61 protein-coding genes, 1 pseudogene and 2 other annotated features are annotated in these 57,671 nt (G+C 36.2%); of the genes and pseudogenes, 23 read left to right on the top strand and 39 right to left on the bottom strand.

What is annotated here, in order from left to right:
- Positions 1 to 61 precede the first annotated feature (61 nt).
- Entirely contained in the window at positions 62 to 1,525 is a 1,464-nt protein-coding gene (locus ACFWDE_RS11465; RefSeq protein WP_377892401.1) for an RNA-guided endonuclease TnpB family protein, read from the top strand.
- 648 nt (positions 1,526 to 2,173) lie between these two features.
- Here ACFWDE_RS11465 and ACFWDE_RS11470 read toward each other — a convergent pair.
- From ACFWDE_RS11470 to ACFWDE_RS11505, 8 genes are all read right to left on the bottom strand, one after another.
- Complete coding sequence (locus ACFWDE_RS11470) at positions 2,174 to 2,521, bottom strand: hypothetical protein (RefSeq protein WP_377892402.1); 348 nt, start codon at positions 2,519 to 2,521, stop codon at positions 2,174 to 2,176.
- A 106-nt stretch (positions 2,522 to 2,627) separates the two neighbouring features.
- Positions 2,628 to 3,098, bottom strand: a complete 471-nt coding sequence (locus ACFWDE_RS11475; protein WP_377892404.1) for a hypothetical protein — start codon at positions 3,096 to 3,098, stop codon at positions 2,628 to 2,630.
- Positions 3,099 to 3,136: 38 nt separating this feature from the next.
- Complete coding sequence (locus tag ACFWDE_RS11480) at positions 3,137 to 3,427, bottom strand: hypothetical protein (protein WP_098290808.1); 291 nt, start codon at positions 3,425 to 3,427, stop codon at positions 3,137 to 3,139.
- Positions 3,428 to 3,697: 270 nt separating this feature from the next.
- A complete protein-coding gene (locus ACFWDE_RS11485; protein ID WP_377892407.1) occupies positions 3,698 to 5,266 on the bottom strand; it encodes a YfjI family protein in 1,569 nt (522 codons plus the stop codon).
- Positions 5,267 to 5,872 (bottom strand): CHC2 zinc finger domain-containing protein, encoded by a 606-nt coding sequence (locus ACFWDE_RS11490; protein ID WP_377892409.1) that lies wholly within the window; start codon positions 5,870 to 5,872, stop codon positions 5,267 to 5,269. It abuts the gene before it with no gap.
- Positions 5,873 to 6,150: 278 nt separating this feature from the next.
- Positions 6,151 to 6,576, bottom strand: a complete 426-nt coding sequence (locus tag ACFWDE_RS11495) for a hypothetical protein (RefSeq protein ID WP_377892410.1) — start codon at positions 6,574 to 6,576, stop codon at positions 6,151 to 6,153.
- A gap of 14 nt (positions 6,577 to 6,590) precedes the next feature.
- Complete coding sequence (locus tag ACFWDE_RS11500) at positions 6,591 to 6,794, bottom strand: excisionase family DNA-binding protein (protein WP_377892412.1); 204 nt, start codon at positions 6,792 to 6,794, stop codon at positions 6,591 to 6,593.
- 27 nt (positions 6,795 to 6,821) lie between these two features.
- Positions 6,822 to 7,067: a helix-turn-helix domain-containing protein gene (locus tag ACFWDE_RS11505; RefSeq protein ID WP_377892414.1), complete on the bottom strand. Its 246-nt coding sequence runs from the start codon at positions 7,065 to 7,067 to the stop codon at positions 6,822 to 6,824.
- Between the two features lie 131 nt (positions 7,068 to 7,198).
- Here ACFWDE_RS11505 and ACFWDE_RS11510 point away from each other — a divergent pair, with 131 nt between their 5' ends.
- From ACFWDE_RS11510 to ACFWDE_RS11520, 3 genes are all read left to right on the top strand, one after another.
- The gene (locus ACFWDE_RS11510) at positions 7,199 to 7,756 is read left to right on the top strand and encodes a helix-turn-helix domain-containing protein (protein ID WP_215550881.1); all 558 of its coding nucleotides are present in this window, start codon (positions 7,199 to 7,201) and stop codon (positions 7,754 to 7,756) included.
- A gap of 68 nt (positions 7,757 to 7,824) precedes the next feature.
- Positions 7,825 to 9,000: a tyrosine-type recombinase/integrase gene (locus ACFWDE_RS11515; protein WP_377892416.1), complete on the top strand. Its 1,176-nt coding sequence runs from the start codon at positions 7,825 to 7,827 to the stop codon at positions 8,998 to 9,000.
- Positions 9,001 to 9,395: 395 nt separating this feature from the next.
- On the top strand, positions 9,396 to 9,758 hold the full coding sequence (locus ACFWDE_RS11520) for a hypothetical protein (RefSeq protein WP_377892418.1): 363 nt from the start codon (positions 9,396 to 9,398) through the stop codon (positions 9,756 to 9,758).
- A 114-nt stretch (positions 9,759 to 9,872) separates the two neighbouring features.
- Here the strand turns inward: ACFWDE_RS11520 and ACFWDE_RS11525 are convergent, their stop codons facing one another.
- From ACFWDE_RS11525 to ACFWDE_RS11570, 10 genes and pseudogenes are all read right to left on the bottom strand, one after another.
- Positions 9,873 to 10,247, bottom strand: a complete 375-nt coding sequence (locus ACFWDE_RS11525) for a hypothetical protein (protein ID WP_377892420.1) — start codon at positions 10,245 to 10,247, stop codon at positions 9,873 to 9,875.
- Positions 10,244 to 10,747: a hypothetical protein gene (locus ACFWDE_RS11530; RefSeq protein ID WP_377892421.1), complete on the bottom strand. Its 504-nt coding sequence runs from the start codon at positions 10,745 to 10,747 to the stop codon at positions 10,244 to 10,246. The genes ACFWDE_RS11525 and ACFWDE_RS11530 overlap by 4 nt, the downstream gene beginning before the upstream one ends.
- Positions 10,748 to 11,013: 266 nt before the next feature.
- The gene (locus tag ACFWDE_RS11535; protein WP_377892423.1) at positions 11,014 to 12,729 is read right to left on the bottom strand and encodes an ATP-binding protein; all 1,716 of its coding nucleotides are present in this window, start codon (positions 12,727 to 12,729) and stop codon (positions 11,014 to 11,016) included.
- Between the two features lie 525 nt (positions 12,730 to 13,254).
- Positions 13,255 to 13,851, bottom strand: a complete 597-nt coding sequence (locus tag ACFWDE_RS11540) for a hypothetical protein (RefSeq protein WP_377892425.1) — start codon at positions 13,849 to 13,851, stop codon at positions 13,255 to 13,257.
- A gap of 163 nt (positions 13,852 to 14,014) precedes the next feature.
- On the bottom strand, positions 14,015 to 14,560 hold the full coding sequence (locus ACFWDE_RS11545; protein WP_377892427.1) for a hypothetical protein: 546 nt from the start codon (positions 14,558 to 14,560) through the stop codon (positions 14,015 to 14,017).
- Between the two features lie 81 nt (positions 14,561 to 14,641).
- The gene (locus tag ACFWDE_RS11550; protein ID WP_377892428.1) at positions 14,642 to 14,911 is read right to left on the bottom strand and encodes a hypothetical protein; all 270 of its coding nucleotides are present in this window, start codon (positions 14,909 to 14,911) and stop codon (positions 14,642 to 14,644) included.
- Positions 14,912 to 14,927: 16 nt separating this feature from the next.
- Positions 14,928 to 15,291, bottom strand: a pseudogene (locus tag ACFWDE_RS11555) (hypothetical protein).
- Positions 15,292 to 15,425: 134 nt separating this feature from the next.
- The gene (locus ACFWDE_RS11560) at positions 15,426 to 15,608 is read right to left on the bottom strand and encodes a DUF3976 domain-containing protein (protein WP_002086895.1); all 183 of its coding nucleotides are present in this window, start codon (positions 15,606 to 15,608) and stop codon (positions 15,426 to 15,428) included.
- Positions 15,609 to 15,636: 28 nt separating this feature from the next.
- On the bottom strand, positions 15,637 to 16,014 hold the full coding sequence (locus ACFWDE_RS11565) for a permease (protein ID WP_201039723.1): 378 nt from the start codon (positions 16,012 to 16,014) through the stop codon (positions 15,637 to 15,639).
- Complete coding sequence (locus tag ACFWDE_RS11570) at positions 16,011 to 16,226, bottom strand: helix-turn-helix transcriptional regulator (protein ID WP_219917534.1); 216 nt, start codon at positions 16,224 to 16,226, stop codon at positions 16,011 to 16,013. The genes ACFWDE_RS11565 and ACFWDE_RS11570 overlap by 4 nt, the downstream gene beginning before the upstream one ends.
- Positions 16,227 to 17,204: 978 nt before the next feature.
- Between ACFWDE_RS11570 and odhA the strand changes: the two genes are divergently transcribed.
- From odhA to ACFWDE_RS11600, 6 genes are all read left to right on the top strand, one after another.
- Positions 17,205 to 20,072 carry a 2-oxoglutarate dehydrogenase E1 component gene (gene odhA, locus ACFWDE_RS11575; protein WP_377892429.1) on the top strand — a complete coding sequence of 956 codons (2,868 nt, stop codon included), beginning with the start codon at positions 17,205 to 17,207 and terminating at the stop codon, positions 20,070 to 20,072.
- Between the two features lie 129 nt (positions 20,073 to 20,201).
- Positions 20,202 to 21,458 carry a 2-oxoglutarate dehydrogenase complex dihydrolipoyllysine-residue succinyltransferase gene (gene odhB, locus ACFWDE_RS11580; protein WP_002149727.1) on the top strand — a complete coding sequence of 419 codons (1,257 nt, stop codon included), beginning with the start codon at positions 20,202 to 20,204 and terminating at the stop codon, positions 21,456 to 21,458.
- A 125-nt stretch (positions 21,459 to 21,583) separates the two neighbouring features.
- Entirely contained in the window at positions 21,584 to 23,503 is a 1,920-nt protein-coding gene (locus tag ACFWDE_RS11585; protein ID WP_377892432.1) for a putative thiazole-containing bacteriocin maturation protein, read from the top strand.
- The gene (locus tag ACFWDE_RS11590) at positions 23,500 to 25,449 is read left to right on the top strand and encodes a TOMM precursor leader peptide-binding protein (RefSeq protein ID WP_377892433.1); all 1,950 of its coding nucleotides are present in this window, start codon (positions 23,500 to 23,502) and stop codon (positions 25,447 to 25,449) included. The genes ACFWDE_RS11585 and ACFWDE_RS11590 overlap by 4 nt, the downstream gene beginning before the upstream one ends.
- A 22-nt stretch (positions 25,450 to 25,471) precedes the next feature.
- Positions 25,472 to 27,034, top strand: coding sequence for a SagB family peptide dehydrogenase (locus ACFWDE_RS11595; RefSeq protein WP_377892434.1), 1,563 nt, complete (start codon positions 25,472 to 25,474; stop codon positions 27,032 to 27,034).
- A 92-nt stretch (positions 27,035 to 27,126) separates the two neighbouring features.
- The gene (locus ACFWDE_RS11600) at positions 27,127 to 27,717 is read left to right on the top strand and encodes a class I SAM-dependent methyltransferase (protein ID WP_377892435.1); all 591 of its coding nucleotides are present in this window, start codon (positions 27,127 to 27,129) and stop codon (positions 27,715 to 27,717) included.
- Between the two features lie 31 nt (positions 27,718 to 27,748).
- Here the strand turns inward: ACFWDE_RS11600 and ACFWDE_RS11605 are convergent, their stop codons facing one another.
- Both ACFWDE_RS11605 and ACFWDE_RS11610 read right to left on the bottom strand, forming a co-directional pair.
- Positions 27,749 to 28,159 (bottom strand): DUF3908 family protein, encoded by a 411-nt coding sequence (locus ACFWDE_RS11605; protein WP_377892437.1) that lies wholly within the window; start codon positions 28,157 to 28,159, stop codon positions 27,749 to 27,751.
- Between the two features lie 157 nt (positions 28,160 to 28,316).
- Positions 28,317 to 29,651 (bottom strand): FAD-dependent oxidoreductase, encoded by a 1,335-nt coding sequence (locus ACFWDE_RS11610; protein WP_377892438.1) that lies wholly within the window; start codon positions 29,649 to 29,651, stop codon positions 28,317 to 28,319.
- 199 nt (positions 29,652 to 29,850) lie between these two features.
- On the opposite strand from ACFWDE_RS11610, the gene ACFWDE_RS11615 reads away from it, so the two are divergent.
- Positions 29,851 to 30,273: a hypothetical protein gene (locus ACFWDE_RS11615; protein WP_002140880.1), complete on the top strand. Its 423-nt coding sequence runs from the start codon at positions 29,851 to 29,853 to the stop codon at positions 30,271 to 30,273.
- A 44-nt stretch (positions 30,274 to 30,317) separates the two neighbouring features.
- On the opposite strand, the gene ACFWDE_RS11620 is transcribed toward ACFWDE_RS11615, so the two are convergent.
- Both ACFWDE_RS11620 and ACFWDE_RS11625 read right to left on the bottom strand, forming a co-directional pair.
- Positions 30,318 to 31,556: a TcaA 3rd/4th domain-containing protein gene (locus ACFWDE_RS11620; RefSeq protein ID WP_377892439.1), complete on the bottom strand. Its 1,239-nt coding sequence runs from the start codon at positions 31,554 to 31,556 to the stop codon at positions 30,318 to 30,320.
- 19 nt (positions 31,557 to 31,575) lie between these two features.
- Positions 31,576 to 32,361, bottom strand: coding sequence for a zinc ribbon domain-containing protein (locus tag ACFWDE_RS11625; protein ID WP_377892441.1), 786 nt, complete (start codon positions 32,359 to 32,361; stop codon positions 31,576 to 31,578).
- 195 nt (positions 32,362 to 32,556) lie between these two features.
- On the opposite strand from ACFWDE_RS11625, the gene ACFWDE_RS11630 reads away from it, so the two are divergent.
- Positions 32,557 to 33,390 carry a hypothetical protein gene (locus ACFWDE_RS11630; RefSeq protein ID WP_377892442.1) on the top strand — a complete coding sequence of 278 codons (834 nt, stop codon included), beginning with the start codon at positions 32,557 to 32,559 and terminating at the stop codon, positions 33,388 to 33,390.
- A gap of 15 nt (positions 33,391 to 33,405) precedes the next feature.
- Here the strand turns inward: ACFWDE_RS11630 and ACFWDE_RS11635 are convergent, their stop codons facing one another.
- Positions 33,406 to 34,089 (bottom strand): DUF2278 family protein, encoded by a 684-nt coding sequence (locus ACFWDE_RS11635; RefSeq protein ID WP_377892443.1) that lies wholly within the window; start codon positions 34,087 to 34,089, stop codon positions 33,406 to 33,408.
- Between the two features lie 224 nt (positions 34,090 to 34,313).
- The gene (locus tag ACFWDE_RS11640) at positions 34,314 to 35,813 is read right to left on the bottom strand and encodes an L-lactate permease (protein ID WP_377892445.1); all 1,500 of its coding nucleotides are present in this window, start codon (positions 35,811 to 35,813) and stop codon (positions 34,314 to 34,316) included.
- Between the two features lie 163 nt (positions 35,814 to 35,976).
- Here ACFWDE_RS11640 and ACFWDE_RS11645 point away from each other — a divergent pair, with 163 nt between their 5' ends.
- Positions 35,977 to 36,534, top strand: a complete 558-nt coding sequence (locus ACFWDE_RS11645; protein WP_377892446.1) for a DUF4240 domain-containing protein — start codon at positions 35,977 to 35,979, stop codon at positions 36,532 to 36,534.
- 33 nt (positions 36,535 to 36,567) lie between these two features.
- Here the strand turns inward: ACFWDE_RS11645 and ACFWDE_RS11650 are convergent, their stop codons facing one another.
- The 8 genes from ACFWDE_RS11650 to trpE form a co-directional block, all read right to left on the bottom strand.
- Positions 36,568 to 36,915, bottom strand: a complete 348-nt coding sequence (locus ACFWDE_RS11650) for a DUF4029 domain-containing protein (RefSeq protein WP_377892448.1) — start codon at positions 36,913 to 36,915, stop codon at positions 36,568 to 36,570.
- 73 nt (positions 36,916 to 36,988) lie between these two features.
- Positions 36,989 to 37,765 carry a tryptophan synthase subunit alpha gene (trpA, locus tag ACFWDE_RS11655; RefSeq protein ID WP_377892449.1) on the bottom strand — a complete coding sequence of 259 codons (777 nt, stop codon included), beginning with the start codon at positions 37,763 to 37,765 and terminating at the stop codon, positions 36,989 to 36,991.
- Between the two features lie 3 nt (positions 37,766 to 37,768).
- Complete coding sequence (gene trpB, locus ACFWDE_RS11660; RefSeq protein WP_377892450.1) at positions 37,769 to 38,962, bottom strand: tryptophan synthase subunit beta; 1,194 nt, start codon at positions 38,960 to 38,962, stop codon at positions 37,769 to 37,771.
- Positions 38,959 to 39,573, bottom strand: coding sequence for a phosphoribosylanthranilate isomerase (locus tag ACFWDE_RS11665; RefSeq protein ID WP_377892452.1), 615 nt, complete (start codon positions 39,571 to 39,573; stop codon positions 38,959 to 38,961). Before ACFWDE_RS11665 ends, trpB begins: the two co-directional genes overlap by 4 nt.
- The gene (trpC, locus tag ACFWDE_RS11670; protein WP_377892454.1) at positions 39,570 to 40,331 is read right to left on the bottom strand and encodes an indole-3-glycerol phosphate synthase TrpC; all 762 of its coding nucleotides are present in this window, start codon (positions 40,329 to 40,331) and stop codon (positions 39,570 to 39,572) included. Before trpC ends, ACFWDE_RS11665 begins: the two co-directional genes overlap by 4 nt.
- 1 nt (position 40,332) lies before the next feature.
- Entirely contained in the window at positions 40,333 to 41,358 is a 1,026-nt protein-coding gene (trpD, locus tag ACFWDE_RS11675) for an anthranilate phosphoribosyltransferase (protein WP_377892456.1), read from the bottom strand.
- Positions 41,355 to 41,942 (bottom strand): aminodeoxychorismate/anthranilate synthase component II, encoded by a 588-nt coding sequence (locus ACFWDE_RS11680; protein WP_377892457.1) that lies wholly within the window; start codon positions 41,940 to 41,942, stop codon positions 41,355 to 41,357. The genes trpD and ACFWDE_RS11680 overlap by 4 nt, the downstream gene beginning before the upstream one ends.
- Positions 41,939 to 43,357 carry an anthranilate synthase component I gene (trpE, locus tag ACFWDE_RS11685; RefSeq protein ID WP_377892459.1) on the bottom strand — a complete coding sequence of 473 codons (1,419 nt, stop codon included), beginning with the start codon at positions 43,355 to 43,357 and terminating at the stop codon, positions 41,939 to 41,941. Before trpE ends, ACFWDE_RS11680 begins: the two co-directional genes overlap by 4 nt.
- Positions 43,358 to 43,408: 51 nt before the next feature.
- Positions 43,409 to 43,655: a binding site (T-box leader), on the bottom strand.
- A gap of 63 nt (positions 43,656 to 43,718) precedes the next feature.
- Positions 43,719 to 43,957, bottom strand: a binding site (T-box leader).
- 307 nt (positions 43,958 to 44,264) lie between these two features.
- Between trpE and putP the strand changes: the two genes are divergently transcribed.
- Both putP and ACFWDE_RS11695 read left to right on the top strand, forming a co-directional pair.
- The gene (gene putP, locus ACFWDE_RS11690; RefSeq protein WP_377892460.1) at positions 44,265 to 45,743 is read left to right on the top strand and encodes a sodium/proline symporter PutP; all 1,479 of its coding nucleotides are present in this window, start codon (positions 44,265 to 44,267) and stop codon (positions 45,741 to 45,743) included.
- Between the two features lie 161 nt (positions 45,744 to 45,904).
- The gene (locus ACFWDE_RS11695; protein WP_377892462.1) at positions 45,905 to 46,303 is read left to right on the top strand and encodes an Ig-like domain-containing protein; all 399 of its coding nucleotides are present in this window, start codon (positions 45,905 to 45,907) and stop codon (positions 46,301 to 46,303) included.
- Positions 46,304 to 46,311: 8 nt separating this feature from the next.
- Here ACFWDE_RS11695 and ACFWDE_RS11700 read toward each other — a convergent pair whose 3' ends face one another.
- The gene (locus ACFWDE_RS11700; protein ID WP_377892463.1) at positions 46,312 to 46,719 is read right to left on the bottom strand and encodes a PH domain-containing protein; all 408 of its coding nucleotides are present in this window, start codon (positions 46,717 to 46,719) and stop codon (positions 46,312 to 46,314) included.
- A gap of 89 nt (positions 46,720 to 46,808) precedes the next feature.
- Here ACFWDE_RS11700 and ACFWDE_RS11705 point away from each other — a divergent pair, with 89 nt between their 5' ends.
- Positions 46,809 to 47,480, top strand: a complete 672-nt coding sequence (locus tag ACFWDE_RS11705) for a DUF4386 domain-containing protein (protein ID WP_377892465.1) — start codon at positions 46,809 to 46,811, stop codon at positions 47,478 to 47,480.
- Here ACFWDE_RS11705 and ACFWDE_RS11710 read toward each other — a convergent pair.
- Together ACFWDE_RS11710 and ACFWDE_RS11715 are read right to left on the bottom strand one after the other, a co-directional pair.
- Positions 47,470 to 48,045, bottom strand: coding sequence for a Crp/Fnr family transcriptional regulator (locus ACFWDE_RS11710; RefSeq protein WP_377892467.1), 576 nt, complete (start codon positions 48,043 to 48,045; stop codon positions 47,470 to 47,472). The two genes, ACFWDE_RS11705 and ACFWDE_RS11710, sit on opposite strands and share 11 nt — an antisense overlap.
- 180 nt (positions 48,046 to 48,225) lie before the next feature.
- A complete protein-coding gene (locus ACFWDE_RS11715) occupies positions 48,226 to 49,137 on the bottom strand; it encodes a DMT family transporter (protein WP_377892469.1) in 912 nt (303 codons plus the stop codon).
- A gap of 203 nt (positions 49,138 to 49,340) precedes the next feature.
- On the opposite strand from ACFWDE_RS11715, the gene ACFWDE_RS11720 reads away from it, so the two are divergent.
- The 6 genes from ACFWDE_RS11720 (at position 49,341) to exsF (ending at position 54,710) form a co-directional block, all read left to right on the top strand.
- Positions 49,341 to 50,072, top strand: coding sequence for an alpha/beta hydrolase (locus ACFWDE_RS11720; protein WP_377892471.1), 732 nt, complete (start codon positions 49,341 to 49,343; stop codon positions 50,070 to 50,072).
- Between the two features lie 90 nt (positions 50,073 to 50,162).
- Positions 50,163 to 50,681: a YjcG family protein gene (locus ACFWDE_RS11725; protein WP_377892473.1), complete on the top strand. Its 519-nt coding sequence runs from the start codon at positions 50,163 to 50,165 to the stop codon at positions 50,679 to 50,681.
- Between the two features lies 1 nt (position 50,682).
- Positions 50,683 to 51,105, top strand: a complete 423-nt coding sequence (locus tag ACFWDE_RS11730; RefSeq protein WP_002149776.1) for a GNAT family N-acetyltransferase — start codon at positions 50,683 to 50,685, stop codon at positions 51,103 to 51,105.
- Between the two features lie 100 nt (positions 51,106 to 51,205).
- On the top strand, positions 51,206 to 53,272 hold the full coding sequence (locus tag ACFWDE_RS11735) for an ATP-dependent helicase (protein ID WP_377892475.1): 2,067 nt from the start codon (positions 51,206 to 51,208) through the stop codon (positions 53,270 to 53,272).
- 296 nt (positions 53,273 to 53,568) lie between these two features.
- Positions 53,569 to 54,039, top strand: coding sequence for a spore coat protein CotY (gene cotY, locus ACFWDE_RS11740; RefSeq protein WP_002149778.1), 471 nt, complete (start codon positions 53,569 to 53,571; stop codon positions 54,037 to 54,039).
- Positions 54,040 to 54,206: 167 nt separating this feature from the next.
- Positions 54,207 to 54,710 carry an exosporium protein ExsF gene (exsF, locus tag ACFWDE_RS11745; RefSeq protein ID WP_377892477.1) on the top strand — a complete coding sequence of 168 codons (504 nt, stop codon included), beginning with the start codon at positions 54,207 to 54,209 and terminating at the stop codon, positions 54,708 to 54,710.
- 76 nt (positions 54,711 to 54,786) lie between these two features.
- Here the strand turns inward: exsF and ACFWDE_RS11750 are convergent, their stop codons facing one another.
- Positions 54,787 to 54,972 (bottom strand): hypothetical protein, encoded by a 186-nt coding sequence (locus ACFWDE_RS11750; protein WP_044438098.1) that lies wholly within the window; start codon positions 54,970 to 54,972, stop codon positions 54,787 to 54,789.
- Between the two features lie 164 nt (positions 54,973 to 55,136).
- Positions 55,137 to 55,496 carry a DUF1360 domain-containing protein gene (locus ACFWDE_RS11755; protein ID WP_377892478.1) on the bottom strand — a complete coding sequence of 120 codons (360 nt, stop codon included), beginning with the start codon at positions 55,494 to 55,496 and terminating at the stop codon, positions 55,137 to 55,139.
- A gap of 124 nt (positions 55,497 to 55,620) precedes the next feature.
- Between ACFWDE_RS11755 and exsY the strand changes: the two genes are divergently transcribed.
- On the top strand, positions 55,621 to 56,085 hold the full coding sequence (gene exsY, locus ACFWDE_RS11760; RefSeq protein WP_002086941.1) for an exosporium assembly protein ExsY: 465 nt from the start codon (positions 55,621 to 55,623) through the stop codon (positions 56,083 to 56,085).
- A gap of 48 nt (positions 56,086 to 56,133) precedes the next feature.
- Here exsY and ACFWDE_RS11765 read toward each other — a convergent pair whose 3' ends face one another.
- Positions 56,134 to 56,670 (bottom strand): spore coat CotO family protein, encoded by a 537-nt coding sequence (locus ACFWDE_RS11765; protein ID WP_377892480.1) that lies wholly within the window; start codon positions 56,668 to 56,670, stop codon positions 56,134 to 56,136.
- Between the two features lie 150 nt (positions 56,671 to 56,820).
- On the bottom strand, positions 56,821 to 57,591 hold the full coding sequence (gene fabI, locus ACFWDE_RS11770) for an enoyl-ACP reductase FabI (RefSeq protein WP_002011384.1): 771 nt from the start codon (positions 57,589 to 57,591) through the stop codon (positions 56,821 to 56,823).
- Between the last annotated feature and the right edge of the window lie 80 nt (positions 57,592 to 57,671).

Consider the following 57,671-nt stretch of genomic DNA (forward strand, 5'->3'; position numbering starts at 1 on the left):
GATATAACGTTTACCAAACCTCCCTATTGGAAAAGACTTTATCAAGAAAGGAGGATAAAACTTGATTACATCTCGTAAAATTAGACTTTCTATAGTTTCGGATAATTCAACAGAAGCTTATAACTTTATTCGTAAAGAAATGAGAGAGCAAAATAAAGCTCTAAACGTCGCAATGAATCATTTGTACTTTAATTATGTTGCACGGCAAAAAATCTCATTTGCTGATAAAGCCTATCAGCACAAATTAAACAAGGCTATAGAAGCACAGCAAAAGTCTTTTATTTTACTGAAAGAACTTGAACAAAAACAAATTGTAGAAACTGATTCAAGTAAGAAATCAATATTGAAAGAACGCCTGATTAAAAGCAAAACTACTTATGAAAAGACAAAAGAAAAATTAAACAGTTTACGTAAAGCGAGAAATAAAGAATTGTTTCAAGAATATAACAATATGATCGGACAACTGGAGGACACGCATTTACGTGATATTGTGTCATCTCAATTTAATTTACTTTCAGATACTAAAGACAGGCTTACAAAAATTGCGTACCAAGACTTCAAAAATGATATAACCGAAGTTTTATCTGGCAATCGTTCTTTAAGAACATATAAAAAAAATAATCCTTTATATATACGAGGGAGGACACTTAACTTATTTAAAGAATCTGAAGAATTCTTTATAAAATGGACAAAAAAAATTGTCTTTAAATGTGTCCTTGGAGTCAAATATCAAAATAAAACTGAGCTTTACAAAACCTTAGAATGTATACTCACTGGTGGATATAAATTATGTGATAGTTCAATGAATTTTAATCAACAAAATAAACTAATTCTGAATTTAGCATTAAACATTCCAGAAAAAAGCGAAAATAGAAAAGTTCCAGGACGTATTGCTGGAATTGATTTAGGACTTAAAATACCTGCTTATTTTGCGGTAAATGATGTTCCCTATATCCGAAAAGCCCTTGGTAAAATTGAAGATTTTCTAAAAGTTCGTACTAATATACAATCTCAAAAACGAAGTTTACAACGTGCTCTCCAATCTTCTAAAGGGGGAAAAGGAAGAAAAAAGAAACTAAAAGCGTTAGATCAATTTAAGGAAAAAGAAAAAAACTATATCACAACCTATAATCACTTTATTAGTAAAAAAATCATTAGTTTAGCTGTCCAATACGGCGTTGAACAGATTAACTTAGAGTTGTTAACTTTAAAAGAAACACAAAAGAAATCACTTTTACGTAACTGGTCGTATTATCAACTACAACAATTCATTGAGTATAAGGCTAACAGAGAAGAAATTTCAATTAAATATGTTGATCCATTTCATACTTCACAAACCTGTAGTAAATGCGGTCACTATGAGGACGGACAAAGAGAAAAACAAGATACTTTTTGTTGTAAATCTTGCGGATTTATAGATAATGCAGATTATAATGCAGCTCGTAATATTGCAGCGAGTACAAGATATATCACAAATAAAGAAGAAAGCGAATATTACCGGAAAAATAATAATGAAATAGCGTGACCTTGAGTCAATAATATCATTAATTTATCATGACGCTGGGGCGATTCTCCGTCCTGAGGGTGAGGAGAAATAAAATCACTCACCAAAGGTTAAGCTTGTGCGTTATGTTACTGCACAAGAGCAATACATATTGTTTTAAAATAAAAACTGCATCAAACCTAAAATTTACGATACACGTTGTAAACGTAGCTATACCATAGGTTTAATGTTTTTTTGATTGAATATAAAACAGCACTAAAGGTTTACTGCAGATGGGTAAAAATTAATGAAGTAAAAGCACGGATATATCAATGATTATTTATGAAAAAATAGGGATTTTAAATACAATATGTATTGTTAGAATTCGCTTCTGCTAATAATTGATTCACTTCAAATGTTCGTTTTAAATACAATATGTATTGCTAGAATGGCTGCCAAACGAGGCTATCATGGGAAAACGCTCGTATTTTAAATACAATATGTATTGTTAGAATAGATATAATGACACGTTTTCTTATAAATGAAAAATGTCACAAATACACTGTGTATTATCGTAAGTAGCGTTACCAGTATCATTCTTACACTACTGTTTTAAACACACTACATAGTATTTAAAATTAATTTAATCATCAAAAAAGACGCGGACTATCCGCGTCTTTTTTATTACTTTTAATTATTATGTTCAATATATCTCTTTAAATAAAAATATCCTTGTATAAATCCATGAATAAAATAATCCCGTGAAGATAAAGCACAATAATAATTTATCGCATCATTAAGTTCATCGACGTTTAATTTAGTACTGTTCATGATTTCTTTTAATGTACTTTCATATTCTAATGTGGACTTAGACTCATCGAATTTTTCTCTATCAAAAATCTGTTCTGCAACTTGAGTTAATATATCCTGCATACCTGCTTCATACATTGTTGTAGCATATGTAAGTTCATCTTTCATAGATAGTTTTCTTTCATTAATTACATCAACCACTTTACTTAAAGATACTACGTTTGTCATTCCTGTTCCCTCCGTTAATCTACAGCTGTAAAAAATCGTTCTGATATCCCGAGCCGTATACTAATTTAATTAACTATCAAATAATGTTTTAGAAATAGCTGCGTGCCTAATTATTAGAGTGATAAGTAATAAACTCTGTGAACATATCTATTCCTGTTTCTCTTCTTCTGATCGTAGAAATAGCTATCATAAAAGCTAATCCTACATTGAAAACAAATTTATTCTCATAGCATCTATTCATTAGAAATTCCTTAAATACATCTTTTCCAAAATACTCTCCATGATTATTTGCAACATGCTCTAATGTATTTTTATATGTCCAAGTCCCATCCTCCACATAGTTCTTTATAGGCGGAAATAACGTAAAAAACTCCTCTATACGTTTAAACAACATCAGCTCGTCAACTTTGTTTATGACTATTAACACCAACTCTGGATTGATTTTTGCAAATTCTGTAGGAAATCCATCTAATATACGACCTAAATTAATTAATAAGTTATAAGGATTGTCTATCCCCTTGTCAGTTAAATCAGTAGCTAATGATTTCAACATTTTTATTTTTGCATCAATAATCATCAAATTCCCTCCTTTAATATCAAAAAACTTTTAACGTTTTATTTCTTCCTTTTTATAAAATCTAAGTAACCTTTTGTTTTCATTAATACATAGTCAAATGTAGCTGCCTTAGCGATTATCTTTACACTGGAAGGTTGTTTATCAGTATTCCAGTGCGATTCCCTCCAAGCTGTCCAAAAACCGTTTATATAATCAATATACACGCAGCTTGTCTTACTTAGAGTTAATGTGTAGAGTGTTCCGCTCAGTGCTACCATGTAACCTGCTGCCTTTGCTTTTTCATCTCTTTTCTTTGTTTCATCTTGATTCGATGCAGGAGCAGTTGGCATGTTTATCGTCTCCTTTATTTCTATTTACACAAAAAGTTCCCCCAATTACCCCAATAAGCTATATCCCTTGTGGCTGTAAGGATAGAAGTGTTCCCATCCCAAATCCCACTTTTTCCCGTTTCCCCAGTTTAATCCCCTTTTTCTTGCTAAGTGGGGAACTGGGGAAAAGTGGGATTTCACTATTCCCCACCGTAATCCCTTGCGGCTCTATGGTTCATGACCTTTCGGGGGAATTGGGGGACTATTTCTAAGAAAGTATATTTTTTCTCTTCATAAATAAGGGCTAACAACTATCATTTCTTTTTTACCCTCTTTAATTTTTTGAATGTAGTTTCGTTCTTCTAACTCATTTAAAATAACTTTCAACCTATCTGATTTAACTCTCTTCTTTGTGGCTTGTTGAATATCTCTATAAGGGATTTGCTCACGATCATTCTTTAAAATATGTTTGAGCACAAACTTAGCATCATCATTCGTATTCCCTTCACTTAACAAACCGAATGTGGCCATCATATGATCTATAAAGTATTTAGAAGCGTGTAATGTACTGCGAACAGTCTCTTTACTGATTTCAGTCGAAATCCTTTCACAATGTGCATGACGTGCTATATGAATAAGTGCAATGATTCTCGCTACTTGTCCAACTAACTTACCTGCCCAGGATTGAAAGTGGCCATAAGACAACTCATTCCCCTCTCTCATGAGAGTTTCCATATGAATGCGATACTTATTAAAAAGCGTTTGCGCCTCATCACTTAATACCAAAACAACATTTTCATGCTGTAAATTTAATAACCTCTTAATCTGCTTGCTATAGAGTAGTTGTACCTCATCTCTTATCTCTGCTGTTTCTATTTTTCGATACCCTATAAAACTTTTAGGGACTGCATATAAAAAGCGGGCCATTAAACCACGATTATAGAAATACTCCGGTAAACGCTTAATAACATCTAATTGTGCAAACAGCCCCACTGTTAAATGTGGATCATCTACCTTTTCCGTTCTTCCTCTGCGATCTACCGTTATCTGGTCTTGACTAAATCCTTTCAGATATACATCTATGTTGGTATTACTTGAATATCTGCCCTTGATTAAATCAAAGAAGCCGCCTTCTGCTGATAACACTGCCATACGACCAGCATTATTTAGCATAAGTGTTATAAGCTGTTCTGGTGTAACATCGTCCGTAAAGTACCGTATAGGATGAACAAACTCTGCCTTTTCCATTTCTTCAATCTTGGCATTTAATTCACCCTGTATGGCAGCTGCATCTTCTTCCGATTGTTTTTGTTTAGCTTTAACCAAGTCTTTCTTTAAATCCTCTATAAGCCGCTCTAATACATCCTTTTCATGTCTACTTTGTTCTATTGCAATTCGTCTTTTGGTATTCTCTTCATTTTCATGTTCCAGCAGCGGAAACGTGAATGCCTTAAACACACTCGACTTTCGATTACTTGGTGGCATGAATGTAATCAAATATGTATTTAACGGTTCATACCACCCTTTACTTGGTTCGATACTAAACTTTTTAGCCAAAGCAACGGATAAAACGGATAGCACCATCATACAAGCCATATCAATAGGTGTTTGTGTCTGCTCTGCCACATCTTCTATATAATCCCTTAACCATGTCGGAAACACTTCAATTGGAAATAGAGGTACTTCATATTCATCAAAGGGAATAATCTCTCCCCACACTCTTGTTGGTTCATTATTTTGTTGTGAGTTTGCTGACGTAATCTCATCTGATGTTATCTCTGCAAGATTGGTTCCTAAAATACTATTTATCTTTTCAGCACCAAGGCTCTTTCTCACTACTTCAATTGCTTTTAAATTCATTTATGATTCACTTCCCTCTAATCCCTTAAATAAGCGATTTACTTCTTCTAAAGCTGTTATTCTCACATACTCATTTTCATCTACTAAGCAATCTAACCAATACTCTATTTGCGGTAAAAGGTGATACATTTCCCCTAATTGTTCTAACTCTTCCACTGTTTTGATGGCCTGCATTTGTTTCCGAATAGCCTTAGCAAGATCATTTAAATTATTGATTTGTTCAATCACCTTATTATTTAATGCTACAGCAGCTAATGCATTTTCCTTTTTCCACTTTCTTTTTCGGTACAACTTCTGCTTCTCTTCTGCCGTTGGATTCTGTAACCCAAAATCTTTTGCAAGAGTAATAATCGCTTCTTTGACATCAACACTATGTGCCAAACGAACAACGTCTATCACATCACCTACACGTCCCTCATTGCATCCCGTAAAGCATTTAAATGTATTTGTATTTGGATAGATTGCCATTGATGGGCTGCCATCAGAATGAAACGGACACCTTACACTGATACTTCTACGATTAGGATTGGGTACTTTTACATGAGTGTATTGCTCTAAAGCTTCAACAATCGAGATATTTTCTTTGAGTTGCCCGATACTTATCATTAAGAATCCCTCTTTTTTAACTTATTACAGCTAAATTTAATTCCCCGCAAGGAACACCTATGCTAATATCTTCAAAAAAGAGTGGTTAAACTCCATTATTGAGTTGACCACATTTATTGACATAATATTCCGTATTTTTAACTTACATTTTCTATTATCTTCCTATATTCTTACTAAATGACTTATGGTAGAATCGAGTTAGTTTATAGATTTTTTATATTCCGTATGAAAGTTGGCCCTTTCATATGGATTTTTTATTCCTACCATTTCCTAACTTCTTAGAACATTGTACCCTTATTAACCAAAGGTAATTTACGCATAATATTAGCACGCTTTAATATTTCACCTGCCCTTTTCTCTAACTTACTTACAGCTTCTTCTTTCTCTTCATTTGTCTTTGGGCGATAATATCCACTTCTTCCAATATGATTACTTGAACCTATTAGATAGCCATGTTTTTCTATCAATCTCCTTACAATGGCTCTGATTTCCTCATTATTTCCACCAATCACTGAAATAATATCCTTAACAGTAATTGCGTTTTCCTTCCCTTGTCTGATAAGCGATAAAACTTTATTCTCTCGCTCTGTTAATGTATTTTTCCTATTATCCATACTCAAACCGCCTTTCTTTCCTTGTATATTCGCTACTTCTAAACTCGATAATGTCGGTTGTTCATTTACTGCTTTTAATTGATCTGTCATTTTTATTCTTCCTTTCATAGATTTATAGCTTGTCTGCCTTCTAAGCACTGCAGTTCTTTCTTTGTCATCCATCGATCAAGTGTTTCTTTTCTAAATAGCTTCCTTCTACCTATACGGACACATGGCAATGAGCCATAAATACTTTCCTTGTAAACTAAATCCAAAGATATCCCTAAGTATGTAGCTGCTTCTTTTGCTGTAAGTGTAGATCGCTCCATTAAATCATCCTCTTATATATATTTATCTTATTTTTCATTTTGAGTACAAAAATCATCGACCTGTTTGCCTAAAGCAGTCGCAATCTTCTCGATTGTTTTAAATTGCACACTTTTTTTAATCCCATTTTCAATAGCTCTAATTGTAGAACGCGATACAGATGATTCCTCGGATAGCTTACTTTGAGTCCAGTTCATTTCAGCCCTGGCAACCCTTATCCTCTTAGCATCAATCTTTAATCTTTTTGTTTGTTTATATACCTTTAAACACTCCATGCTTAATCCACCTCCTTGTTTTCAATATGGGTACAAAAATATATTAACATCTCATTTTGAGAAAAACAAGTGTATTTTGTACCCATATTGTGTAGTATATTATTTAAGGTGATTTTAACGGAGGTGTTCTCATGCGTGAGAATAGAATTAGAGAGCTTAGAAAAGAAAGAGGATTGACATTAAGAGAACTTGCAGAAGAATTAAACATACCATTCACTACTTTAGGAAACTACGAACGTGGTGATAGACATCCCGATTTTGATACTCTCGAAAAAATCGCATCTTATTTCGATGTAATGATTGACTACTTATTAAAAAGAACTGATATACGAACATTTGATGAACTTGTTTTTAAAAATGATTTGTCTGAACTGGAGGAATTACTAAGTAAAGTTAAACCGGAAATACGAAAACCTGCTGTTGATATTATTGATGCAGTTTATTTAACAGTTAGAGAAAATGTATTAGATGAAGATACTGAAAAACTAAAAAAAATGCACCAGTTAATTTGGGATTTAAAAAGCTTAGAGCGTGGCCTCTTTCTTTATAAAGTAGATTCCGGAAAAAATCATATCAGTGATTTTTCTGTTTATGAAATGATGACTATCTACACCGAATTTAAGACCAAAATAAATACACATTTAGATGATTTGTTTAAAGATTTTATAAAAAAATGGGAAAATAAATAGGTACATTAATTAATGTTCGATCTCACTTAAAATTTATCATTAAAATTACTTATGGGAGATGAATAATTGTGAAAGGCTCACTCGAAAAACATGGTACTAACTGGCGCATGCGTGTAACCGTTGGATATAACGAAAAAGGCAATCCCATTAGACGTTCGAGAATGGCTGTTGCAAAGAATAAACGTGAAGCAGAGAAAGAACTTGCTTTGTTTATTGCTGAAATAGAAACAGGTGAATATATAAAACCTCAAAAGATGTTGTTTAAAGATTTTGTTGAAGAGTGGAAAAAGAAATATGCTATTAATAGTCTATCTCCTCAAACATATGAAACATATTGTGGCCATTTAAAATTGCGTATCTTGCCTTCTCTTGGAAATATGAAGTTAGAAGATATAAAGCCTATGCACTTAATCACTCTTGCAGAGCAACTTAAAAACGATACTCGTAAGGATGGAAAAGAAGGTACTTTATCCCCAGCTACTATTAATTATGTAATACGTGTCATTAAAAACATTTTTAAACGTGCTCATGAGTGGCAGCTAATAAGAAGGAATCCTGCCGAAAAGCTTACAAAGCTAAAAGACGAGTATCAAACAAAAGAGCCTTATGACTTGGAGGAAACAAGACAAATTATGAGCCTTTTGGAACAAGAGGAAACAATGTATCAAATTCTATTCCAGTTAGCTATTATGACAGGGTTTAGACGTGGTGAATTATTAGGATTGGAATGGAAAGATATTCACCTTGAGGATGGTATGGTAACTGTACGTCAATCTGTTTCATATGCAAATAGCCAATACTATATAAAAGAGCCAAAAACACGAACTTCAAAACGTACAATTTCTATACCTACTTCCCTTATCGAAAAGCTACGAAGATATAAGAACGATTGTAATGAGAAGCGATTATCCTGCGGTGATTTGTGGGAAGCTGGCGAGTATTTCTTTGTATTTTCTTCTTGGCACGGTAAGCCTTTATATCCAAGTCATATTACAAAGAAGTGGAACAAGTTTACGGAAAAACACGAAATAAGACATGTTAACTTTCATGGATTGCGTCATACATCCGCTACCCTTCTATTAGAAGCAGGAGAAAACATGAAGGTCATTTCCAGCCGTTTGGGCCATTCCAGAATTAATACGACAATTGATATTTACACCCACTCGCTGCAATCAGCAGACAAAGGGGCATCAAGTAAATTAGAATCTTTAATCACTCCCTTAGAACAAACAAAAGTGAATTAAAACATTCCTTAATTTAACTCCTGTTACTCTAAAATGTAGTTCAGTCAGAAGTGTACTAACCGCCAATAATATATGACTAACAAAAGAGCCTGTCTTGAAAAATATTAATCAAAACAGGCTCTAAACATAGCAGGCATAATCAATAACATATAAAAACATAATTATTTCCCGCATTTAGTACTCATTCCCCCCTTACCACCAGCTACACCTAATAATTAACAGAATTAATAGCATGATAAGTACAATGAATTTCCCACCGAAACCAATTAGATCCTTCAATCAACACTCATAGTATGTTGTAAAATCCCCCTTTAATTTCATTGCTACTGAATAGTTTTCCTTAGTTCTTTGGGTTATAATTAATATGTTTACATAAATATATAGGAGGATATTCAATGAGTAATTATTTTATTAAAGTAAAAAAAGTACCTACTGAAGAAAATGAAACATTATCTTTTAGAGTGTTTGAACGTGTCGATGAGGTAATTGGCGGTGCACATTATAAAAATAAAACTATTGAACAAAATGAACAATTACGTTTTTATGAAAGTAGTGCAGTAGATACTATATCTGGTTTTGTAGATACAAGAGAAACAGAAACATCAGTATCTTACCAGATTCATAATGAATATTCCGTGGGTACTCTTACAAGAATTGCAAATGAAATAATTGAAGAAACTTCTAACTACCAAGAGCAATTTGAAAGATTTATTGGACAAATGGAACATAGAATAGTTGTTAGTAAAATTATTGCTTAATACCAATTTTAAATTAAACATAAAGTATTTAATAATGTTAATTTAAACAATAATTACTCTGGAACAAAAATAATATTCCCCAAGCTACTGTTGTAGCTTGGGGAATATAGTCATCTATGAGATTAGATTTATACGATAGTTTTTCGTGTCTACATAAGTTTTATTACAAAATGGACATTTTAAATGTGAATTTGTAGGTACTGCAGGGTGTATCTCATTTCTTAACTCATCTTGAAAACAATGGTACAATGCAGCTTCTGAAAGAAACGCTTTTTCGGCCGAATCAAAAATATAGTATTCAAAGAAATACGCAACATTTAAATACGGATGATTAAGTAGCCGACGTTGTAGATCAGTATCAGATCTACCTACATAGATTGGTACTACTTTTTGTTGTTTTTTGGCATATAAAATGTAACTTCCTTTATAACCTTTTGGTATTAATAATTTTATTAGCCAAGGAGTGAATTTGTATAAACGAGCTGTCATATTGCTACACCTACTGCAATTTTATACGCAGTTCTCGCTTTACTTATTCTTGTTCGTACTGCTGTAACAGTAGTTTTATATTGTTCAGCCAAATCTTCTGTATCTTTACCCTGGGTTAATTCCGTTAATATTTTTTTCTCTTTTGGCTTAATCGGCAAATTGTTGATTTCATTAATTGTTTCTATTACTACATAATGAATAGAGTCATTAGCTTGCTGTGGCATAGCCATGGGTGAAGAAACACCGGCTAGTTCGCCAGCCTTTTTAACAACTTCGATTCTATTTCGAATTTTTGATCCTGCACTTCCCATAACATCTCTTACAAGTGTTTTCGGGTCACCTTGCTTTGATGGGTTATTTAATAAATAATCCATCGCTTGTTCAATTCGCTCAACTTGATAATAACTATTGTAGGAATTTTTCGCCCTTTTTCGCATTTTATCCAAGAGGATTAATGCTTTATTTACTGAATTACTACTTACTGTTTGTTTTTTATTCATTTTTTTCCCCATTTCTTGTGTCCGTTTCAAGGAAATCGGTCACTGAATTTTTAGGATAACTCAAGTCGTTTGAAACATAGTTTTCTGCATTCGTCTCAGATCGATTGCAGACATTTCCAATTTACCATTTTTATCTGTGTATTGCAAATTAATGGAAAATTAAAGTCATTTTTAAACCTTCAACTTATATGGGGGGTAATTATAAAAAATATTTCCAATAAAAACAAAAAACTGTAGGCTGAAAATTCAACCTACAGTTTTAGTACTTAGAATGATTTCAATAATTCTCTAACATAAGCTCCAGCAAAGAATCCCCATTGTGTTCTTAAATCACTGTATACATCATCAGGATATGCATGCATATTTTCTGCCTTTGCATATGCCATAAATAAAACATCAATAGCTGATTCTACCTTTCTTGCAAGCACTACTAATTCATCAGCATTTATATTGGAAGGATCTTGTCCTGCCACTTCTTTAATTGGATCATATATCTCTTTGATAAAAGGATGACGATGATTAATTTTAATAATCGCCTTTCCATTAAAATGTGTGATATCTAATAATTCTTTTCCAGGCCAAGACGAATCCACTAATGTGATTGGTTGTTCATTAATTTGTTCAGTCATTTTTTTCGCTAAATCTTTTTCTTTTTCTGTATCGATACCTGCATCTTCCAAAATATCGTTGATTTTTTCTTGGACTTCTTTTGCTGGAGTATTTAATCCACCTCTTCCAGGAATAGCAGTTTTTTCTGCTTCTTTTACTGCTTTAGTCGCCGGTGTGTGTTCAACATCATTCTGTCTTGTTTCTGTACTTGTTTTTATGAATAATTCAGTAATTTCTTTACGTGCTGCTCTAATAGGTTTATCTAATATTTTTCTAATTTCTTTTCTTAGTTTTCCGACAGGTACAGCCCCACGCTTTACGTTTCTTACTTGGAAATATTCGTCAAGCGTAGCTGGGAAACTAATTTCCACTCCGATAAAGCGGTCAATTTTCTCGAGTCTGGTTGGAAACATTTGTTGGATTGGATCATAATAAATTTCTCTCCCATTTCTCATAATGCTAATGTAACCATCACGATCTTTTAAGTAAAGTTCTTTAAACCTTGTTGCTGATCCCTGAAAGCCCCCTTCTCCTGCAACTCTTCTTACTACATCAGGAAGTAAAGTTACTGTTACTACGACTTCTTCACCCTCAATCTCAATAACTGATCGATCTTTAATATCCGCAGGGAAATTATTTTCCCCAATAATTTTTAAAGTTCTTGGACTTGCAAGTAGCAGCAAAGGATCGTATAAATCAATAACTTTATTATCTAATTGAATAACTAAGCCCTGATCAATAAACTTTCTATAAGTTCTTGCGAGAAATTTCGTTAAATCTTGTAATGATTCAGCTACAGAGTTCCCGTATTTCCCTTCGTTAATTAATCTATCAATTTTTGACCAAACAATAAGCGTACCTGATTCAAAGGCTGCTCCGTCTTCCCATTTCATATGTGATGCATATTCTTTTGGGAACCCATTAACTTCCTGTGCAACAATGTGTGTTTGTTTTTGTTCTGCGATTAAATCAAGATCTAAAAATGCATGATAATAACGATCTTCACCTAAGGGTTTAGTATATATATCTATTCTTCTGCCTTGACTTAAAGCTGCAGCTTTCATTCCTACTCCAAACCGTCCCAATCCTTTACGCTGATTATATCGAGTTGAAAAACCTATTTTTAATGTGTGAGCTAAGATTTCAGGTTTAATACCAATTCCATCATCAGCAAAGACCATTGTTTCAATATTTTTATTTTCTTTATTACGATAAGGAACAATTTTGATAATTTTTGATGCGGCTTCAATTGAGTTATCAGCTACTTCACCAACAGCAGTTGATAGATCAAACCCTGAATCGCGCCAGCTTTCAAGAGCTGTATCCACTTGGAAAATTTCTGATTCCATTTCACTCAGTACTTTCTGTTCCATAATTAATTCCTCCTAATTTTCGAATCAGCCTCAGGTCTAATTCAAAATGTTTTTTGGATATGAGTTTATAAAAAATAGCCATCGCTTGTGCCGTTTCATCTCTCATATGCCTTCTCTCACTAATTATGGGGTGTATAACAAAAAAACATTTCCTAATTTTTTATTTTCAAATTCAAAATGGCAACAACATAAAAATTTACATTTTATTTATACTAAGCACATCCCCTGTGAGCCATTAAGTTTATTCACTTTTACCATGGGGCAGAAATGGGGCAGAACATCGCAATTTCATATCATTTTCAAACATTTTTAATCCTGTATAGATTTAATAACATACTGATATATCAAAGTTTAACATCTATCATCTGTTATAATCATGAAAGATTATCGACTTTGACAGGGTGGAGGTCGTGAGTTCGAGCCTCTCCGGGGTCATAAAAAAACACCATATCAACCTATTAGGTGATATGGTGTCTCTTTTTATCCAAGTTACTTCTTATAAAAACTAAAAATCTTGCCAGTCAATCACTTCCCACCAAACATCTTCTCCAAAGACTTCGCATTAGCAAATAACAATTCTTGTAGGTTGTCATCAGCAACGATTTTATAGTCGCCATCTTTGTCTTTCTTTAAGTTCAATGTAACTTCGCGAGTTGCCATTGCTGCATCTTTATCCGCTAAGTTTTTGATGATAGTTGATGTCATTGTTTTTTCTATTGTTTTTTCGGATTGCTCTTTGTCTTCACTAAAGGCACTAGCGAAAGCCATTGGCATCACTTCTCCCATTGCTTTTGTTACGGCAACGGATAGATCAACAGATGTAACTTTTACTTTCACTTCTGCTTTGTCATCCTTTTTCGATACTTCTTCTAGCTTTTCAAATTTAAAGCTTTTCGTAATTGCGCTCAGCATTGCTTTTCCGTCAGCATCGTCTGTTTTTTCATTTAGTTTACTAAACTCTTTATCACTTTCAACAAATGTGCGAGCCTTTTCTAGGTCACCTTTTTGTATTGCTGTTAAAAATTCTTCAGCAGTATCTTTCGGGTTTGCACATCCTGCTAGCACACCTACTGTTAATCCTACTACCATCATTAACAGCAATAATTTCTTTACCTTTTTCACGTTCATTCTCCTCTTACCTTTTCTTTTCTAGTAAGCCATCATTATAAAATAGTATAAAACTTACATTACAAACATTTTTTAGTATAACATTTATACGATTTGTTTTCTATTCTTTCCCAAAAGATGAAGAGCCTTGTAGCATTCCTACAAGGCTCTTCATCTATCAATCCGTATCCGTAGCGCAAATTAGCCACATTTTATGCTCTTTACTATCTAACACCATCCAAGTATTATCCCATGCAACATCGTAAAACCAATCTGTCCAAGGGCTTTGACTCTCGAACACTATAATATCCTCATAACGATTTTGGAACATGTATTGGCATACCTCGCTCGCTAATTGCTTCGCGACTACCATTTTCTCCGGAAAGTATTTATATGCTCCGCCTCTTATAATTTGAACTGCAATGCTCCCATCAAGCATTACCGCACTATTATATTTAAATTGAAACTTATATTTTTCTGATGTATGTATTTTTAATTCCTCTAAGTTATTGATTATATCTAAAGAGTTGAAGATTTTTTTGAAAAAGTGCTCGTATCTATCTATTTCATAAGGTACTTCTTTGAAAAAATCTTCGTTATGTACTTTAAAACAGCTTATTACCGCTCCACCATTTAAGTTTTGTTTCTTAAATGTGTTTATAATTTGTTCAATAGATGCATGGTTTGTTTCTATTTTTTCAAAAGTTCCTGCTTTCCATCTCATAACTCTCACTACTCTCTATTAAAAATTTGTTTCTTCATTATAAATATCAATATAAAACCCAGCAACTTTAAGATTGCCGGTTTATCTCTTATTCATATTCGAAAAAACAATAACAATTACGCCAAGCACATCATGTCCCGCTACCATCCACATACTTCGATCAAAAATCATAAGCGATAACCAAAGTGATATATTAATAGCAGCAAATAATAGATATAAAATGATATCTCTTTTTTGTAGAGTCTTTCTATTCATCACAATGTAAATCGCACCGATAGGAGGCAGAATGAAGCAAAGGAAAAAGACAAATGTTTTTCTTAACGACCACGGATATGAGGTTACTGTCTGCATATGAATCTCCTTCTTATTATAATACTTGTTTTAACATCGGCCTTGCTACTTCTATATTCTTCACTATTAGGTTCTTTTACAACTAAAGGTGGCCTTTTATTCTCTTCTTCTAAAATCATTTCAAATACTTCTGTTTTTTCTTGTAATATGTTGGATTCACTATCTTTAGTAGGCTGTTTGCTTGTTTCAATTTTCTTTGTTACTTCACCAAGTTTTTGCCCGACTTCTTCTGCTTTGGTAGGTTCATTCGTAACGTAGTATTCCTGGTCCCCCCATACTAATATAGGTGGTACATGTTCTCGTTTGTTACATATTATATAAGTAATACTAGCTATAAGTAGTAGACATATTACTATAAAGAAGATAGCTTTTTTATTCATATACTAGTCTCCTCATTCATCATTTTATCGGATTATATAATACAAGATATAGATAGTAAATGGATTTTATGGTAATTTTTAGTTTTATTTTCAAAAAGAAAAACCTTACAAAAGTAAGGTTCCGTTTTTAAGTTCTATAGTGACTGATTTATTAAAACGATCATTACAATAATCGCTATAAACATAACAACTAAACAGCCGATCATTTTATAAAATCCTCTTTTCGTTAACGTCCCACCTTGGACGTCTTTACGAATAAATAGGAACACCGCTAAAAATAAAACAAGCCCCATGCCAAAAGCGTACATCATTTGCATATGTTAATCTTCCTTTCTCTCTTACATCTTAATATCTTTTCGATAAAACAACAAACGATATAAAGACTGTACTCATCGTGAGTGCCATTAGTATGTTCAATAGTTCAGTAGCAGATAGTGTAAGTATTTTTAAGTTTAAGCCGATAGAGAAAAGAAGGTAATACGCTGTTAATGCAAAAAAGGTCACGAACATTCCTTTATAACGAATGAGTTTCATCCGCTCGTCTTTTTCTTTAAATTGTGGGTGTAAATAACTTAAGCAGAAACTCATAATCATCATTGCAAGCAATGGATAAGTTATAGCCGGCGGTGCGGAATGTGTCATTACGCCCGTTAGTACCATAAATCCACTCATAAACAGAAAAATAATTCCCATAATTACAAAGTACTTTTGTGAATAATTCATCCTTTCTCCCCCTCTTCTTTTCCTTCATGAATAAATACATGTTCTATCGTTGTCTGAAATGTTTTCGCTATTTCAAATGCTAACGGAAGTGATGGATCATATTTCCCCTTTTCAATCGAGATAATGGTTTGTCTGGAAACTCCAAGTTTCTCAGCCAATTTTTCTTGAGATAGTCCAAATTTTTTTCGGTATTCGACCATTTTATTTTCCAAGGAAATTTCTCCCTCCTCCCTTATATCGAGTATATATGTAAAGGGAACTTTACGTCAAGGTTCCTTTACATTCTTTTGAATTATTTTGCATTCTATTTATCCCGCATTAACGGGCAGTAAGACTCCTACCTCAAAATTCGGCGGATGCGAGAAAGTTAGGTGGGAGATAACTGCCCGTAAATGCCCGATTGGTTCAACTAATAATCAGTGGAGGATGGACAAAACCCCCACTGATTAAAGTTTCACTTTATATAGAAGAAATTTTTTCAAATTCAGCACGTCTATTTTGAAATGAAACATGGAACAATGTATATAGCCGTTACTATATCTCCTCCCCGCTTTTGTGAAAATTTAATATCTCCATATTTGTTTTATCCTTTTAAAATATTTCATTCTTCTCTTTATTGGGTGATGTGCGCTATTATTTTTACGTTGTTTTTCGCCATATTTATAGAAACTAACGGTTTATGAAGCATTTTTTATGTATAGCCACTTTTTTTGTAGAAATCCTTCATTTTCCTTTCAATATTTAACACTATCGATATAAAGTTTATGGTAAATTCATAATTTTTTATTTTTTATACTATATTCCGTTGTATTGTTGTATAATATCAATGAAAGCGCTTATTATTTCAATATACATAATTCGAACTAGATTTTTTCGAAACATTCTGATAGTTATACTTATATTTAAATTCAACAATTATAGTTATTAATGTAGGTATACCAAATATATCCACCCCATTTTTCTGTAAAATTACTTTATAACATGAAAGATTAACTTGGGTGATAAGTTATTGTGAATGTTTTTTTACAAAACAGATAAGTAATAGTGTTTGGTATTATGTAAATTATTGTAATAACATAAGAGTAAAGAAAAACATTTACATTAATTATTATTTCATCAATTATTGAAAAAGAGCAAAATGCACCTTTTTGGATAGGAAAAGGATTATATGCATTGGGAGGTTTAAACAAATGACGAGGAAGAATACAACGACAAACCCTTGGGCCAAGTTCCATGGTCCGAACCTTGGTTATGTTATTGAACAGTATGATCTTTACGTAACTGGAGCAGGTTCTGTTGATCCGGAATTACAAGAGCTTTTTGAAATTTTTGGAGCTCCTTCGTTTCAAGATGATGTCGTAACAGGGGACAACACAGCAACACATTTTTCTCCTCAAAACACAGGGAACATTGAAAAGATTCTTAAAGTCGTTCAACTTGTTGAACAGATTCGTTCTTTCGGGCATACGTTGGCTCACATCAATCCGATGGAAGATGCTGCAAATGGGCAATCTCTTATCGAGAAAACAATGAACGAACTGAGCGATGCTGATTTGAAAGCGATTCCAGCTAAAACAGTATGGCAAGATGCACCAGAGGGTATTCACACTGCACTTGATGTAATTCATAGATTGAAAGACGTTTATACAAAATCTTTAGCTTATGAATTCTCACATATACAAGATAGTGAAGAACGCGCGTGGTTGCATCAAATGGTGGAATCAAATTCATTGCGTCAACCATTATCAAATAAAAAACGAACTGCTCTTTTAAAACGTTTAACTGCTGTTGAAGGTTTCGAGCAATTCTTGCATAAAACATTCGTTGGTCAAAAACGTTTCTCAATAGAGGGCGTTGATATGCTTGTACCTGTACTAGATGAAATTGTTTCAGAAGGTGCTAAAGGCGGCGTTGAAGATGTCATGATTGGTATGGCTCACCGTGGTCGTCTAAGCGTACTCGCTCACGTACTAGAAAAGCCATATGGTCACATGTTTGCTGAGTTCAAACATGCAAAAATAGAAGGCGCAGTGGCAAATGCTGGCTGGACTGGCGACGTGAAATACCATTTAGGTAGAGAACAAGTCGTTGGTAATGAAGAAGTTAGCACCCGTGTTACATTAGCAAATAACCCGAGTCATCTTGAGTTCGTTAACCCTGTTGTTGAAGGTTTCGCACGTGCAGCTCAAGAGAATCGTAAAAAATCTGGTCTTCCAGAACAAGATACTACAAAGTCATTCGTAATTTTAGTTCATGGTGATGCTGCATTCCCTGGTCAAGGTGTTGTGTCTGAAACATTGAACTTAAGTAGATTGAATGCATACCAAACTGGCGGAACTATTCATGTTATCGCAAATAATGCAGTCGGCTTTACGACTGATAGCTATGATTCTCGTTCTACTAAATATTCAAGTGACCTTGCAAAAGGTTTCGATATTCCGATTGTTCACGTGAACGCTGATGATCCGGAAGCTTGTCTTGCTGCTGCAAACCTTGCGATCCAATATCGTACGCTGTTCAAAAAGGACTTCTTAATCGATTTAATCGGTTACCGCCGATATGGTCATAACGAAATGGATGATCCAGCAGTTACGCAACCACAAGTGTACAAAAAAATTAAAAATCACCCAACTGTAAGAGCAATTTATGCAGATCAATTACAATCTGCTGGTGTTCTGAATGCAGATGAGGTTGAAACAATTACTCAGTTTATGCAAGAGGAATTAAAGGCTGAATACGCACAAGTGCCACCAGCTGATACGAGTGCTGCAACAATTCACGTTAAAGTTCCAGAGGTTGTTGCAAAAGGAATCCAGCCAATTGACACTGGTGTTTCAATTGACTCGCTTCGTGCAATTAATGAAGGACTATTATCTTGGCCTGAAGGCTTTAACGTATATCCAAAAGTGAAGAAAATTCTTGAGCGCCGTAAAGATGCTCTGGAAGAGAACGGTAAAATTGAATGGGCACTTGCTGAATCTTTAGCATTCGCTTCTATTTTGCAAGAAGGTACGCCAATTCGTTTAACTGGTCAAGATTCACAGCGTGGTACATTTGCGCATCGTCATATCGTATTACACGATACTGATACAAACGAAACATATTCACCATTACATCGTTTACCGAACATTAACGCATCATTCTCTGTTCATAACAGTCCGTTATCAGAAGCTGCTGTTGTTGGTTACGAATATGGTTACAACGTATTTGCTCCAGAAACTCTTGTGATGTGGGAAGCTCAATACGGTGACTTCTCAAATACTGCGCAAGCATTATTTGATCAATATGTTTCAGCAGGAAGAGCGAAATGGGGTCAAAAATCAGGTCTAGTTCTTCTATTACCACACGGTTATGAAGGTCAAGGACCGGAGCATTCTAGTGCACGTCCAGAGCGTTTCTTACAATTAGCTGCGGAGAACAACTGGACAGTTGCAAACTTAACGAGCGCAGCACAATACTTCCATATCTTGCGCCGTCAAGCATCTATCTTAGGAACAGAGGCGGTTCGACCATTAGTAATTATGACGCCGAAAAGCTTATTACGTCACCCACTTACACTTTCTACAGGTAGTGAGTTAAGTGAAGGACGTTTCCAACCTGCTTTAGAACAAGGAAACCTTGGTGCGAAACCAAACAAAGTAAAACGTCTTGTTTTAAGTACAGGTAAAATGGCAATTGACTTAGCAGCAGAAATCGAGAGTGGTAAGCATGAGTACAGCCTAGATGAAGTTCATATGGTTCGTATCGAGCAGTTGTACCCATTCCCTGCTGAAAAAGTTCAATCTATTATTAAACGCTTTAAAAACTTAGAAGAAATCATTTGGGTTCAAGAAGAACCTCGTAATATGGGCGCATGGCATTACATGGCTCCAATTCTGTTCGAACTAGCTGGGGATAAAGTGAGAACAGGTTACATTGGACGCCCGGATCGTTCTAGCCCATCTGGTGGCGATCCATTCGCTCACAAAGCTGAGCAAGAATTAATCGTTGCACACGCTTTAGATGTGAAGTACAACTTCCGTCAAGATAAACAAGAAATTGAAGTTTTCAGCAACTGAAAGTAACAATGAGTTTTTCAGGCTCAGCTGTGGCAGATAGTCTGCCACAGCCGGGCTAACAAATGGAGATTACCGAAGATTAAAGAAGACAAAACACACCGTTAGGCAAATAAGGGGAGGACATTTAAAATGATCGAAATTAAAGTACCTGAGCTTGCAGAATCTATTTCAGAAGGAACTATTTCACAATGGCTTATCAACGTAGGCGACAAAGTTGAGAAAGGTGGCAGCGTTGTTGAGCTTGAGACTGACAAAGTCAATGTAGAAATCATTGCAGAGGATTCAGGTATTGTATCGAAGTTACTAGGCGAACCTGGAGATACAGTTGAAGTTGGCGCTACTATCGCAATTTTAGATGCAAACGGCGCAGCAGTTGCAGTAAGTACACCTGCTCCGGCTAATGAGCAACCAAAACAAGAAACTACTGAAGCACCGAAAGCAGCAGCTCCAAGTGCTGAACAAAATAAAGCGTTGCAAGGTTTACCAAATACAAATCGTCCTATCGCATCACCAGCTGCTCGCAAAATGGCTCGTGAATTAGGAATCGACTTAAACGATGTACGTAGCACAGATCCACTTGGACGTGTGAGACCACATGATGTACAAGCTCACGCTGCAGCGCCAAAAGAAGCACCAGCTGCTCCAAAACAAAGTCCGGCTCCAGTTGCAAAAACTGAATTCGAAAAACCAGTTGAGCGTGTAAAAATGTCCCGCCGCCGTCAAACAATTGCAAAACGTCTTGTAGAAGTTCAACAAACATCTGCAATGTTAACTACATTTAACGAAGTTGATATGAGTGCAATCATGGAATTACGTAAAGAACGCAAAGATGCTTTCGAGAAAAAACATGATGTACGTCTTGGCTTTATGTCATTCTTCACAAAAGCAGTTGTTGCAGCATTAAAACAGTTCCCATTATTAAATGCTGAAATTCAAGGCGACGAGCTTATCATTAAAAAATTCTATGATATCGGTATTGCAGTAGCAGCTCCAGATGGATTAGTTGTTCCAGTTGTACGCGATGCTAACCAATTGAACTTCGCTGAAATTGAAAGCGAGATTCGTAATTTAGGTCTGAAAGCACGCGATAATAAACTTTCATTAAAAGAGCTACAAGGTGGTACATTTACGATTACAAACGGTGGCGTGTTCGGTTCTCTAATGTCGACACCAATCCTAAATAGTCCACAAGTAGGTATTCTAGGGATGCATAAAATCCAAGTACGTCCAGTTGCGATCGATAACGAGCGTATGGAAAACCGTCCAATGATGTACCTTGCACTATCTTACGATCACCGTATTGTTGATGGTAAAGAAGCAGTTAGCTTCCTTGTTGCTGTTAAAGATATGCTTGAAGATCCAAAATCATTATTATTAGAAGGTTGATAGATTATTAATCTATTAAAGGCTGTAGAATGAATCATTCTACAGCCTTTTTTCATTATGTTCATACGGGACAAATCACACTACATAGACTAATAATGTATGCCTAAAACGTAAGGGGGATAAACATGAATAACCTTCCAGTTCATGCAAAACTTAAAGCAAATAAGGATACTTTCTTCCTCCCCGATTCAAACGGGGGTGTTTACTTTCGAAATAACTCCAGCTCATTCCGTATGGATGGTGATGGAATTTATGACTGGATTGAGAAATTAATGCCTATGTTTAACGGTAATCATTCTTTGACAGAAATAACCGATGGTCTCCCTCTCCCCTATCAAAATCGTGTATTTGAAATTGGAGAGATTTTATATGAAAATGGTTTCATTCGTGATGTAAGCCAAGATGCTCCCCACGAATTAAACAGTGCATTACTCGACAGGTATGCTTCGCAAATTGAGTTTTTAGAAGCTGATTCCCATTCAGGCGCTTTAAAATTCGAAACGTACCGCGCAGCAAATGTGCTTATAATTGGTTCTGGCGATATGCTTACTTCCCTAGTTTCTTCTTTATTAGAATCTGGTTTACCTACATTTCATTATCTTGTTACAGATCGCGCTGAAACAAACTACGATCGAATTCATGAACTAAGCGAACGTGCATATGCAAATGATGACAATGTACTTATTCAAGAAATAGATATTACAATTGATCGTCCTTTACATGAAGTATTCGAGCCTTTCGACTGGATTTTATACGTTTCCCAAAATGGAGATATCGAAAGTTTAAGAGCAATCCATACTATTTGTAGAGATGTTGGAAAAAATTTCATACCAGCTATTTGCTTATCAAGAATTGGTTTAGCTGGACCTGTCGTAACCGCAGACCGTGAAGAATGCTGGGAATCAGCTTGGCATCGTCTACACGAAACTACTTTACAAAGTGAAAATCCACCTGAACCTTTCTCACCAATTACATCTGCAATGTTAGCAAATATTATCGTTTTTGAGTTATTTAAACATGTCGCTGAAGATTCACACAGGCAGCATAATCCTCAGTTCTTTTTATTAAACTTGGAAACACTTGAAGGAAAGTGGCACCCTTTCATAAAACATCTTCTCGCAACCGATGAAATCTTTACAATTGATACGGTGCAAAATCTTCAAGAAAACCTTGCCCATCGTTCCGGACAATATACTTCAACTGAACTTTTTCGTTTTTTTGATACGTTAACTTCTAAAGAAGCTGGCATATTCCACATGTGGGATGAACAAGATTTACACCAATTGCCTTTATCACAGTGCTATATTCAAGTTGCAAATCCATTATCAGACGGACCTACCTCTCCTCTTCCTACTATAGCTTGCGGTGGATTAACTCATAATGAAGCACGCCGTGAAGCTGGTTTAACAGGAGTTGAAATATATGTAGCTGAAATGATTCATCGTCTTATCCCCGAACATACTGATATCGGTATTGGTGCTGGGGAAACGATGACAGAAGGTGTATACCGAGCACTACAAAAACATTTAAATAATAAGTTATATGAACGCCAATCACATATGCTAGAGGAGATTACAGAGCTTGATTTAACCGAAATTTATGATAAACATTGTAGGTTTTACTACGATGCTCTCTCTACAATTCATGAAATACCTAAAGTAGGAATGAGTGAGGAGTTACTTGGTTTTCCTGTCGTTTGGATCGGTATTAATGATAGATGGTATGGTGCGGCAAATATCAATATAACACTCGCGTTAAGAAATGCTCTGCAACAAGCACTCCTTCATATTCAAAATGAAGAGATTCCTTATAAAGCTAATATGTTACCAGAATCATCCATCGTTTTATATAGTACGGATTCTGTTAGAGTAGCAATACAAGAAGAGGAAGAAATTCCAGGCGTACAGTCTTTACAAGTTGCCTTGCAAAATTTAGCGGAAAACAATTTTTATCCATTCGTTTTTGATTTAGCTATTGAGTCATTTTTAAGAGACAACTTAGACGGTATATATGGGGTATTAATTGCAAAGGAGGATGACCAATGACTCAAAACATATTACTTATAGGAGATGGCCTACTCACAGAATATGTACATGAGCAATTGTGTAAGCACTATTCACTCATCCGCCAGCATACAATTACAGAAGCTCTCCCTGAAAACATTCATCTTGCTCTCGTCTTACATGACGGGTCTCCTTCTTCCGTACATCATGATGCTGAGCTTATCTTTCGCTCAAATAATATTCCGTGGCTTCGCGCGTTTACTTCGTTTGGTGAAGGTGTTATCGGTCCTTTCGTGAAGCCTTTTACAACTGGATGTTCCCACTGCGCTGATGGACGCCGGTTTATAGCTGGCTTTGATCAAAAAGAAATGTGGGAACTACAACGGAAATATGCATTAAAAGCAGAGAACGTGACGAGGCGTGATGTACGCGCCACCCAAAATGGAATGTTACAAATGTGCCAGCTCATTCATGCTGAAACAGAGAAGATATTAACTAACAAACATTCTTCTATAGACAATGAACTCATTTTACTGGACTTACAAACGTTACAATGTACCCGGCATTCGTTTCTTCCAGACCCTCTTTGTCCGGTATGCAGCAATTTGTCTGACGATACAGCAGATGCAGCACAAATTTCTTTACAACCAAGTTTGAAAACGAGTACTGAAACGTATCGCTGTCGTTCTATTCATGAGCTAAACACATTTTTAACGAGAGACTATTTAGATTACCGGACTGGTATTTTAAACGGCCAAATGCAACATTCTTTATTACCGTTTGCTGATGTCATTATAAACATGCCATTACTGTTCGGAAATGAAGGTGTCGCGGGCCGAACTCATTCATTCGCACTTAGTGAAGCAACCGCTATTTTAGAAGGATTAGAACGATATTGCGGTATGTCGCCTCGCGGGAAAAAGCCAAATGTGCATGGTAGTTTTCATGAGCTAGAGCATATTGCACTGAACCCCCTCACACTCGGTGTGCATACAAATGAACATTACAATCGTGATAGTTTTCCATTTAAGCCGTTTGATCCTGATTATGAGCAAAACTGGGTATGGGGATACTCTTTATCACAAAGCCAGCCACTTTTAGTTCCAGAATCAATCGCTTATTATAGCCTTGGTCAACGAGATGCTTTCGTATATGAAACATCAAATGGATGTGCAATTGGTGGTAGTTTAGAAGAGGCAATTTTTCACGGCATTTTAGAAATTGTAGAGCGTGACGCCTTTTTGCTCACTTGGTATGCCGAATTACCTCTTCCCCGCCTTGATCTTAGTTCAGCAAATGATACGGAATTACAATTAATGATCCAGCGGTTACACACGATTACAGGGTATGAATTACATGCTTTTAATGCGACGATGGAACATGGTATCCCGGGCCTATGGGTCATTGCAAAAAATACGCGTGAAAATGGAATGAACGTTGTTTGTGCAGGAGGCTCTCATTTAGACCCAATCCGAGCTCTAAAGAGTGCAATTCACGAAATAGCAGGCATGTTACTTATAACAGACGATGAGCTCAAGCAAAAAAGAGAGCATTATGAAAACTGCTTACAAGATCCTTACCTCGTTAATAACATGGAAGATCATAGTATGCTGTACGGATTGAAAGAAGCGGAAGAACGTCTTCACTTCCTTTTACGTGAAGATGCTCCGGTGCAGACGTTCCAAGAAATGAATGCATTACAATCATTTGATATGGATTTAACATCTGATCTTCATCAACTTTTAAACAGGTTACATCAATCTGGACTTGAAGTAATTGTTGTAGATCAAACGGTCCCCCTTATAGAAAAGAACGGCTTACATTGTGTAAAAGTAATTATTCCAGGCATGTTACCGATGACGTTTGGCCACCATCTCACTCGGGTTACAGGACTGGATAGAGTCTATACCGTACCGATGACACTTGGATATAGAGCTGAGCCTTTAACGAATGAAAGTTTAAATCCACACCCGCATCCGTTTCCATAATTCATAGCGAGGGGGAAATTTGATGCAACTGGATACTTTTTTACATCATCTCCATTTTTCTATTAATGAAATTATGTCGTCCGATAAAGAGACTGACTGGGAAGACGCACCACTTCCTTATAAATTATATCGAAATTTACCAGTCATCCCTCTCTCTTTAGAAATCCCTTTAACTTTGCGAAATTCTGCTACTAAACCTAACTTAGAGGAAATCGGTCATTATCTTTGGTACTCATTTGGTTTAACACAATTATGCCAGCCTACTACTAACCTGGAAAATAATAAAACAACGAATCTATTTCGAAGATTCATCCCTTCTGGGGGTGCTTTATATCCAAATGAATTATATATGTATTTAAAAATTGATCATTATCCAGACGGCATTTACCATTACGACGCCGCGCATCACCGTCTTATCTTACTTCGCGAAGGAAATTTCGATTCTTATCTTACAGAAGCACTCGGCAATCGTTGCAACATACATTCTTGTTTTGGTGCTGCATTTGTATCCACTATGTTTTGGAAAAACTTCTTTAAATACAATAACTTTTCGTATCGTCTGCAAGGATTAGATAGTGGTGTTCTAATCGGGCAATTGCTTGAATGCGCAAAACAATTCGGTTATACAAATGGTGTGTATTTTCAGTTTCTAGACCGGGCAATGAATCATTTACTTGGACTGTCAGAAGGTGAAGAAAGTGTGTATGCTGTTCTTCCTTTAAGTACAGAACCAAGTGCAGACTGGTTTCACAACAATCATCGTGAAAATAAAACAGTTACTTCTCATGACTTGTTGCAACAAATCCCGCCGTTAATACATGAGCATTTCGTTCGTTCAAAACATGTAGATGACTATCCGATGATAAAAAAAACAAACGCGGCATCTATGGTCGAATCCACCGAATACTTTCAAACGTTAACACATGCAGAAAATTATCAATATAGTTCACATACTGTGCAGCTACCGCAAGCAGAGCGTTTATCATATGATTTCTTACAACTTTGTAAAAAACGATATTCACCTGATTCTGATTTCATTTTAACGAAATGGGATGCAGTCGAGCTCGCTACTCTACTCCAAGAAGCGAGCCTCTCCTTCCCTTATTACAACGACCTTGATGGCAAATATTTAAATAAAAACGCACGAGTCTCATTATATGGATGTTTTTATAACGTAAAAGACATTGAAAACGGTGCTTACGCTTATAACAGTAAAACGCATTCCATACAGCCCATAAGGCACGGAGACCTTCGTTATTCTCTGCAATCCAGTATGACGATGGATAACGTAAACCTTTTTCAAGCACCGCTTTGCTTACACGTAGTCGGAAAGAAAGATTACTATACAAATACATTAGGCTATAGAGGATATCGCATTCACCAAATGGAAGCTGGTATACTCGTTCATAAACTTGTTTCAGCTGCGACCGCTATGGGAATGGGTGGGCATCCTTTACTCAGTTTTGATACAAATTCATGTGATCAATTGTACGGGATTGATGCCGGAAATGAAACTTCACTCATTCAAATTCCAGTTGGGGCGTATCGGGCGCGGAATTGGCTAAAAGGGTCCTTGCATAATTAGAAGCACGCCGATTAATGGCGTGCTTTTTTTGAAGGAGTTAGATTATTAAAAGCGAAATAAATACATATTCTTATATAAAAGGAGAGTTTGAATTGAGTATTTTAAAAAGATTAATCGAGCAAGCGAAAAATCCTCGCGGGACAATTGGTTCCTCTATGCTTTGCATTATGAATGCTGCGCATACGAGACTAACAAATTGGGCTTTACAAAAAATACATATACGTGAAGATGCAGTTATTTTAGATATCGGTTGCGGAGGTGGGAAAACAATACATAGCCTTTCAAGACTAACTCCCCACGGAAAAATATACGGCATTGACTATTCAGAACAGGCTGTTGAAAACTCAAAGAAAACCAATATGAAGGATGTAAAAACAGAAAAAATAATCATTCATCAGGCAAGCGTGTCCTCTATTCCATACAATACGAACTTCTTCGATCTCATTACTGCCTTTCAAACTCATTACTTTTGGCCCGATTTTGAACACGATATGAAAGAAGTATTTCGCATCTTAAAACCGAACGGATCCTTTTTACTAGTCGCTGAAACTTTCAAAATTCAATATCATATGGATAAATTTAAGACGACCGAAGAATTAGTAAACCTTTTTTATAAGACGGGATTTACAAACGTGAAATGTTACGAAGAAAGAGGGTGCCTTTGCGTAATAGGAAATAAGTAAAAAAGCAGACCCTTCAAGGCCTGCTTTTTTACTAGATTAATTTAAAAATACTCTTAATTTGTCTTGCAAATAACCAATTTTTCGTACCGTAGTTATCATTCAGACTATCTAAACTGATAGATTTCCCGTTAGCAAACTTTAATTCTAACGTTGTATTTTTATCATTTGTTTTTAAGTTACTATTTATAATATCATCATACTTTAGTTTTTCAATCTCAATATACTCTTCCTTCTCTTCTCCGATAACGACGTGATCTTGGAAGAAGAACAATACTTCTACTTTCTTACCGAAACAAAATACGTTTTTCGTATAAATTAATGTCGCGTTATCAAGTCCGACACATACTTCTTTCATCTCTTCAACAACGTTACCTAAGTCTTCTTCGTTTCTTGCATTTGATTCAGCAATCCATTCTTCGATTGTGTTCATGTTAATTGCCATACTGTGCCCCCTGATTCGTTCATTGCTTTATTAAAAAATAAATACTATATGACAATATAAGCGAAACGTACTATGTTTTCAAGGGTGAACGGTATATTCGAAATAAAGTGAAACTTTATTTATTCCCCTTTAACAAAAAAATAGCACTTAAAAAGTGCTATTCCGCTCGCCTTGCTGCTTGTTGAATTGGATCCCAAACGCTGTTATATGGTGGTGCGTAACTTAAATCAACATCTTCTAAATCGTGAATGCTCATTTTATTGAAAAGTGCCATTGCGATAACATCAATACGTTTATCTACACCTTCTTCTCCAATTACTTGTCCGCCTAATAATTGTTTCGTATCGGCGTGATATAGTAATTTCAAGTGAAGTGGCAAAGCACTCGGGTAATAGCCTGCCATATTGGTTGAATCTACTTTGACCGTCTTATACGGGATGTTTAGCCCTTTCGCTTCTTTTTCATTTAAGCCTGTTCTTGCGAGCGTCAGATTCATAAATTTAATAATGCCCGTACCTAACGTACCTTTAAATGCTCTTCGTTTATCAACCATATTGAGTCCGGCAAGTCGCCCTTGTTTATTCGCAGTCGTTCCGAGCGGGATGTGATCATGAATTTCCTTTATAACATGGTAATGTGTTGCACAGTCTCCGGCCGCGTATACGTCTTTCACATTTGTTTGCATATAAGCATTTACTTCAATTGCACCTTTATGAGTTTTACGTATATTTGTTCCTTCAAGAAAATCAGTATTTGGCTGTACACCGACAGATACTAAAACGAGATCTGTTTTATACGTCCCTTTATCTGTTTCAATTTGTTCCACTCTTTCTTTTCCTTTAAACGCTTTTACATTCTCATTTGTTAAAATTTCAATATTATGTTTGTCTGCTTCTTTATGTATATATTCCGCCATATCGGCATCATAAATTGTGCCAATATGATCGTTTCGCTCAATCATTCTTACTTTCTTTCCTAGTTCTACAAATGTTTCTGCCATCTCTAGACCAATTGCACCGCCGCCAATAATCGTTACGTGCTCAACGCTATTTGTTTGTAGCGTATCTACTATACGCTCAGCATCCGGAATTGTTTTTAAAAGATGAACACCTTGTAAATCTTTACCTTCCCAATCCGGCATAACAGGGCGTACACCAGTCGCAATTAATAAACGGTCATATGAAAATTCAAATACATCTTTTGTCTTCGTATGCTCTGCATACACAATTTTCTTTTCCGTATCTACTTTCGTTACTTCATGACGCACTTTCGCATCAATCCCATATTTATCACGAAACATCTTTACATCGCGTGCAATTAACTTTTCAGTAGAGGCGATAACACCACTAATCACATACGGTAATCCGCACTGAGCGTATGAATAGATTTCACCTTTTTCTAACGTTACAACATTTGCAGTTTCATCGTTTCTAACAATTTGCATTGCTGCACTCATACCAGCGGCATCCCCGCCAATAATGACATAGTTCACTTTACCACTCCTTCTTTTTTACATACTCTTTACGATTTCCATATTTTATAAAAATAACACCTACTTCCATTGTAAAGAAAGAGAATTTCATCTACAAATTTGGTGCACAAGACTATGCGTTAATAGGTAATCGTCGTGTCTTATAAACAAGAAGTTTAATATGCTATAACAGTAACTATTGAAAGTAGGTGAAACATACATGTGCGCCGGCCTTCTCGTCCAGCTTCCAGAGGAACCGATAGAACCGAGACCCGCCCTCCCGCTTGAACAAGAGTTTACCGTTAGTGTAACTTTATACAGTGCACGTGCTTGGTTATCTGATAATGACACTTTCTCACAAACTATTTGGAAATCGACTCGCTTTGCTTCTGCCTCACACGCTCGCAAATCCATCTTCCCAGTTGGTACTGTTAAAATTGTGAACTTTTCTGAGGATACAATAACGGTTACTATATCATCAGAATCAGATGATGCACTCAAAATAGTCGTTCCCCCTCGTTCTGAAGCTGCTTTAACGTCTAGTTCTTTATCTGATGTGCAAGCAAGTACATCAGGAGGAGCAAGTAAAGTCACATTCCTCTTTCACATCTTTTTCTCAAGGGATCCTGGTCCAGCTAAATAACCATAAAAGGGTACAGTTATGTACTGTACCTTCTATCATGCACTCTATTCTCTTGATTTGATCAGTTCAACATTATAAGATTCAATATTAGTTAACACTCCTGTAAAATATGGATTTTCTCTGTACCAAGACTGTTTTGAAAAATATGCTTGCATATCTTTCGTTTGAAACATATGTCCATGCCTTGCGTATATTTCATTTCTAACAATTTTCAATTGTTCTTTCGTTAAATATGTTAAGTCCGCACCCGTTAATTTTCGAATATCACTATCAGGGAAGATGAAACCATTATATACATACCCAGTCGTAGGCGGCGGAGTAACATTGTAAACAACTGTTTTTTCTACACTTTGCTTTTGAAACGGAAGATTATAAGCCGAAAGTTCCGTTACCGTTTCTATCTTTGTCGTTTCCCTTCCACTTTCTCCATTTCGTTCTAAATAAATCGCCGCACTTCCATCGGTCGCTATCGGTCCCCACGTAATTTCTTCTCCGGTCAACGCTGTAACTGGCTTTTGATTCACGTATAATGTCGCACCAGGCGCATTCGTTTGAACTGTAATATATTGCCCTTGCAGTGTTAAATCTACCGTTACATTATTTTGACTTTGTTTCATAAGTACAACCTTTTCCTCACGTAATAGTTTTACATAGTCATTTTTATATTCGGATTGAAATACTTGAGTTCCTGGAAGAAACGGTCCATATTGCTTCTCAAACTTTTTGTCATTTGTTTTATCAATTTCTTTTCCGTTCAATTTTAAAGATGTACCTTTTTCATTTGTAAGCAGAGTCGTATAATACGTCTTCGCTTTCAATTTATACCGATCAAATAAAACGAAATACTTCCCGTCTTTCGTTAAAGAAAAATCTACTCTTTCTATTCCATCTCCCTGTTTTTTTCCTTGCCTTAAATATTCTTTCAATTCATTCACGTAAGATGGATTTTCTTTTATATATGAAAACAGAGGCGTTAAACTCTCTCTCGTTACAATAACTGCTGGGTCATCTGCCGTTATGATCTCAGCTAATTTCTCCCCGTCCCTCTCTTGTAAAACAGTAATAATTCTCTCTACTTGCGATGACTGTGAGTAATATGAAGATCCATACGCATATACTCCGCCCAATACTATAATAAAAAATGTTAAAAGTGTAATTCCAATTATTGTCCCTTTGCTCATTTTCTGCTTCTTTACTACAGGATTCCCCCTCTTCGTCCCGCAGTTTTGACAAAATTGCACACCGTCTTCATACTGAGCTCCGCACTTTGTACATACATTCATCCATTCAACCACCTTTTCATTAGAAGCCTGTGAATCCTCCAGTAAAGGTTTGAATTATCGTGTTAATGTAAGACCAAAATACAATCCATGTTGCGACTCCGATGAAAACATTTGCGATAAGAAGAGTGTAAACAAGATCTAATCCACCGTTATCTAATTTTACTATAGCTACAATTACACTAATTCCCATATAAGTTACCGCCACCGATAGTAATATCGGTAAGAAAAAGATTAATAAAAAACTAAAAAGAAAAGAAAGAACTAATATAGCAATAGCTGGCGTCGCTATCGTCCCCCATATACCGAATGCTTCAAGAAAAGAAAAAGATGATTTCATCATCTTACCACTTACAAAAATAATAAATCCGACAAATAAAGTTAAAATTAATAAAAAGAAAAAGACCATTACAGATTCTCCAAAGAAAGTAGGAGTAGTTATATCTGGCACTAATGTCCTCGTAACAGTCGCCGCTGCGCTCATCATTCTATAAAAAATACATGCTCCTAAAAAACAAATAAGTACAAGGCTTGCAATTCCATTTCGCACTTCAATATTTCCACTTTTCATAATGGCCGTTGGTGATTTAAAAGCATTTTTGAAGAACTGAAAATAGCCACTTGCAAATTGTTTTGCTTGCTCTACCGTTTCATTTGGTCGAGTTTCTTTCACTTGTACTACGCGCGCTTGTTGCTCGCCTTCTTCCTGTGCACCACTTGCTACCACTTCTTCCGTTAACGAATGTCCACAATTCCCGCAAAACTTTGCTTCCGTTTCATTTTCTGTATTACACGCCGTACATTTCATTCTCTCATCCCTCCTTAAACATATACCTTATAGGGTGTTACAAATTCAATATATGACTTTGTACATAAAACATGACTACAAGAAAAAGAATATGAAATCCTTCTTTTAAACGAAACTATGCGTGCTAGTAATATAGAAAAATAATGTTATTATGAAACAGAGCAACTAACATTTTTAACAGATTGGATGAAGACAGTGGAATTTGTAAACTCGATTTTTCAAACACTCCTTACAAGCGTGATCCAATTATTTTCTTTAATTGGTGTCATCATTGTAATTGGATTTATATTAGGTTATTTAGAATCTCTCACACGAACGTATTGGTCGAGAGCTTTTGGTAGGAAAGGTTTTCTTTTAACCGCGTGGATTGGTGTTCCCGTTCATGAACTTGGACATGCAATTATGTGTCTATTATTCCGCCATAAAATTGTAGCAACGCAGTTCTTCCCGACAGATACAAGTCAAGGAGCTTTAGGTTACGTCCAACATCAATACAATCAAAAAAGCGTATATCAACGAATCGGTAATTTCTTTATCGGCATCGGTCCTATTATTTCTGGTATTACTGCCTTAATACTTTTAATGCGCTATTTCGTACCAGAGTCATATTATTTATTTAATACGAATCTGGAAAAAACTGTTACATCGACTTCTATTAACTTAGACATGATCCAAAATATGTTTTTATCAACATTCTTTTTATTAAAAAGTCTATTTACAATGACCAACTTATTGACTCCTTCATTTTGGTTATTTTTATTTATCGCTATTTGTATTTCCGCACATATCGCTTTAAGTAAACCAGACATTAAAGGATCAATAGATGGCGTTATCGTAATGTTTATCGTATTATTTTTATTCAATATAATAGCAGGACTGTTTCAGTACGATAGTAACCAACTAATCGGCAAAGTTATGAAATATAATATGTATCTCATCGCGTTTTCTAGTGTGGCGCTGCTTTTCTCTTGTATTTCTACACTTGTTAGTTTTGGATTTTATAAAATAAGAGGAGGGCGTTCGTTGTGAACGCCCTCCTCTTATTTAGTTATTTTTCTTATAATCACAATGCTCAACCGGAACACGAGCATCCCCTTCTTCATCCGTACACCATGATTGCGACTGAAAGGCAAGGAAAATACCAACCCACTCTTCCTTCTTCTCAAAATGAATGAGCAAACCACCATCTTGCCATATACCGTCATCACCTTGCCATTTCTCTACATTTCCTTGATTCATATGAATATCGTGTATACCGTTTCCAGGTGTAAAGTCGAAATACGAATCAGGTATTTTTTCTTCTGGTCCCCATCTTTCACCAAACGCATAAATAATCGCCTTTTCTTCTATTGCTCGCTTTATATAACGCTCTATCTTTTCATTTAAATCATTATCAACTCCTGCTTTTTCAGCAGGTAAAGGAATCATTTGCTTGGAATCAAATAAATTACCTCTTACATAATCTAAAGCTACTTTCGGTTCATTATTTTTTATTTCTGTAAAACCGAACGGTAATGTCGGTAAAATATGAATCGCCTCTGATCGAATATCGTCGCTCGCAAAATATAAAACTTCTGACGGATAACTTTGCGATTTCACGTTAATTGCAATGCGATAATCTACTCCTGCTTCACCTTGTAAATGAACTTGATAATGAGGTGTTTTGCCTTTTCCAATCTTAGATTGTATAACTGTACCTTTTAATACACCGTAGTTTTTTAAGGGCATACCTTTCATCTCCTATTCATTTAGTAGAAGCTGTTCATACTTAAGGCATTATCCATATAAAAAGAAAATCCTCCTTTCCCAGGAGGATTTTTTATTTTTCCCCGCATTAACGGGCAGTAAGACTCCCACCAAAAAATCTAACTGGAGCCTAACTGCCCGTAAAAGCCCGATTGATGAAGCTAATAATTAGTGGGGATGAAAAACACTCCCCACTAATTAAAGTTTCACTTTATCAACATATACCATAAAATAACCTCTACTACTACAAGTAACACCGCACCAAAAATCATTAACGTCGTCTTCTTTAATAGTTCGTTTTCACGATAAGGGATATTACATAAATAAGCACCAAGTGTAATGCGTGATGGGCAAGCGATTGTCGCTACTGATGATGCGGTGTTTTGCAGCGTTGTGACGTATTGCCATGGGAGCGCTACGTTTTGTGCTGTTTGCATTTGGAGTTTAATAAACATCGCATTTGAACCTGCATTGCTACCAGTTAAAAAGCCGCCTATTCCTCCAATGAAAGGAGCAACGAAAACGAAAAAGGTACCAAATGTTTCACCAGCTGTCTTTGCGAGTAATGAATGCATACCAGATGCCCCCATTAACTCTGAAATCGCAATGAACATTGTCGTTGTAATTGCGAATGGAATCCATTGTTTTATCGTTTGCGAGAGTGATTTTTTAATAATATTAGATGGAATGCGGAAGAAAATAATTGTAAATAAACAAGTCATGGCGAGCCAAAATCCTGGCGAATATAGTAGCTCTAGTTTGTAAGAATATGATTTTAAATCGAGAACTGCATATGACCTAAGCAGATCATGTAATGCTGGAACGAGGCGAGAAAGTAAAATACAAACTGTTAAAAAGATATAAGGGCTAATAATTTTTATAATGGATACTTCTCTCTCCGTAGCCGCCGCATGTTCTGTTAAAAGGTTTTGCTCATCTTTTCCTTTTAATTTAATGATTAAAAAACCAAATGTAATGGTAACGATAGAACTTAATATTCCTGCTAGTTCAACACTTACGTATGCGTTAGAAAGATAGATTCCGAGAGAAAATAATAGAAAGAACCCTATCCCTTCCTTCCACTTTTCTATAACTGCCTGAAAGCCACCGACAACGTATAAAGAAAGGATGATAAAGTATGCAAAAATCGGGATGCTTAATAATGCTGTATTTGTACCAAGAGTTGTAAGCGGCATGTTAATAAGCTGAGAACCGATAATCGTCCCCGTTGCCATTGCGCCCCATGAACTTGCAAGTAAACCGATAAACGAAAGTAGCACAGCTTGAAACGGTTTATAACCGAGAGAAAGAAAAATAGGTGCTGCGACCATAAAACCAATTCCGAACCCACTCACTGATTCAATAAGTGGACAAATACCAAAACACATAAGAAGCATTTGCAATAATCGATCGCGCGTGACTTGTTCTAGAAATCTCGCTACTTGATCGATGTATCCCATTTTGTTCATGAGGTGAAATAAAAAAATACCGAAAAACAAAACGTATCCAACAATAAAACAAATTAACCAACCTTTAATCGTTGCATGTACAGCTTCACTTATCCCTAATTGAAATGTTGGCGAGAGTAAAACGATTCCGACAGAAACGGTATAAGAAATTAATGAGGCTCTTAATGACGTTTGTTTAAACAAAAATAAACAAATGAAAATCATCATAATTGGGATAAGTGCCAACAATATGGCCATATTATCATCTCACTTCGTAAAAAGTATAATTTTAACTATTATATAACAGATATTATGACTTTCAATTGATTTCACAGCAGATTCTTTCCTTATTGTTAATGAAGTGAATAAGTGAAAAAATGTTACACTTTAAGAAATACATTTTTTGCGAGGTGCTATACATATGAATAAAGTACAATTTTGGCAATTTATTTCTGAAATGACTACAAACGACGAAACGAGTGATTGGTTAGTTGAACAATTAGCTAAAAAGTCCACAAGCGAAATTATAGACTTTGAGATTCATCTCCAAAACGCTTTAAAGCAATCTTATACGTCTAATCTGTGGGCTGGCGCTTATATTATTTTAGGTGGATGCTCTGACGATTCATTTGATTACTTTAGAGGTTGGCTTATTGCATGTGGACAAGAAATCTTTGAATCCGCAGTAGAACACCCTGAATCTCTAGCAAACCTAATCCCGAAGTTTTATGAAGATGATGAACTTATTCCAGAATTTGAAGAAATGCTATCTGTCGGACTTGAAGCCTTTTCCTTAAAAGAAACTGGTGATACAGAATGGGACGATAATGTGTGGAATAAATTTGATTCCCTATTAGATGAAAAGGGGCATGATTCATCTATGCCTGAACTGGAATTTGATTGGGAAGATGATGAAGATGAACTAGCGGAGCGCTTTCCAAAGTTATGGGAGCGTTTCGGCGAGAACCCATTAGGCTAAAATAATAAGAGGCCCCTATTAACAACGGGCCTCTTATTTATCCTGAAAAACCGTCTGCTGTCCAATCATTTTTTCTAGTACAACAAACACAATATAAGCACATATTACTTGCAATACAATATTCCCAAGTTTTATTAATTCAAATGAATGGATCCATTGGAATAATTCACTTAATAATACAATCGAAACGATACTAAATAGTTCTATACTAACCGAAAATATACATACTTCGAAAATAGATTGCTCTTGAATCCTGTTTAAGTTGGAAAAGATGAATAAATACCCTAGAAATAGAGCCATTAACTCTATTTTCGTCATGCTAATTAACCAGGCATATAGTGGTACGGTTAAAAGAAGATATAATAGTTTACGTCTTAGCATGCCTTCTCACCTCTAAATTATAAGTGTTTTCTGTATATTTTAACACTTTTCACATAAAAGAAACAGAAGAGACTTATGCCTCTTCTGTTTCTTTTACTGCATGTATTAACTCACATATTTCTTCTTGCTTTTCATTTTCTAAAAGCTCAATGACTTTACTTCCAACGACAACACCATCACATATTGTAATCATTTCTTCTATTTGCTCTCTTGTTGAAATACCGAATCCTGCGACTACTGGTAAGTGGACGTGTGATTTTACTTTTTCTAAGTAACTATGAATCTCACCTTTAAAGTTTTGACGTACTCCTGTTACGCCCGCTACTGTAACGGCGTAGACGAATCCTTGTGATTCACTCGTGATTTTTTCAATTCTTTCAATAGGACTCGTTACGGTAACGAGTGGAATTAAAGCGATATTCGCCACGCGAAGGAGCGGTGCAATAATGTCTTGTTCTTCATACGGTAAGTCTGGAACGATAATACCGTCCACCCCTGCTTCAAGACAGCTCTCAATGAAACGTTCCTTTCCGAATGCGAGTACTGGATTTAAATATGTCATGAGTACGAATGGAATTTGAACTTCTTGCCTGACCTCTATTAATGCTTGAAAAATACCTTTTAATGTTACACCGCTATCTAGCGCTCGTTTTCCTGCTCTTTGAATAGTTGGCCCATCTGCGACTGGATCTGAGAACGGAATACCGATTTCAACGATGCTTGCTCCTGCTTCATCAAGAAAACGAATTCTTTCTTTTAACTTTTCAAGTCCACCATCTCCGCCCATTACGTACGGAATAAATGCCTTTTTACCATTTTCAAATGCTGCTGTAATTTTTTCTACTCCCATTTTTTACACCTCTCCCAAATAACGTTTTATACTCTCTACATCTTTATCGCCGCGGCCGGATAAACAAATGACAAGTCCTTCGTCTTGCTTCATTTGTGGCGCTAGTTTTAAAGCGTACGCGACAGCATGTGAACTTTCTAATGCTGGGATAATACCTTCTTTTTTCGTTAATAATTGAAACGCTTCTAACGCTTCATCATCGGTAATCGAATGGTAAGAAACGCGGCCGATGTCTTTTAACAAACTATGTTCTGGCCCAACACCTGGGTAATCTAGTCCAGCTGAAATAGAGTGCGCTTCTTGAATTTGCCCTTCTTCATTTTGCAGAAGATACATCATCGATCCGTGTAAAACACCGACGCTTCCTTTCGTTAAAGTGGCTGCGTGCTTTTCTGTATGAACACCTTTCCCAGCTGCTTCAACGCCGTAAAGGGCAACTTCTTCATCGTGTACGAACGGATAAAACATTCCCATTGCGTTACTACCACCACCAATACAAGCAACGACTGCTTCTGGTAATTTTCCTTCTAACGCTTCGTATTGTTTTTTCGTTTCTTTCCCAATTACACTTTGGAAATCACGAACAATTTGCGGAAATGGATGTGGTCCGAGAACTGATCCCATAATGTAGTGCGTATCGTGTACATGTGAAACCCAGTAACGAAGCGCCTCGTTTACCGCATCTTTTAACGTGCCGCTACCTGCCGCTACGCTTTCTACTTTTGCTCCGAGTAATTCCATTCGGAACACGTTTAATTTTTGTCGTCTCACATCTTCTTCTCCCATGAAGATGACGCATTCTAAACCGAGAAGTGCACATACAGTAGCTGTTGCAACTCCGTGTTGTCCTGCTCCTGTTTCAGCGACAACTTTTTTCTTACCCATTCTTACCGCAAGAAGTGCCTGACCGATTGTATTGTTAATTTTATGAGCTCCCGTATGGTTCAAATCTTCACGCTTTAAATAAATCTTTGCTCCGCCGCAATACTTCGTCATATTTTCAGCGAAATAAAGCGGTGTTTCTCTTCCAACGTACGTTTGTAAATAATGATTTAATTCCTTTTGAAACTCTTCATCTTGCATCGCTTCTTTATACGCTTCTTCTAGTTCTAGTACGGATTGCATTAACGTTTCTGGAACGTATCGTCCTCCGTATATACCGTAATGACCTTTTTCATCTGGATATGCGTAGTTCATTTGGAACACTCCTTCGCTTTTTTAATAAATTGTTTTATTTTCTCTAAATCTTTCTTTCCTTCTGTCTCTACCCCGCTACTCACATCGACCATATATGGCTGAACGGTTTGAATGGCTTCTTCTATATTAATGACGTTTAATCCGCCAGCTAATATCGTTTTCTCTCGCAACTCGTTTGGCATATGTGCGAGTAACTCCCATGAAAATATCTTACCATTCCCTCCGTAAAACTTTTCTTTCGGGCTATCAAATAACAGATAATCTGTTTCGTATTTTTTCGCATGTTCAATATCTTTCTCTAAAGCTACTCCTAACGCTTTTATAGACGGAATCTTCAATCTTCTGATTTGATGGTTGTCTTCATCCCCATGTAATTGCACATGCGTTAACCCGCACTCCTCTGCAATTTTCTGGATCACTTCTACCGATTCATTTACGAAAACACCGACCTTGAAAACGTGTGCTGGAATTTCCCCAATAATTTCTTTCGCTTGCCCTGGAGTGATTTGGCGTTTACTTTCTGCAAAAACGAATCCGATTGCATCTGCTCCGTATTCGCAAGCTCTTTTCGCTGTTTCAACATCAGTAATACCGCAAATCTTCACTTTCATATTTTCACCTTGCATTCATCGAAAAAGCTACTAATAGAAGACGTTGTCATAAGTGCTTCACCAACTAATACACCTTTTGCACCAGCTCGTTTGACGCGAATAATATCTTCTTTTGAATGAATACCACTTTCACTAATCCAAAGCAGATTTTCCTCATTCAGTCGTTTTCCGAGTTTTTCAGTTTGGCTTAAATCTACTTCAAACGTTTTTAAATTACGGTTATTAATTCCGATAACGTGCGGATTTAATCGGGTCGCAATTTCTAATTCCTGTTCATCATGAACTTCAACAATCGCTTCTAATCCCATTTCTAGTACGTAGTTATAAAGCTCTTTTAATTTCTCTTTTGACAATGCTGCAACGATTAATAAAATAAGATCTGCACCAGCTTCATAAGCTCTATCAATTTGAATCTTATCAATTATAAAATCTTTGCATAAAAGTGGAATGTTACTTTCTGCTCTTGCTGTTTGTAAGTCGTGAAACGATCCTTTAAAAAATTGACCGTCTGTTAAAACAGAAACTGCACCAGCGCCGCATTCTTCATATGTTTTTACTTGCTTTGGTACATTAACGTGTAAATTAATATCTCCTTTTGATGGTGATGCTCGCTTTACTTCTGCAATGACAGTAAATTGCTTTAGCGCTTCTACAAGTGAGTATGTTTTTCTTTTTGCTTTTACTGGTGTATATGTTTCATATAACTCCGCAACTTCTTTTTTCTTCTGCTCTACAATTTTGTCTAAAATCGTCCCCACTTTAATTCACCCTTTCTAATTTTTCGTTGCTTGCTGTAATTAATAAGTTTAATTTTTTTAATGCTTTTCCGAAGTCAATGCTATGCGTTGCTAGTTTAATTCCTTCTTCAATCGTTTCCGCTTTTCCGTTTGCGAAAAGAGCAAGCCCTGCATTTAATAAAACGGTATCACGGTAAACACTCTTTTCTCCATTTAATACTCCGAGCGTAATCTTTGCATTTTCTTTTGAATTTCCGCCTCTAATTTCCTCATTTTTCACTCTTGAAAAACCGTAGTTTTCTGGTGCAATACTCATTTCAATTATTTCATTGTCTTTTAAAATAGCAACGCAGTTTTCTCCTTGTAATGATGCTTCATCTAAAAATCCACTTCCGTTTACGACGAGCGCTTGTTTTCTGCCTAGTTTCTGCAATACTTCCGCTACCGGCAATAACATATCTCGTTTATAAATACCGACAAATTGTGTTTCTAAATTAACCGGATTCGTCAACGGTCCAATTAAGTTAAAGATCGTCGGAACGTTTAATTCTTTTCTTATTTTCATAATGCGTCTTAATGCTGGATGCATCGCTGGTGCAAATAAGAAAGCAATCCCTACATTTTCTAATAAGTAGTCAATCTCACCTGGCGTACAACTAATGTTTACACCGAGTTCTTCTAATAAATCAGCACTTCCTGTTTTACTAGAAACAGCGCGGTTTCCATGTTTCGCAACCTTTACACCAGCTCCGGCAAGTACAAATGCCGATGTTGTACTAATATTGAATGTTTGCGCACCGTCACCACCCGTTCCGCAATTGTCCATCGCACCTTTTATATGATTTGAAAACGGTAATGCCTTTTCGCGAAGAGCACGAACGAGACCGTATATTTCTTCTGCTATTTCGCCTTTCGCTTTCAGCAATACTAAGAAAGCTGCAACTTCACTTTCCAATATGTTGTCACTTAATAAAAGAAGTCCCGCTTCATACATTTCCTCTTCTGTTAAATGTTGTCCCTCTACTAACTTTCGAAGATAACTGTTCATACTCTCTCCTCCTCTTTCACTTCTGCTAAAAAGGCACGTATTAACTTTCCGCCTTCTTCTGTTGCAATTGATTCTGGGTGAAACTGTAATCCGAAGAGCGGATAATAGTTGTGACGAACTGCCATGATTTCTCCGTCATCCATCGCTGTCGCGAGTATGTCAAAACACTGCGGCAAACCATTTTGCGCTGCGACGAGTGAATGGTAACGCATCGCTGTTAGCGGCTGCGTAACGTACGAAAAGATTGACGTTCCGTTATGTTTCACACGCGATGTTTTTCCGTGTTTAATGCGCTCTGCTCTAACAATTTCTCCTCCAAATGCGGATATTATTGCTTGATGGCCAAGGCAAATTCCTAAGATGGGAACGTTCTTATAAAAGTGACGAATAACATCGATACAAATTCCAGCATCTTCTGGTTTTCCAGGTCCTGGTGATAGCACAATTCCTTTCGGCTTCATCTCCTCTAATTGTTCAATTGTTATTTGATCATTTCTTACGATAACAATTTCTTCCTCGTACTCGCCTAGCAGTTGATACAAGTTATATGTGAATGAATCATAGTTATCAATCAGTACAATCATTTCATAACCTCCAAAAGCGCTCTCGCTTTATTTAATGTTTCTTCATATTCATCTACAGGGTCTGAATCGTAGACGATACCCGCTCCTGCCTGAACGTACGCTTTCTCATCTTTTACAACCATCGTTCGAATTGCTAGCGCCATATCAAGATTTCCTGAGAATGAAATATATCCAACTGCTCCGGCGTATACATTTCTTTTTTCATGCTCTAACGTATTAATAATTTCCATCGCTCTAATTTTCGGAGCACCTGATACTGTACCAGCTGGTAAACAATACGCTAATGCATCAAACCCACTCGTTCGTTTTTGCAATGTTCCGTAAACTTCGGATACAATGTGCATAACGTGAGAGTATTTCTCCACTTTCATATATTTATCTATCGTCACAGAACCAATTTCACTTACTCTGCCAATATCATTTCGGCCTAGGTCCACAAGCATCATATGCTCCGCCCGCTCTTTCTCATTTCCTAACAGTTCTTTTTCGATTTCTTCATCTTCCTGCTTCGTTTTCCCTCTCGGCCTCGTACCGGCAATTGGGTTTGTCATCACCTTATCGTCTCTTACTGATAGTAAACTTTCTGGCGAAGAGCCAAGTACAACATAATCTTGAAAATCGATATAGAACATATATGGTGATGGATTTGCAATTCGAAGTTTCCGGTATAATGCAAATGGATCTCCTTTACATTCACTTTGCAAACGCTGGGATAATACAACTTGAAAAATATCTCCGGCCCGAATGTATTCTTTTGCTATTTCTACCATTTCACAAAATTCTTTTTCCGTTACTGAAGAAGTAAATGATAAAGATGATATTACTTCACTAACCTTCTCTTCTTCTCCGTTTAGCACTTCCTCTTTGTATCGTTGCAATCTCTCGTATACTTCTTCATAAGAAGCTGATTCATCTTCCTTGCATACATATACAAACGATAGTTTTTGGCGTAAATGATCGTAAACGATAAACTCACGATACAGTAAAAGGTGTACTTCTGGAATATTTAATGGATCATGCAAGTCTACTCCTATATTTTCATACTGCCGAATTACGTCATAGCCGATATATCCAACTGCTCCCCCGCAAAACGGGAATGGACTGTCTACTTGCGCTGGTGCGATTACATCTTCTAATACTTGCAGTACGTTGCCTTGCAGCTTTTCTGTTTGCCCATACATCGTTCGCTCTACTTCTATACCAACACTTTTCACTTCTCCATAAGGATTACACCCTAAGTAAGAATAGCGTCCTTTATCTTGATGAAGCTGTGAACTTTCTAATAAAAATTTCTTCTTCCCTTTCATACGTCTATATAAAGAAATTGGCGTAATGCTATCTCCTTCTTCTTCAGCGATTACTAAAAATGTTTTTCCTTGTTCTTTTTGCTTCATAAATTCTTCTTTCGTCATCATGCCTTTCACCTCACTCTGAAAAATAAAAAAGTCCTCTACATATCGAAATATGTAGAGGACGATAAATTTACCGTGGTACCACCTCAGGTTGGACGCAAAAGCATCCCGCTTTATTCAGGTACAAAATATATACCTTATCCTTGTAACGGCGGAACCCGGGTTGCCTACTGAATAGAAATTGTTCAGCATACCTCTCGTAAGCCCATTCCGTATATGGCACCGTACCGGGCTCCCACCTGCCCCCGGCTCTCTGTAACGTCTCCAAATATACGTACTCTTCTTACTTAAACGATTTAACTTATTTAATTTTTATAGTGCGTTCAACAATTTTTTGTACACAAAAAGGGAGTACTCATCCTATAGAAAGGACGGGTACTCCCGTGGTGCCACCTTAATTCGTTACGAATGTAACGCACTTTGCCGTATCAAAAAATAATACGTGTCTCTTATATCGATGAGATCATGTCGCCAAAGCCTACTTCTTTCGTTTCGGTTTGGAAGCTCCGAAGCCCATTCCACATCAATCCCATACTGATTCGCACCAACCATCAGCTCTCTGACATGTTCATCATGTGTACTCTTCTTCATCAACGCTTGCATTTTTTTAAGTTGCACTCATTATATTCCTCTCATTTCTAATAAGTCAATACTTTTCCCAAAAAAAAATATTTTTTCTTCATCCGATATTATATTGACAAAACAACCTGTTTTTATGTAAATATAATAAATACTCTATTAAAATTAAGGTTTTTTGTCAGAAAATTATATATTACAAAAGCGAAAGATTGTCAAAAAACGCTTACATTTCAGAAAATTCGTATTTCTGAATGGATTTTTCTGAATAATCATGATAGATTATAAATATGCAAAATGCATCAAAAGACATGACAAAAGGAAGGGGAACTACATGAGTACGCAGATGTTAACTTTAACTTCTATCTCTATTTACATGCTCGGGATGTTAGTAATCGGCTATTTCGCCTACAAACGAACGTCCAACTTAACAGATTATATGCTTGGCGGGCGTACACTAGGCCCCGCAGTAACAGCATTAAGTGCTGGAGCATCCGATATGAGTGGTTGGCTTTTAATGGGATTACCCGGTGCAATGTTTAGCGTTGGATTAAGTAGTAGTTGGATTGCGATCGGCCTAACACTAGGCGCATACGCAAACTGGCTTTATGTCGCTCCTCGCTTACGTACCTACTCTGAAATGGCAAACAACTCTATTACTATCCCAGAATTTTTGGAACACCGCTTCCACGACAAATCTCACATGCTACGCTTAGTATCCGGACTTGTTATTATGATTTTCTTTACTTTCTATGTAGCTTCAGGACTCGTTTCAGGCGCTGTATTATTTGAAAATTCATTTGGTATGAACTATCATGTTGGATTACTCATTGTAGCAGGCGTTGTTGTAGCTTACACACTATTTGGTGGTTTCTTAGCAGTAAGTTGGACAGATTTCGTGCAAGGAATCATTATGGTAATTGCTCTTATTCTTGTTCCTATTGTAACAATTATGAATTCAAACGGACTTGGACCTGCATTTGATACAATTCGATCTGTAGATCCAACACGTTTAGATATTTTTAAAGGTGCCTCTACTTTAGGAATGATTTCTTTATTCGCATGGGGCCTTGGTTATGTTGGACAACCTCATATTATCGTACGCTTTATGGCAATTTCGTCTGTAAAAGAAATTAAAAGCGCACGAAGAATTGGTATGAGCTGGATGATTTTCTCTGTTGTCGGAGCTATGTTTACTGGTCTTATCGGTATTGCTTACTATTCACAACAAGGTTTGACATTATCTAACCCAGAGACAATTTTCCTTGAACTTGGAAAAATTTTATTCCACCCACTTATTACTGGATTTTTATTAGCCGCTATTTTAGCAGCTATTATGAGCACAATCTCTTCTCAGTTGCTCGTTACTTCAAGTGCAGTAACTGAAGATTTATATCGTACATTCTTTAAGCGTTCTGCTTCTGATAAAGAGCTTGTATTTGTCGGTCGTATGGCTGTTCTTGGCGTCGCTTTAATTGGGTGTGCATTAGCGCTTAAACAAAATGATACGATTTTAGCTCTTGTTGGATATGCTTGGGCTGGATTTGGTTCTTCATTTGGACCTGCTATTTTATTAAGCTTATATTGGAAACGTATGACGAAATGGGGCGCGCTTGCTGGTATGATTTCAGGTGCCGCTACAGTAATTATTTGGACTCAATTCAAATTCCTAAAAGATTTCTTATATGAAATGATTCCTGGTTTCGCTATTAGTTTAATAGTGATCATAATTGTTAGTTTACTAACTAAACCTTCAAAAGAAGTTGAAGAGCAATTTGAGGATTTTGAAAAACAACATCGTCATAATCTATAAAAAAGAAATCTCTGCTGTTATCGTAACAGCAGAGATTTTTTTTTACAGTTCGACAATCTTCTTCTCAAATTTAACAAATTCTTTATGTTTCGTTAAATTTAACATAACACTACTCCGTTATAGTATTAGTATCAGCACTTATACAGAAAGGGGACTCCAACATGTTAGCAGCTTTCCAGCAACAACATATAAGAAAATTTTCACCTATTACAAACACTTCTACGTCTTGTTTAAAAATTCAACCTAATCCATCCAAAATTTCAATTGCTCCTTCTGTTATTTCCGTTATCGGTATTCATATGCAAAAAAATAAGTTAAAAATAAAAACTGGACAAAGTGCGGATTTATCAGCTTCTGTTTTGCCAATGCAAGCAACCGATAAAGAACTTATTTGGACAAATATGAATTCTGACATTATCACTATATATCCAAAAGGTGATACGGTAACGATTACTGGAAAAAGTGCAGGAAGAGCAGTCGTAATTGTTACAACTGCTGAAGGAAAATTTCGTGATTTATGTGTCATTCATGTACAGCCTTATATGACAAATCCAAAGTAAAAGAGTGGCTATGAAGCCACTCTTTTACTTTGGATTTGAGGATTTTTTCTTTTTAACAACAAAATAAATTCTTCTTTACTTCTTGGAGAAATAAGTTCTGTTTCATATGATCCGTAAACAATTTCTAATCGATCGAATGATAGTGCATGAGCTGCGATTGGATTTTTTGTATTGGAAATTCGTTTTATGTCTCGTATAAATATACGTTTTTTAACGGGACCTGATGTAATTATAATTATTTCTTCCTTAACGATATATTTTGTTGAAAACCAACTCCAACTAAACAGTATGGCTAATGGAATTGTAAAAAATAAGAGGAAGTATTCTCTCCCTGCAAATATTGGAGCGAAACAGGCGCCTAAAACAATGAAAAAGATTGGATATAACCATACATCTTTTTTTGACGGAAATTCCACTAAACTTCTCCTTTCTTGATTTAAGTCAATGAATCATCATCCTCTCTCCTATTAAAATGAAAGTAACATTAAAAATAGGAGGATGTAATATGAATCAACGAAAGTTTGCCATAATTGCTGGTACTTCTCTTCTTATAATGGCATTCACTGCATTTTTTTCTTACGGTTTTGTTCACGGAAATCTCGTCGTACAAGGAGATGCGAACGCGACACTCCATAATATTCAAACTTCAAGCTCGCTTTTCAAAGCAGAAATTTTCGGATGGATTATCATTTTTATTACGGATATTATCGCCTCGTGGGCTCTTTATTTCTTTCTAAAACCTATCCATGCTAGCCTCTCATTACTAGCTGCCTGTCTTCGTCTTATGTATACAGCTATACTTGGGATTGCTATATTCAATTTAACATTGGTATTGCTGCTTTCAAAAAGCACAGTTGCTAATTCAGAAGCATATACAATGTTATTTCTAGAAGCTTTTGAACACATTTGGTCTGTAGGATTAATCATTTTCGGTTTACATCTTCTCACCTTAGGATACGTAACCTTTCAATCTAAAAACATACCGAAAACTATTAGTATATTACTGCTCATTGCTGCAATCGGCTATATCATCATTAACGTTATGAATATAATGTTTTCGCAATATGATGCGATTATTTCCATTCTTAACGTTGTCTTTCAACTACCGATGATCACAGGTGAACTAGGATTTAGTATATGGCTATTGCTTAGAGGTGGAAAAAACTCTACTGTTTGAGTCGTTTCTTAATTCTGCTTAATGATTCTGGCGTAATACCTAGATAACTTGCCAATTGATATTGAGGAACACGATGAATTAAATGAGGTCGCTTTTGTAATAATGATTTGTAGCGCTCTACTGGTGTCGATGCAATAAATAATGTAAGTTCTTCTTGTACTTCACCAAAATTGTATTCAATCATTTGGCGCGTCATTTCTTCTAACTGTGAATATTTCTTATACATGTCCTTTTCACTATACAGATCGCCAACTACAACTAGACAATCTTCTAGGCACGTTAACGTATGTGGGGATGATTTATCTTGTTTATGATGATTGAAATTTGCGATTGCTTGTTCTTCTGTATAAAAATTTGATGTAACCTCTCTCCCTGCTTCATCTATACAGTGCTGCCTCACGCATCCTTTTAATACAAAATAACATTTTGACGGAACATCGCCTTGTCTTAGGAGCACTGTTCCTTTTTTATATTCTTCAATTTGTAATTCTTCCACGATTATGCGCTGCTGCTCTTCACTTAATGTTGTAAGCTTTGTCATGTATTTCATTAAAATATCTTTCATTTGGTCTCTCCTTCCCCCTCTATATTTGTATGAGAAACGTATGATGTAACTCCACTATATATTATCTTTTTTCATGCTATATGGCGGGAATTCCCCCTATTGATCTGTTTTATTTTCTGCATGGAACAAAAAAAGAGAAGTTACCAATAACTTCTCTTTTCGCATATTAGAATAAACTCGTTATAATTCCTGTGTATAAGCCGGCTCGTTCACCACATTTTTTGATGTTCGCTTTTGTTGCTGTAGTAAGAAAACAGATACACCAAACAATACGAGTATGCTACCGATAATTTGCATTGCGTTTAATTTTTCCCCAAGTAAGAAGAACGCTAGTATAGATGCCCCAACTGGTTCCCCTAAAATACTCATTGAAATTGTTGTTGCATTTACGTAATTTAATAACCAATTATTAATGACGTGTGACACTGTCGGTACAATCGCAAGTAAAAGAAAAATACTCCAATCCCACTTCTTATAGCCTGTAAATGGCACTTGAAGTATAACGTTATAAATCGCTATAAATATACCAGCGAAGGCAAATACAGTAAAACTATAAATCCAATGAGATACTTTCTTTACTGTCGTTTGTCCGATAAATAAATAACCGACAACTGCTATTACACTTAAAAAGGATAATATATCCCCATAAATTGCTTGCTCACTTAGCCCTAAATCTCCCCAGCCAATACACATTACGCCTAGTATCGCAATTCCCATCGTCGCAATTGCTGAGTAGGTTGTTCTTTCTTTAAATAAGAAAAAACCTCCCACTAAAGATACGATCGGTTGAAGTGCTAAAATAATCGTCGAACTAGCAACTGTCGTATGCTTTAAGGATTCAAACCATAAAAGAAAATGAAGAGCTAAAAAGAAACCAGATCCAATTAAAAATCCCCAATCTTTTATTTGAATCCTACTAAACTCTTCCCGTTTTTTCCAAACGATCGGCAGCATAATAAGTACGATAATCCATAATCGGTACATACTTAAAATTGAAGATGGTGCTGAGGACAGCTTTGCAAAAACAGCTGCGAATGAAATGGCTATAATGGAAACGGCTAATGGTAGTGCGATTGATCTTTCTTGTTTCAAATCCTGTCTCCCCTCTCACCTGTAAAAAATCCCACTTCATTATATCCGTTTTCTTTCATAACTTAAATACTAATTTTTTAGATTCTTCGTACCATTATGGTAAAATAGAAATTAAGGCACCTATTAGTGACTATTTCTTTCCTTTTCACTACAAGCGTCGCTCTTACAATCATTACAGTAAATTTTTATTTAGGGGGATATACATGAATCAAGCAATAGGGAGAATTGAAGAAATTTCATTTTTTAGTACATCACTTCAAGAAGAACTTACACTTCTTGTTTATTTACCAGTAAATTACACACCTCTCCATAAACATACGGTTGTTATTGCACAAGATGGTAGAGATTATTTTCAGCTCGGTAAAGCGCACCGTGTAATTGAGCGTCTTCGTGAAACTGAAGAAATCGACCGCACAATTATTGTCGGTATTCCATATAAAAATGTACACGATCGTAAGGAAAAATATTTCCCGAGCGATGTAAAGAATGCTGCTTACATTCGTTTCCTTGCTCACGAGCTTGCTCCATATATTGATGCAAATTATCCAACGTATCAGATGGGTAAAGGACGCGTTTTAATTGGAGATTCTCTTGGCGGTACAGTTTCCTTCATGACCGCACTTATGTATCCGCATACATTCGGCAAGGTCGTTATGCAATCACCATTTGTTGATGAAACAGTCATGAACTTAGCAAAAGATTTCAAAGATCCGGGGGCGCTAGAAATTTATCACGTCATTGGGACCGAAGAAACAGCTGTCAAGCGTACAGACGGACAAGTATCTGATTTCGTAGAGCCAAATCGCGAGTTAAACAAACTACTTACAGATAGAAATTTCATCACGCATTATGAAGAGTTTGAAGGGAATCATACATGGAAATATTGGCAAGCAGATTTACCGAAAGCATTTTCTCATATTCTATCAATGAAATAATAGAGAGCGGTATTCAGAATAATTTGATATAATAGACAAAGAGATTTATTCTCAAAATCTAACTAGACTTGCAAAGGGAGGAATTGGAACATGAAATTAGGAATTGTAATTTTCCCATCAAAAATGATTCAAGATAAAGCGAACGGATTGCGTAAGCGTTATGATCCACATTACGCATTAGTTCCGCCACATATTACATTGAAAACACCCTTTGAGACGCAAGATGAACAATTAGAATCGATTGTGAATGAGTTACATACAATCGCAATCAAAACGAACCCTTTCACCCTTCATGTTGGAAAAGTCGGTTCATTCGCACCTGTTAATAATGTTCTTTATTTTAAAGTAGAAAAAACACCTGAACTTACTTTCTTAAATGAAGAAATGCATAATGGATTCTTTACACAAGAACGCGAGTACTCTTTCGTACCGCATTTAACAATCGGTCAAGACTTATCAGATGCAGAGCACGCTGATGTATTAGGTCGATTACGTATGAAAGATTTCTATTATGAGCAACCAATCGATCGTTTCCACCTTCTATACCAATTAGAAAATGGAACATGGACTGTACATGAAACATTCCACCTTGGAAAGGAGAACAACTAATTTGCACGCACAAATCGTACAAACGGACGAACAACTAAGAGATGCATTCTCTGTACGTAAGCAAGTATTTGTGAATGAGCAACGTGTTTCTGCAGAAGAAGAGTATGATGAGTTTGAAGATACTTCGGCGCACGTTGTTATATATGATAATGATGTTCCAGTTGGTGCTGGTCGCTTCCGCATCGTTGATGGAGTTGGAAAAATGGAACGCATTTGCGTACTAGCTTCCCATCGCAAAAAAGGCATTGGCAAAATCATTATGGATGCACTTGAAGCATATGCGAAGGAAGAATCGCTACCAAAACTGAAACTTCATGCTCAAACGCACGCTGAAGATTTCTATAAAAAACTTGGGTATGTTACGAGTTCTGATGTATTTATGGAAGCCGATATCCCGCACGTCGTTATGATAAAAGAGTTGTAATTTGAAAACAGGAGGTAGCCCCTCCTGTTTTTTTACATTGCTATTTTCTTTTTCTTCCGCTAAAGTTAAATGTTGATGCTATAGTTTTGAAGGTGAATATATGACACAAGAAAAATTTTCACAAAAATCGTTAACACACGCTGGCATTCCGCAAGCGACGTATCATATTCCGAAAACATCTACCCATTTAATTATGGAAGAAGATGCAGATGCGGCGTATTTCCGCGCTTTAGAACAGCAAGGTATTTATTTAAATGAAAAACAGTTAGAAGCAGTGCAAACGACAGAAGGACCTGTCCTTACACTAGCTGGTGCTGGAAGTGGTAAAACATCTGTTTTAACAACTCGCGTTGGTTATTTAGTTAATGTAAAACATGTCCATCCGCGAAATATTTTGCTGCTGACGTTTACACAAAAAGCAGCTGAAGAAATTCGAAGCCGTGTAGCGAATTTACCTGGTATGAATCATGCCGCAAGTAGCTATGTCGTTGCTGGTACATTCCACTCTGTCTTTTTAAAATTGCTTCGTAGTCAAGGATATAATCAGCAAATTTTAGCAAATGAAAAACATAAACAAATTATGATAAAGAAAATTTTGAAAGAATTACGTTTGAAAGACGATTATGATGCTGAAACGATACTCGCTATGATTTCACTTGAGAAAAACAAATTGAATCGTCCAAAAGATGTACAAGCGAAAACACCGGTTGAACAAGAGTTCAAAGAAGTATACGAGCGTTTCGAAGAGGTAAAACAACGATACAATTATATCGATTTTGACGACATCTTATTAGAAATGTATTATCTGTTAGAAAATAACGCTCCTCTGCTTACTCAATTACAAGAGCGTTTTCATTACATTGAAGTAGATGAGTTTCAAGATACGTCGTATGCACAATATGAAATTGTAAAATTGTTAGCCACGCCAAGAAATAATTTATTTATCGCAGGTGATGACGATCAAGCGATTTACGGCTGGCGAGGGGCAAGTCACCAAATTATTTTATCTTTTCCAAAGGAATTTGATAATACAACGATTATCGCGCTTAATACGAATTATCGATCTAATCCATTTATCGTCGGACTTGGAAATGAAGTTATTAAGCTCAATCAAGAACGTTTTGATAAAGAGCTATATTCTGTTCGTAACGATGGCATGCAGCCGTTTTATGCACGACCTGCGACAACTCTTGATGAAGCAAATCAAATTTTGCAACTCATTCAGGAAAAAGTAGATAGTGGTGAACGAAATTATAAAGATTTTTGTTTATTATATCGTACACATTCTGTAAGTCGTTCTTTACTCGATCAGCTTACAATTCATAAAATTCCATTTATAAAACATGGGGCGAGCCAATCGTTCTACGAGCATTCTTTAATTAGGCCCGTATTAGATCATTTACGACTCGTGCTGGAACCGTTCCGCCTCGAATCACTTTCAAATATATTGCCAACGATGTATATTGGCCGTGATGAGTGCATTTCATTTATTGAACGTGAACAATGGAAATATGGTGAGGGCCGTTTCCCTTCTCTTCTTCATTTTCTATTATTAAACCCAAGCTTGAAACCTTTTCAAGTTAAAAAAGTAAATGAGCGAATTGATTTTATTAAGTTTATAAAAGAACTTGAACCGAAAAAAGCATTGAAAGAAATTATTCATGGTAAAGGAAAGTATTTAGAGTACTTACAAAGTAATGATCGTTCTTCCTTTACGATGCATAAGGACATACAAGAAGAAATGTTAGAAGAATTAATGGAGTCTGCAACTCGTTTCACCGATATTCCAGCTTACTTACAATTTATTGACGAGGCGATTCAAGGCCAAAAAGAAATGGAAGCATTAAAAACAATGCCGCAAAAAGATGCCGTATCGCTTATGTCAATTCATAACGCAAAAGGCCTTGAGTTTCCATGCGTCTTTTTACTTGGAGCGAGCGATGGTATTCTGCCGCACACTTCTTCTTTAAAAGATGCAAATGACCGTGTCACAGATACTTCTGAAGCCTTAGAAGAAGAACGCCGACTACTTTATGTCGCAATTACACGCGCAAAAGAAGAACTTTACATTTCCTCTCCGCAATTTTTCAGAGGAAAAAAACTAGATATATCTCGTTTTTTATATACTACGCGAAAAGATTTACCTGAAAAGACACCCATTAAATAAGGGTGTCTTTTTTCCATATCACGTTATGTACATCCCCTCTATATAAAGTGAAACTTTAATCAGTGGGTGTTTTGTTCGTCCCCCACTGATTATTAGCCCTCACCAATCGGGCGTTTACGGGCAGCAGGGCTCTCACCTAACTTCTTTGCTCCTGCTAAATTTTGAGGCGGGAGTCTTACTGCCCGTTAATGCGGGATAAATTCCCTGTTTCTATCCTAAGAATTAACGTAATATCGACCATATCCCGTTCATATTGTAATAGTGTATGTCAGAACTCACGATAAGGAGTGAACATAATGAGCTGCAATTGCAACGAAGATAATCATCACCATGATTTTGATTTCAACTGTGTATCTAATGTCGTTCGTTTTATACATGAATTACAAGAATGTGCAACCACTACATGTGGATCTGGTTGCGAAGTTCCATTTTTAGGAGCACATAACACTGCATCAGTAGCGAATACACGTCCTTTTATTTTATACACAAAAACTGGAGAACCTTTTGAAGCATTTGCACCATCAGGAAGTCTTGTTAGCTGTAGATCTCCAATTTTTCGCGTTGAGAGCATTGATGATGATGATTGTGCTGTGTTACGTGCATTAGCTGTAGTATTAGGTGATGGCTCCTCTGTACCACCTGGTGACGATCCGATTTGTACGTTTTTAAATGTACCAAATGCAAGGTTAATATCGACCCCTGCTTGTCTGACAGTTGATTTAAGTTGTTTCTGTGCTATTCAATGCTTACGTGATGTTACGATTTAAAACTAAATAACGATTTAAGCATGGATTGGGTGGCAGAATTTTCTGCCACCCAATCCATGCTTAAAAGGTATTATTATGTATTTTTCATGAAATTGGGAACTTGTCTAGAACATAGAACCTGTCCTTTTCATTAACTGAGAGTAGAAACAGATAAAGGAGTGAAAAACATGTTCTCTTCTGATTGCGAATTTACTAAAATTGATTGCGAAGCGAAACCACCTAGTACACTACCTGCCTTCGGTTTTGCTTTCAACGCTTCTGCACCTCAATTCGCTTCATTATTCACACCACTACTATTACCTAGCGTAAGTCCAAACCCAAATATTACTGTTCCTGTAATAAATAATACAGTAAGTGTCGGAGCTGGCATTCGAATTCAAGTAGCTGGTATTTATCAAATCAGTTATACATTAACGGTGAGTCTTGAAAATGTTCCTGCACCACCAAATGCCGCTCGATTCTTCTTAACATTGGACACACCAGATAACATTATTCCAGGATCAGGAACAGCAGTCCGTGCTAACATTATCGGTACTGGTGAAGTGGAGGTTTCTAGTGGTGTTATTCTTATTAACTTGAATCCTGGCGACTTAATTCAAATCGTACCAGTTGAATTATTTGGAACTGTAGACATCCGTGCTGCAGCATTAACAGTTGCACAAATTAGCTAGTAAAAGGCGGTATTTCTTAATTGAAATACCGCTTTTTATATTTATAATAAAAAACACTCACCGTAACATGAGTGTTTCATTCTTCATATTGTTTTATTGTATTCTTCTTTTTCCCACAGTTGCATCCCTTTTTTTTCACAAACCCTTGTTGCTGTAATTGCTCTTGATATGCTTGATGTTGTGCTTGTTGCTGTTGCTGTATGTTATACCACTGCTGTAGGTCATATGAATTTCGCCTTGGATTATTGCTCACAGCAAACATCTCCTCTACTGTCAATTCTGTCTATTCACTATATGAACAACTCCTTATTTCCGTTCCCTCATCCTCTTAAACTCCGCTTTTACTAGCATCATGAAAATTTATCCAGATTGGTGAGGGCTGATAATTTGCGGGGGATGCCCCCCACTGGTTAAAGTTTCACTTTATTATTCTTCCATAAAATATCCTGTAATTGTTTCAATGATCGCTGCTGCACCTGCAATGGCTAATAATGCTAGTACAGGCTCTGCAACAATTGGAATCCATTTATATAAAACTAATAAAAAAGCACTAACCCACACACCTGTACACCAATAGCAGCTTAATAATTCTCCAATCCACTTTCTTAATCCTTTCCCTTTCACCTTTGTAAAAGTCGATACACTTCCATCAGGCTCTGTAATCTCTAACTCATCAATAAACGGTCTTCGCAAAAAAGCTGTAATTTTATCATAAACAATAAGACGAGTTAACCTAAAAGCAGCTAGCGCAAAAATAAAAAATAAAAGCCAGCTTGTAAATAGCATAATTCCACCTTCCCTATCCTCTTTAGCCTATTTAAAAAAAAAGGTCTTAAGATTGTGACCAAATCTCCCCCACTCCAATATCTTATTAATGTAAATACAAACAAGAAGATAAGGAGTGACATTAATGAGTTGTAACGAAAATAAACACCATAGCTCTTCTCACTGCGTAGTTGACGTCGTAAAATTCATCAATGAATTACAAGATTGCTCTAGTTCAACATGTGGTTCTGGTTGTGAAATTCCATTTTTAGGAGCACACAATACTGCAGCAGTAGCAAATACACGCCCTTTTATTTTATACACAAAAGCTGGAACGCCATTTGAAGCATTTGCACCATCTTCAAGCCTTACTAGCTGCCAATCTCCAATTTTCCGTGTAGAAAGCGTAGATGACGATAGCTGTGCTGTCCTACGTGTGTTAACTGTAGTATTAGGTGATGGTTCTCCTGTACCACCTAACGACGATCCAATTTGTACGTTTTTAGCTGTACCAAATGCAAGATTAATCTCGACATCTACTTGCATTACTGTTGATTTAAGCTGCTTCTGTGCTATTCAGTGCTTACGCGACGTTTCTATAGTTAAGTAAACTAAAAAACTATTTGGGTGGTAGAAGCTTTCTACCACCTTTACATATTTAAAAGCCGGCCATATCAATCGATTTGATGTCTTCTATAGATAATCGAACATCTCTCATACTATTTGGTGGCATAATGAATACAATGCCATTACGGTAAGATATAATCGATCCTATATATGAGACGGTCGTCGTTCTTATCCTACATCTTACTTTCGGAATGTAATGAGGACGATTTAATAAAAAATGAATTTTTTCTTCATTATTCATATCCTTAAAGGATTTATTGTAAGGGACCGTTCTCACTTGCTCTTCTTGTTCTTGTACCTCTTCCTCTACTTTTTCTTCCACCTCCACTTGAGGCTCCTCTCGTGGTTCTTGTTTCTCTTGTTCTACCACTTCTTCCACAGCACTACTTACAATATTTTCATTTCTATCACTTTGCTCTTTTCTATCCTCATTTCCAAAGTTTGTAAGAATAATTCTTTTTATTTTCGGTGCAGCAAGTTCTAAATTTACTTGTGCAATATATAACAACGGTTTTCCAACTGTTGAACTTTTATTTTTATTCTTCACACTCGTCCCTCCCACTTCCATACATAGCTGGATAAATCGTGTACTATTATAGTTATATTCATAACAATGCAAGAACTTTCGTTAAAAATCGTTCTTTCCTAGAACAATTAAAAAGGACAGTCTCAATATGTAGAGACTGTCCTTTTAACAAAACTATAATCAATATTATATTTATCCTAGAATATGATATCCTGAATCAACATGAATGTTTTCACCTGTTACTCCACGTGCTAAATCACTGAATAAGAATACTGCTGTATCTCCAACTTCTTCTGGAGTCGTCGCACGACGAAGTGGTGCGCGCTCCTCAATTTCTTTTAAGATTGAGTTAAAGTCGCCTACACCTTTCGCAGATAACGTACGAATTGGTCCTGCAGAAATAGCGTTAACGCGAATGCCATGTTGCCCTAAATCATTTGCTAAATATTTCACGCTAGCTTCTAATGAAGCTTTCGCAACACCCATAACGTTATAGTTTTTCACAACACGCTCGCCGCCAAGGTATGTTAAAGTTAAAATATTTCCGCCTTCTGTCATTACTTTCTTCGCTTCTCTTGCTACAGCTGTTAAAGAGAATGCACTAATGTTTTGTGCAAGTAAAAATCCATCACGAGAAGTATCTACAAATTCGCCTTTTAAATCATCACGATTTGCAAAAGCAATACAGTGTGCAACACCGTGAATTGTACCAACTTCTTGCTTAATCGTTTCAAAGCAAGCTGTAAGTTCCTCGTCATTCGTTACATCACAAGGTAATACAAGTGATTCTTGTCCTTCTAATGTTTCCGCTAATTCACGAACGTTTCTTTCTAAACGCTCTCCTGCGTATGTGAATATTAATTTTGCACCTGCATTATGCAAAGAGCGAGCAATTCCCCATGCAATACTTCTTTGGTTCGCAACGCCCATAACAACAAATGTTTTCCCTTGTAATAGTTCCATGATATATCCTCCCAGAAATACTTATACTTGTTATTAGTACCTGATACTATAATTATAGTACCATAAAACCTCTTAAAGGC

The organism is Bacillus sp. NPDC060175, assembly GCF_042728695.1.
In the GTDB taxonomy this organism is placed as follows: domain Bacteria; phylum Bacillota; class Bacilli; order Bacillales; family Bacillaceae_G; genus Bacillus_A.

Excerpts from the sequence above, each read along its gene's own strand:
- ACFWDE_RS11640 (WP_377892445.1), bottom strand. The coding sequence starts at position 35,813 with ATGGCCATATTGTTGGCACTTATCCCAATTATGATGATTTTCATTTGT.
- ACFWDE_RS11665 (WP_377892452.1), bottom strand. The coding sequence starts at position 39,573 with ATGAAAGTGAAGATTTGCGGTATTACTGATGTTGAAACAGCGAAAAGA.
- odhB (WP_002149727.1), top strand. The coding sequence starts at position 20,202 with ATGATCGAAATTAAAGTACCTGAGCTTGCAGAATCTATTTCAGAAGGA.
- ACFWDE_RS11505 (WP_377892414.1), bottom strand. The coding sequence starts at position 7,067 with ATGGAGTGTTTAAAGGTATATAAACAAACAAAAAGATTAAAGATTGAT.
- ACFWDE_RS11565 (WP_201039723.1), bottom strand. The coding sequence starts at position 16,014 with ATGAATTATTCACAAAAGTACTTTGTAATTATGGGAATTATTTTTCTG.
- ACFWDE_RS11635 (WP_377892443.1), bottom strand. The coding sequence starts at position 34,089 with ATGCCCTTAAAAAACTACGGTGTATTAAAAGGTACAGTTATACAATCT.
- ACFWDE_RS11475 (WP_377892404.1), bottom strand. The coding sequence starts at position 3,098 with ATGATTATTGATGCAAAAATAAAAATGTTGAAATCATTAGCTACTGAT.
- ACFWDE_RS11725 (WP_377892473.1), top strand. The coding sequence starts at position 50,163 with ATGAAATTAGGAATTGTAATTTTCCCATCAAAAATGATTCAAGATAAA.
- ACFWDE_RS11765 (WP_377892480.1), bottom strand. The coding sequence starts at position 56,670 with ATGGAAGTGGGAGGGACGAGTGTGAAGAATAAAAATAAAAGTTCAACA.
- trpD (WP_377892456.1), bottom strand. The coding sequence starts at position 41,358 with ATGAACAGTTATCTTCGAAAGTTAGTAGAGGGACAACATTTAACAGAA.
- odhA (WP_377892429.1), top strand. The coding sequence starts at position 17,205 with ATGACGAGGAAGAATACAACGACAAACCCTTGGGCCAAGTTCCATGGT.
- ACFWDE_RS11620 (WP_377892439.1), bottom strand. The coding sequence starts at position 31,556 with ATGAATGTATGTACAAAGTGCGGAGCTCAGTATGAAGACGGTGTGCAA.
- ACFWDE_RS11605 (WP_377892437.1), bottom strand. The coding sequence starts at position 28,159 with ATGGCAATTAACATGAACACAATCGAAGAATGGATTGCTGAATCAAAT.
- ACFWDE_RS11530 (WP_377892421.1), bottom strand. The coding sequence starts at position 10,747 with ATGAATAAAAAACAAACAGTAAGTAGTAATTCAGTAAATAAAGCATTA.
- ACFWDE_RS11710 (WP_377892467.1), bottom strand. The coding sequence starts at position 48,045 with ATGAAAGATATTTTAATGAAATACATGACAAAGCTTACAACATTAAGT.
- ACFWDE_RS11645 (WP_377892446.1), top strand. The coding sequence starts at position 35,977 with ATGAATAAAGTACAATTTTGGCAATTTATTTCTGAAATGACTACAAAC.
- ACFWDE_RS11705 (WP_377892465.1), top strand. The coding sequence starts at position 46,809 with ATGAATCAACGAAAGTTTGCCATAATTGCTGGTACTTCTCTTCTTATA.
- ACFWDE_RS11480 (WP_098290808.1), bottom strand. The coding sequence starts at position 3,427 with ATGCCAACTGCTCCTGCATCGAATCAAGATGAAACAAAGAAAAGAGAT.
- ACFWDE_RS11595 (WP_377892434.1), top strand. The coding sequence starts at position 25,472 with ATGCAACTGGATACTTTTTTACATCATCTCCATTTTTCTATTAATGAA.
- putP (WP_377892460.1), top strand. The coding sequence starts at position 44,265 with ATGAGTACGCAGATGTTAACTTTAACTTCTATCTCTATTTACATGCTC.
- ACFWDE_RS11735 (WP_377892475.1), top strand. The coding sequence starts at position 51,206 with ATGACACAAGAAAAATTTTCACAAAAATCGTTAACACACGCTGGCATT.
- ACFWDE_RS11520 (WP_377892418.1), top strand. The coding sequence starts at position 9,396 with ATGAGTAATTATTTTATTAAAGTAAAAAAAGTACCTACTGAAGAAAAT.
- trpB (WP_377892450.1), bottom strand. The coding sequence starts at position 38,962 with ATGAACTACGCATATCCAGATGAAAAAGGTCATTACGGTATATACGGA.
- trpE (WP_377892459.1), bottom strand. The coding sequence starts at position 43,357 with ATGATGACGAAAGAAGAATTTATGAAGCAAAAAGAACAAGGAAAAACA.
- ACFWDE_RS11545 (WP_377892427.1), bottom strand. The coding sequence starts at position 14,560 with ATGAGATGGAAAGCAGGAACTTTTGAAAAAATAGAAACAAACCATGCA.
- ACFWDE_RS11650 (WP_377892448.1), bottom strand. The coding sequence starts at position 36,915 with ATGCTAAGACGTAAACTATTATATCTTCTTTTAACCGTACCACTATAT.
- ACFWDE_RS11510 (WP_215550881.1), top strand. The coding sequence starts at position 7,199 with ATGCGTGAGAATAGAATTAGAGAGCTTAGAAAAGAAAGAGGATTGACA.
- ACFWDE_RS11500 (WP_377892412.1), bottom strand. The coding sequence starts at position 6,794 with ATGGAGCGATCTACACTTACAGCAAAAGAAGCAGCTACATACTTAGGG.
- ACFWDE_RS11525 (WP_377892420.1), bottom strand. The coding sequence starts at position 10,247 with ATGACAGCTCGTTTATACAAATTCACTCCTTGGCTAATAAAATTATTA.
- exsY (WP_002086941.1), top strand. The coding sequence starts at position 55,621 with ATGAGTTGTAACGAAAATAAACACCATAGCTCTTCTCACTGCGTAGTT.
- ACFWDE_RS11755 (WP_377892478.1), bottom strand. The coding sequence starts at position 55,496 with ATGCTATTTACAAGCTGGCTTTTATTTTTTATTTTTGCGCTAGCTGCT.
- fabI (WP_002011384.1), bottom strand. The coding sequence starts at position 57,591 with ATGGAACTATTACAAGGGAAAACATTTGTTGTTATGGGCGTTGCGAAC.
- ACFWDE_RS11485 (WP_377892407.1), bottom strand. The coding sequence starts at position 5,266 with ATGAATTTAAAAGCAATTGAAGTAGTGAGAAAGAGCCTTGGTGCTGAA.
- ACFWDE_RS11590 (WP_377892433.1), top strand. The coding sequence starts at position 23,500 with ATGACTCAAAACATATTACTTATAGGAGATGGCCTACTCACAGAATAT.
- exsF (WP_377892477.1), top strand. The coding sequence starts at position 54,207 with ATGTTCTCTTCTGATTGCGAATTTACTAAAATTGATTGCGAAGCGAAA.
- ACFWDE_RS11680 (WP_377892457.1), bottom strand. The coding sequence starts at position 41,942 with ATGATTGTACTGATTGATAACTATGATTCATTCACATATAACTTGTAT.
- ACFWDE_RS11535 (WP_377892423.1), bottom strand. The coding sequence starts at position 12,729 with ATGGAACAGAAAGTACTGAGTGAAATGGAATCAGAAATTTTCCAAGTG.
- ACFWDE_RS11585 (WP_377892432.1), top strand. The coding sequence starts at position 21,584 with ATGAATAACCTTCCAGTTCATGCAAAACTTAAAGCAAATAAGGATACT.
- ACFWDE_RS11615 (WP_002140880.1), top strand. The coding sequence starts at position 29,851 with ATGTGCGCCGGCCTTCTCGTCCAGCTTCCAGAGGAACCGATAGAACCG.
- ACFWDE_RS11470 (WP_377892402.1), bottom strand. The coding sequence starts at position 2,521 with ATGACAAACGTAGTATCTTTAAGTAAAGTGGTTGATGTAATTAATGAA.
- ACFWDE_RS11695 (WP_377892462.1), top strand. The coding sequence starts at position 45,905 with ATGTTAGCAGCTTTCCAGCAACAACATATAAGAAAATTTTCACCTATT.
- ACFWDE_RS11625 (WP_377892441.1), bottom strand. The coding sequence starts at position 32,361 with ATGAAATGTACGGCGTGTAATACAGAAAATGAAACGGAAGCAAAGTTT.
- cotY (WP_002149778.1), top strand. The coding sequence starts at position 53,569 with ATGAGCTGCAATTGCAACGAAGATAATCATCACCATGATTTTGATTTC.
- ACFWDE_RS11750 (WP_044438098.1), bottom strand. The coding sequence starts at position 54,972 with ATGTTTGCTGTGAGCAATAATCCAAGGCGAAATTCATATGACCTACAG.
- ACFWDE_RS11560 (WP_002086895.1), bottom strand. The coding sequence starts at position 15,608 with ATGCAAATGATGTACGCTTTTGGCATGGGGCTTGTTTTATTTTTAGCG.
- ACFWDE_RS11490 (WP_377892409.1), bottom strand. The coding sequence starts at position 5,872 with ATGATAAGTATCGGGCAACTCAAAGAAAATATCTCGATTGTTGAAGCT.
- ACFWDE_RS11720 (WP_377892471.1), top strand. The coding sequence starts at position 49,341 with ATGAATCAAGCAATAGGGAGAATTGAAGAAATTTCATTTTTTAGTACA.
- ACFWDE_RS11495 (WP_377892410.1), bottom strand. The coding sequence starts at position 6,576 with ATGACAGATCAATTAAAAGCAGTAAATGAACAACCGACATTATCGAGT.
- trpA (WP_377892449.1), bottom strand. The coding sequence starts at position 37,765 with ATGGGAGTAGAAAAAATTACAGCAGCATTTGAAAATGGTAAAAAGGCA.
- ACFWDE_RS11550 (WP_377892428.1), bottom strand. The coding sequence starts at position 14,911 with ATGCAGACAGTAACCTCATATCCGTGGTCGTTAAGAAAAACATTTGTC.